At 72.8% G+C, this 41,443-nt stretch carries 26 protein-coding genes (1 of these 26 running past the window's edge); 20 read left to right on the top strand and 6 right to left on the bottom strand.

All coding sequences use genetic code 11. The features are described 5' to 3' along the window. From ACIBEF_RS02975 to ACIBEF_RS02940, 8 genes are all read left to right on the top strand, one after another. A partial coding sequence (locus ACIBEF_RS02975; protein ID WP_396790651.1) for a condensation domain-containing protein occupies positions 1-1,758 on the top strand: 1,758 nt, incomplete at its 5' end. A 39-nt stretch (positions 1,759-1,797) separates the two neighbouring features. Continuing rightward, the gene (locus ACIBEF_RS02970) at positions 1,798-2,769 is read left to right on the top strand and encodes a TauD/TfdA family dioxygenase (RefSeq protein ID WP_396790650.1); all 972 of its coding nucleotides are present in this window, start codon (positions 1,798-1,800) and stop codon (positions 2,767-2,769) included. Further along, entirely contained in the window at positions 2,766-3,320 is a 555-nt protein-coding gene (locus ACIBEF_RS02965; protein WP_357196803.1) for a DUF6817 domain-containing protein, read from the top strand. Before ACIBEF_RS02970 ends, ACIBEF_RS02965 begins: the two co-directional genes overlap by 4 nt. A 7-nt stretch (positions 3,321-3,327) precedes the next feature. Further along, positions 3,328-7,020, top strand: coding sequence for an ATP-binding cassette domain-containing protein (locus tag ACIBEF_RS02960; RefSeq protein ID WP_396790646.1), 3,693 nt, complete (start codon positions 3,328-3,330; stop codon positions 7,018-7,020). After that, complete coding sequence (locus ACIBEF_RS02955; RefSeq protein ID WP_396790644.1) at positions 7,017-12,755, top strand: amino acid adenylation domain-containing protein; 5,739 nt, start codon at positions 7,017-7,019, stop codon at positions 12,753-12,755. The genes ACIBEF_RS02960 and ACIBEF_RS02955 overlap by 4 nt, the downstream gene beginning before the upstream one ends. Beyond that, positions 12,755-19,924, top strand: a complete 7,170-nt coding sequence (locus ACIBEF_RS02950; protein WP_396790642.1) for an amino acid adenylation domain-containing protein — start codon at positions 12,755-12,757, stop codon at positions 19,922-19,924. Before ACIBEF_RS02955 ends, ACIBEF_RS02950 begins: the two co-directional genes overlap by 1 nt. 12 nt (positions 19,925-19,936) lie before the next feature. Then, positions 19,937-20,713 carry an alpha/beta fold hydrolase gene (locus ACIBEF_RS02945; RefSeq protein ID WP_355005610.1) on the top strand — a complete coding sequence of 259 codons (777 nt, stop codon included), beginning with the start codon at positions 19,937-19,939 and terminating at the stop codon, positions 20,711-20,713. Positions 20,714-21,007: 294 nt separating this feature from the next. After that, positions 21,008-22,300: a multidrug effflux MFS transporter gene (locus ACIBEF_RS02940; RefSeq protein WP_396790640.1), complete on the top strand. Its 1,293-nt coding sequence runs from the start codon at positions 21,008-21,010 to the stop codon at positions 22,298-22,300. Positions 22,301-22,347: 47 nt separating this feature from the next. On the opposite strand, the gene ACIBEF_RS02935 is transcribed toward ACIBEF_RS02940, so the two are convergent. Then, the gene (locus ACIBEF_RS02935; RefSeq protein ID WP_396790638.1) at positions 22,348-23,019 is read right to left on the bottom strand and encodes a hypothetical protein; all 672 of its coding nucleotides are present in this window, start codon (positions 23,017-23,019) and stop codon (positions 22,348-22,350) included. A 23-nt stretch (positions 23,020-23,042) separates the two neighbouring features. Here ACIBEF_RS02935 and ACIBEF_RS02930 point away from each other — a divergent pair, with 23 nt between their 5' ends. Together ACIBEF_RS02930 and ACIBEF_RS02925 are read left to right on the top strand one after the other, a co-directional pair. Next, positions 23,043-23,561 carry a hotdog domain-containing protein gene (locus ACIBEF_RS02930; protein WP_203125586.1) on the top strand — a complete coding sequence of 173 codons (519 nt, stop codon included), beginning with the start codon at positions 23,043-23,045 and terminating at the stop codon, positions 23,559-23,561. A 143-nt stretch (positions 23,562-23,704) separates the two neighbouring features. Continuing rightward, complete coding sequence (locus tag ACIBEF_RS02925; protein ID WP_396790636.1) at positions 23,705-25,714, top strand: acetoacetate--CoA ligase; 2,010 nt, start codon at positions 23,705-23,707, stop codon at positions 25,712-25,714. 437 nt (positions 25,715-26,151) lie between these two features. On the opposite strand, the gene ACIBEF_RS02920 is transcribed toward ACIBEF_RS02925, so the two are convergent. Next, positions 26,152-26,841, bottom strand: coding sequence for a TIGR03089 family protein (locus tag ACIBEF_RS02920; RefSeq protein WP_396790634.1), 690 nt, complete (start codon positions 26,839-26,841; stop codon positions 26,152-26,154). A 154-nt stretch (positions 26,842-26,995) separates the two neighbouring features. On the opposite strand from ACIBEF_RS02920, the gene ACIBEF_RS02915 reads away from it, so the two are divergent. Then, positions 26,996-28,141, top strand: coding sequence for a glycosyltransferase family 1 protein (locus ACIBEF_RS02915; RefSeq protein WP_357222870.1), 1,146 nt, complete (start codon positions 26,996-26,998; stop codon positions 28,139-28,141). Positions 28,142-28,205: 64 nt separating this feature from the next. Then, the gene (locus tag ACIBEF_RS02910; protein WP_396790632.1) at positions 28,206-29,297 is read left to right on the top strand and encodes a mannose-1-phosphate guanylyltransferase; all 1,092 of its coding nucleotides are present in this window, start codon (positions 28,206-28,208) and stop codon (positions 29,295-29,297) included. On the opposite strand, the gene ACIBEF_RS02905 is transcribed toward ACIBEF_RS02910, so the two are convergent. Next, positions 29,266-29,868 (bottom strand): NUDIX hydrolase, encoded by a 603-nt coding sequence (locus ACIBEF_RS02905; RefSeq protein ID WP_396790845.1) that lies wholly within the window; start codon positions 29,866-29,868, stop codon positions 29,266-29,268. The two genes, ACIBEF_RS02910 and ACIBEF_RS02905, sit on opposite strands and share 32 nt — an antisense overlap. A 54-nt stretch (positions 29,869-29,922) precedes the next feature. Here ACIBEF_RS02905 and ACIBEF_RS02900 point away from each other — a divergent pair, with 54 nt between their 5' ends. Further along, positions 29,923-30,969 carry a hypothetical protein gene (locus tag ACIBEF_RS02900; protein ID WP_396790630.1) on the top strand — a complete coding sequence of 349 codons (1,047 nt, stop codon included), beginning with the start codon at positions 29,923-29,925 and terminating at the stop codon, positions 30,967-30,969. Between the two features lie 278 nt (positions 30,970-31,247). Further along, the gene (locus ACIBEF_RS02895; protein WP_396790629.1) at positions 31,248-32,234 is read left to right on the top strand and encodes an ArsR/SmtB family transcription factor; all 987 of its coding nucleotides are present in this window, start codon (positions 31,248-31,250) and stop codon (positions 32,232-32,234) included. Positions 32,235-32,250: 16 nt separating this feature from the next. Here the strand turns inward: ACIBEF_RS02895 and ACIBEF_RS02890 are convergent, their stop codons facing one another. Then, complete coding sequence (locus tag ACIBEF_RS02890) at positions 32,251-33,336, bottom strand: coenzyme F420-0:L-glutamate ligase (RefSeq protein ID WP_396790627.1); 1,086 nt, start codon at positions 33,334-33,336, stop codon at positions 32,251-32,253. Then, positions 33,333-34,280 (bottom strand): 2-phospho-L-lactate transferase, encoded by a 948-nt coding sequence (gene cofD / locus ACIBEF_RS02885; protein WP_396790625.1) that lies wholly within the window; start codon positions 34,278-34,280, stop codon positions 33,333-33,335. The genes ACIBEF_RS02890 and cofD overlap by 4 nt, the downstream gene beginning before the upstream one ends. A gap of 97 nt (positions 34,281-34,377) precedes the next feature. On the opposite strand from cofD, the gene ACIBEF_RS02880 reads away from it, so the two are divergent. From ACIBEF_RS02880 to ACIBEF_RS02855, 6 genes are all read left to right on the top strand, one after another. Next, positions 34,378-35,520: a hypothetical protein gene (locus tag ACIBEF_RS02880; protein WP_396790623.1), complete on the top strand. Its 1,143-nt coding sequence runs from the start codon at positions 34,378-34,380 to the stop codon at positions 35,518-35,520. 207 nt (positions 35,521-35,727) lie between these two features. Then, entirely contained in the window at positions 35,728-38,271 is a 2,544-nt protein-coding gene (locus ACIBEF_RS02875) for a bifunctional FO biosynthesis protein CofGH (protein ID WP_396790621.1), read from the top strand. A gap of 162 nt (positions 38,272-38,433) precedes the next feature. Beyond that, positions 38,434-38,712 (top strand): hypothetical protein, encoded by a 279-nt coding sequence (locus ACIBEF_RS02870; protein WP_357208181.1) that lies wholly within the window; start codon positions 38,434-38,436, stop codon positions 38,710-38,712. 51 nt (positions 38,713-38,763) lie between these two features. Beyond that, on the top strand, positions 38,764-40,158 hold the full coding sequence (locus ACIBEF_RS02865; protein WP_396790618.1) for a DUF4331 domain-containing protein: 1,395 nt from the start codon (positions 38,764-38,766) through the stop codon (positions 40,156-40,158). An 18-nt stretch (positions 40,159-40,176) separates the two neighbouring features. Beyond that, positions 40,177-40,506 (top strand): phospholipase, encoded by a 330-nt coding sequence (locus ACIBEF_RS02860; protein WP_396790616.1) that lies wholly within the window; start codon positions 40,177-40,179, stop codon positions 40,504-40,506. A gap of 459 nt (positions 40,507-40,965) precedes the next feature. After that, positions 40,966-41,223: a WhiB family transcriptional regulator gene (locus tag ACIBEF_RS02855; RefSeq protein ID WP_007455784.1), complete on the top strand. Its 258-nt coding sequence runs from the start codon at positions 40,966-40,968 to the stop codon at positions 41,221-41,223. A gap of 177 nt (positions 41,224-41,400) precedes the next feature. Here the strand turns inward: ACIBEF_RS02855 and ACIBEF_RS02850 are convergent, their stop codons facing one another. Beyond that, positions 41,401-41,443, bottom strand: partial view of a metallopeptidase family protein gene (locus ACIBEF_RS02850; protein WP_355005594.1) — the final stretch only. Its footprint extends 407 nt past the window's final position; 43 of the gene's 450 nt are visible here — the last part of the coding sequence; its start codon lies off the right edge, out of view — the gene reads right to left on this strand; its stop codon occupies positions 41,401-41,403.

Here is a 41,443-nt window from a genome sequence, read left to right as displayed (position 1 = left end):
CTGCGGGTGCCGTCGGTGGGTCCGGAGGACAACTTCTTCGCCCTGGGTGGGGACTCGCTGCACGTGATCCGGGTGGTGGACCGGGCCCGTAAGGCGGGTGTGGTGATCACGCCCGCGCAGTTCATCGCACACCCCACCATCGCCGCGCTCGCCTTGGTCGCGACCGCCGCGCAGACGCCGGCCGACAAGGCACGGGAGGTCCTCGCCGGGATCTGGCGGGAGGTGCTGCGGGTGCCGTCGGTGGGTCCGGAGGACAACTTCTTCGCCCTGGGTGGGGACTCGCTGCACGTGATCCGGGTGGTGGACCGGGCCCGTAAGGCAGGTGTGGTGATCACCCCCGCGCAGTTCATCGCGCACCCCACCGTCGCCGGCCTCGCGTCGGTGGCCGGTGGGCAGACGACCGCCGGTGCGGGTGGTGACGGAGGCCGGCGTACCGACCCCGGTGTGGTCCCGCTCGTCGCGTCGCACGTGGCCTTCGCCGAGCGGAACTTCGCCGACCCGCACAAGTACACGCACATCTTCATGTTCGATGCGCTGCGGGCACTGGACCCGGCGCTGGTGGAGCGGGCCGTGGCGGCGGTGATCACCCATCACGACTCGCTGCGGATCAGCTTCCCCCGACCCGGGGGCCGGTTGTCGGTCCGGGTCAACGAGCCCTACCAGCCCACGCCGTTCACCAACGTGGACCTGTCCGCCCTCGACCCGGCGGACCAGGAGGTCGCCTTCCGGCGCCTCGACCGCACCCTGCACCGCAAGCTCGACATCGAGAACGGGCCGCTGCTCCAGGTCGCCCTGGTCCGCTTCGGCGGCGACCGTCCCGATCTGCTCGTGGTGATCGTCCACCACCAGTTGATGGACAACAGCTCCTGGGACGTCCTGATGGCGGATCTCCAGACGGCGTACCAGGCGGTGGAGGCCGGCGAGGAGCCGCGTCTGCCGGTGCCGACGGCGTCGTTCGCCGAGTGGTCCCGCAACCTGGACGCGCTCGCCCGTGGCACCGAGTTGACCGAGGACATCGCGTACTGGACGGCGCTGGCCAAGGAACCCGTCCCGACCTGGCCGCTGGACCACCCCGACGGAGACGACTGCATGTCGTCGGAGGAGACGGTGGTGGTTGGGCTCGACGCGGAGGAGACCGCCGCGCTGCGCCGGCTGGTGCCGCAGGAGTACGGCCTGAGCGTCAACGACGCGCTGCTGGCCGCCACCCTCCAGGGCTTCACCGACTGGTCCGGTCAGTCGTCGATCCTGGTCGACCTCGTCGCCCGGGGTCGGGAGATGGGCGGTCAGGACCTCGACCTGTCCCGTGCCATCGGCCGGTTCTCGATGACCTCACCCCGGCTCGTCCGCCGACCCGAGAAGCCCGGCCCGAGGGCGCTGCTGGAGTCGGTCCGCGAGCAGATCGAGGCGGTGCCCCGGCGCGGCCTCGCCTTCGGCCTGCTGCGCTACCTCGGCGGGCATCCGGCGGTGGCGGACGCGCTCGCCCCGCTCGGCAAGCCGGACATCCTGCTCAACAACTGGGGCGAGTTCGCCCACGAGCCCGAGGAGTCGCCGCTGCTCGGGCCGGCCATGGACGACTCCTGGCCGATGCCGAAGCTGCAACGCATGCACCGGCTCCAGGTGTTCGCACGGTTCGCCAACGGCGAGCTGAGCCTGCATTTGAAGTACAGCAAGAACCTCAACGAGCGGACGAGCATCGAACGGCTCGCCGCCCTGACCCTGGCCGCCCTCCGGTCGTTCGTCCGGCCGGACGCCGACTGACCCGGACCACGACCCGACGTACGCGGAAGGACCTCCGACATGGACCACGTGAAAGAGAGCTGCCTGTTCCCGGAGCGCAACCGGGTGGCCTGCATCGAGGCCACCTCGCCCGGCATGTCGCCGGCGCAATGGGCCACCGAGCACCTCGACCTGATCAACGACCGACTGGACAGCCACGGCGCTGTCCTGCTGCGCGGGTTCGACGCCCCGGACGCGCCGGCCTTCTCCGCCTTCGTCAAGGTCTTCGGCGAGGAGATGGCCGAGTACACCTACCGGTCCACGCCGCGCAGCAAGGTCGGCGACGTCTACACCTCCACCGAGTACCCGGCCAGCGAGGTCATCCCGCTGCACAACGAGATGGCGTACACCAGCGTGTGGCCCCGGCGGTTGTTCTTCTACTCGAACATCCCCGCCCAGACCGGCGGGGAGACTCCGCTCGCCGACAGCCACGCCGTCTGGCAGCGCATTCCCGCCGAGGTGCGCGAGCGCTTCGAGCGGCACGGTGTGCGGTACGTGCGCAACTACCGGGTCGGCCTCGGGGTGTCCTGGCAGGAGACGTTCCCCGGGATGGACCGGGAGGCCGTGGAGGAGTTCTGCCGCGAGCGGGGCATCACCTACGAGTGGTTCGACGACGGCGCGCTGCGGACCACCGAGACCTGCCAGGCCGTCACCGTGCACCCGGTGTCCGGGCGGACGGTCTGGATGAACCAGGCCCACCTGTTCCACGTCTCCAACCTGCCCGAGGCCACCCGGGAGGCGCTGCTGGAACTGCTGGCCGAGGAGGACCTGCCGCGTAACGCGTACCTCGGTGACGGCAGCCCGATCACCGACGCCGACCTCGCGGCGATCCGCGCCGCGTTCGACGCGGAGTCCCTGGCCTTCCCCTGGCAGCAGGGTGACCTGCTGGTCGTCGACAACATGGCGATGGCGCACGGCCGGTCCAGCTTCACCGGACCGCGCAAGACGTTGGTGGCGATGACCGGGTCGTACGGCAGTCGGGAGGCAGCGTGAGCGGCCTCGCCGAGAAGATCGCCTTCCTGGAGTCGCACGGGGTGGCCGAGTTGGCGCACTCGGAGGCCAACCTGCTGGCGCACCTGCGCGGCGTGCACGACCTGCTGGCCCAGTGGGGGTCGCGGCAGGAGCTGTGCGACGCCGGGTTGTTCCACTCGGTGTACGGCACGGAGATCTTCCCGACCGGCGCGATCCCGCACGAGCTGCGGCCCGCCGTGCGGGAGCTGATCGGCGCGGAGGCGGAGACGCTGGCGTACCTGTTCGGCACCGTCACCCGCAGCGCCCTCTTCGACGCCGCCTTCGACGGCCCGCCGTTCCTGCTCGAGGACCGCTCGGGCGGTTGCGTCGGTGTCAGCGCCGGGCAGTACACCGACCTCGCCGCCCTGACGGTGGCGAACTGGCTGGAGCAACGTCCCCGGTTCGCTGAATCAAGCAAGTTCAGCCGCGCCCGCGAGTTCGACGCCATGCGCCGCTATCTGCCGGACAGTGTCCGTACCGCCCTGGAGCGCGCCTACGGGTTCGCTCCGCTCGCCCTCGCTGGAAACGAGTAGACGCACCGTGTCGACAAACACCACACCGGTCCGCCCGAGTGCCGAACAGGACGCGGGAGTGCTGTCCCGACTCTTCGTCCAATGGCCCTCGATCCTGGTGAAGGCGTCCCTGCGCCGACCACTGAAGCTGTCGGACAGCCTGACGCCGCCCCGGTACGACCACCTGGAGCGGGTGACCCCGGTCTTCGAGCGTGCCTGGGCCGCCCGGCGGGACCAACCGGACGGGCTGCGGCGGGCCCTCTACCAGACCTACCGTCGGCGGTTCTGGTGGGCGGGCCTGATCTTCCTGGCCTACCAGACCTGCGCGACAGTCGGGCCGCTGCTGGTGCGGGAGCTGATCGCCTGGTTCGAGGGCGACGGCCGGGGCCCGGTGGTGGAGGGTCTGCTGATCGCCGCCGGCCTGGCCGGTTTCTACGTCCTGGACGCGTTGAGCCACAAGCACCAGTGGTCCGAGGTGTGGAAGACAGCGCACTCGATCACCGCGCTGCTGCGGACCGAGATCCTGCGCAAGTACCTGCGGATGGACCGCGGCGCCCGACTGGCCCACCCCTCCGGGGAGGTCATCACCCTCGCCTCGTCCGACGCCCGGCGGGTCGGGCGGGTCGCGTTCACGCACATGGCGTGGGCCGTGCCGCTGGGCATCGCCGGCTCCTGCGTGGTCCTGTGGGTGCTGCTGGGCTGGGCGGCGCTGGTGGGCATCGTCATTCTCATCGCCGGCCTGTGGCTGTCGCACGTTGCCAACGAGAGGGTCTTCGCGCTGGTGCCGGCGATCCGGGACGCGAACGGCGTCCGGATCGGGCTGGTCGGCGAGTACCTGGGGGCCATGCGGACGCTGCGCACCCACGGCTGGGAGGACGTCGCCGAGCGGGCTGTCGGCCGGGAACGCGCGACGCTCAACGCGTTGCTGGTCCGCCGGCAGAAGCGGCTCGCCACGCTCTACCTGGTGAACGCCGCCGCGCCGGTGCTGATGGTGATGGCCACCCTGGTCACGTACGCGGCGCTGGGCAACGAACTGAAGGCGGCGGACGTGTTCGCGGCGATCGCCGTGCTCACCGTCCTCCGGTCCCAACTGCCCGAGCTGGTGCGCTACCTGGACATGCGCAACGAGTGGCGGGTGGCGTTCGGGAAGGTGACGACCTTCCTGCGGGCCCCGGACACCGCCGAGGCGTCGACCGACGACGACGCGCCGGCCGGGGCGGTCGACCTCGACGGGGCGTCGTTCACCTGGCCCGGGGCCGACGCGGACGCCCGGCCGGTCCTGACCGGCGTCGACCTGCGGGTCGCGCCCGGTGAGTTGATCTGCGTGCTGGGCCGGGTCGGCAGCGGCAAGTCCGCGCTGCTCGCGGCGCTGGCCGGGGCGCTGCCGACGGTCGCGGGCACCGCCCAGGTCGGCGGCAGCGCCGTGTACCTGCCGCAGCGCCCCTGGATCATGCAGGGCAGCGTCGTCGACAACATCCGCTGCTTCTCGCCCGACGATCCGGAGCGGTACGCGGCGGTCGTCCGCGCCACCGCCCTGGAGGCGGACCTGGCGGCGATGCCGGCCCGCGACGGCACGGCCATCGGCGAGCGGGGCGTGAACCTCTCCGGCGGGCAACGGCAGCGCATCGCGTTGGCCCGCGCCGCCTACGAGGACGCCGACGTCTACCTCTTCGACGACCCGACCAGCGCCGTCGACGACGCGGTCGCCGGCACCATCCTGGAGGCGCTGTTCGACGGGGTGCTCGCCGGGCGTACCCGGATCGTTGCCACCCACCGCCTCGACGTGGCCCGACGGGCCGACCGGGTAGTGGTCCTCGACGGCGGCCGGGTGGTCGCGGCGGGCCGGTTCGACGACGTCGCCGCGCAGATGCCGGACCTGCTGCCGGCCATGGCCGCCGAGGCCGCGACGCCGTCCGACCCGGACGGCGCCGCGCTGGACGAGGTGGCCGAGGAAATGGCCGCCGAGGAGGAGGAGACGGTCCGCGCCGGTCAGGTCGGTTCCGCCACCTACCGCCGTTACCTGCAGGTGCTGACCCCGGGCCTCCTCGCGGTCGTCCTGCTCGGCCTGGCCGTCGGCGGGCAGGCCGTCCTGGGCGGCTCGTCGTTCTGGCTCGGCCACTGGACCGAGCACGCCGGGCAGGACACGCTGTACTACGCGGGCGTGTTCGCCGCCATCGGTCTGCTGGCGCTCGTGCTGGATCGCGGGCTGTTCAGCTTCGCCTTCGCCCGGGGTGTGTCCGCCGGCCAGAACCTGCACGGGTCGATGCTGAACCGGGTCTTCCGGGCCCCGCTGTCGTTCTTCGACCGCAACTCCTCCGGACGCGTCCTGGCGCGGTTCTCCGGTGACATGGAGACCATCGACCTGGAGTTGCCGGAGACCACGATGGACACCCTCCGGGTCGCCGTCGGCCTGGTCGTGCCGTTGGCGGCGCTGGCCTTCACCAGTCCGCTGATGCTGGTGGCGGCCCCGCTGCTGCTGGTGGTCTACCTCCGCTGGCAGCGGCTCACCCGGGCCAGCACGGTCGAGGCGTCCCGGCTGTCGAAGCAGGCGAACGAGCCGATGCTCGCGCTGCTCAACGAGGCCGTCGACGGGGTGACCTCGATCGAGGGCCGGAACAGCCGGGTGCGCGGCTACCAGGCCGCGTTCGGTGAGCGGGTCCGCGTCGCGCACCACGCCGACTACACGGTCAACGCGCTGTCGCGGCACTTCAACCTGAAGCTCGACATGCTCGGCGCGGTCGTCCTGCTGACGTACGGCGTGCTGATCGTCGCCGTGGGTGGGATCGGCGCCGGGCTGGCCGGTGTCGGGATCAGTTTCGTGTACGCGCTGATGGAGGCGCTGGCGATGAGCCTGATGACGGTGCAGATGATGGACCTGTCGCTGGCGAGCTTCGAACGTGTCGACGACTACACCCGGCTGCCGGTCGAGCCGACCGACGGGCGACCGGCCCCGGCCGGCTGGCCCACCGCCGGCGAGGTCCGCTTCGAGAACGTCACACTGCGCTACTCCGAGGGTGGTCCGGCCGCGCTGAACGGCGTGTCGTTCGACGCCCCGGCGGGCGGCAAGATCGGCATCGTCGGCCGGACCGGCAGCGGCAAGTCCAGCCTGTTCACCGCGCTGCTGCGGTTCGTGCCAGCCGAGCAGGGGCGCATCCTCATCGACGGGGTGGACACCGCCACGCTGCGGCTGGCCGACCTGCGGGCCGCCGTCGAGGTGGTACCGCAGGATCCGGTGCTGCTGCCCGGCACCCTGCGGGACAACATCGACCCGACCGGTGCGTACCCCGACGCCGAGGTCGCCGCCGTCCTCACCAAGGTAGGTCTCGCCGACCGGCTTCTCGGCGTGGGCGGTGGCGGTCTCGACGCTGTCCTGTCCGCCGGCGGCGGACAGCTCAGCGCCGGTGAACGACAGCTGCTCTGCCTGGCCCGGGCGTTGCTGCGGGACGCGAAGCTGGTCCTCATCGACGAGGCCACGTCGAGCCTCGACGCCGAGACCGACGCCCGCATCCAGCGGCTGCTGGCGGTGGACCTCGCCGACGCGACGGTGCTCACCATCGCCCACCGCCGGGAGACCCTGGCCGGCGCCGACCGGGTGGTGACGCTCGATGGTGGGCTGGTGGCCCGGGTGATCGACAGCGATCCGGCCGGGGTGCTGGCCGGGGCGACGAACCCGGTCGGGCAGCGCGCCGGCCAGTCGAGTCTCGGGGAGCCGGTGCAGTGACCGGGTCGCGTGCGATGGCCGCGGAGGCGGACGCGCTCGCCCACTGGCGGGCCGGGCTGGCCGGCGTACCCACCCTGGACCTGGTCACCGACCGGGTCCGCCCGGCCCGTCGCCGCCAGCACACCGACCGGGTGACGCTCACCGTCGGCCCGGACACCACCCGACGGCTGCACGCGGTGAGCGCGGCGGTGGGCGTCGCACCCTCCGTGCCGTTGCTCGCCGTGGGACAGGTGGTGCTGGGCCGGCACGCCGGCACCCGGGACCTGGCCACCGCGACGCCGCTGGACGGCGACCTGGTGCCGTTGCGCGGCAGGTGGGACGACGACCCGTCGGCCGCCGACCTGTTCGCGCGGGTCGACGCCGGGTTGCGGGCGGCCTCGCCGTACACCGGCGTCCCGCTGCACCGGGTGGCCGAGGCGCTCGGCCTGCCCCACGACCCGAGTCGTGCCGCGCTCTGCCCGGTCGTGCTGGGGGTGGGAGCGGCCCCCGCCACCAGCGAGGCGGTGCCGCCCGACCTGAGCGTGCTCTGGGACGAGCCGGGGCCCGACGGGGCGTCCGGCGTCCTCGCCTACGACCCGGACCTGTTCGACAGCGCGACGATGCGCCGGTTCGCCGACCACTACCTGACGTTGCTCGACAACGCCCTGACCGACACCGAGGCGCCGATCTCCACCCTGGTGCACACGTCGGCGCAGGAGCGCGAGCTGATCGCCCGGTGGGGCACCGGCGGTGGTACGGCAGGTCCGCCGAGCGTGCCGGCGGCGTTCCTCAGCCAGGCCGGGGCGACGCCGGACGCCGTCGCTCTGGAGTACGACGGCACCACCCTCACGTACGCCGAGGTGCGCGCCAGGGCGGACGCCCTGGCGACCGTCCTGACCGGACACGGGGTCACCCCGGGCAGTGTCGTCGGCCTGGCGATGGGCTCGTCCGCGCAGCTCGTCGTGGCGATGCTCGCGGTGCTCGCCACCGGGGCGGCGTACCTGCCCCTGGACCCGTCCTACCCCGAGGCGCGGCGGGAGTTCATGCTGCGCGACAGCGGGGCGCGGCTGCTGCTCGCCGACGGTTCGGTGGCCGTCGTCGACGACCTGCCAGTGCTGCGGCTCGACCGGCTGGTGCTGCCCGCGGGACGGTCCGCGCCGACGTGGCCGCCGACGTACCCGAACCAGCGGGCCTGCGTCCTCTACACCTCCGGGTCGACAGGGCGGCCGAAGGGGGTCGAGACCACCCACGGCGGGATCGTCCGGCTGGTCCACCGCGCCGACTACTTCCCCGTCGGGCCCGCCGACGCGGTCGCCCAGGCGGCCAACGTGTCGTTCGACGCGGCGAGCTTCGAGGTGTGGGGTGCGCTGCTCAACGGCGCGCGCCTGGTGGGCATCCCCAAGGACGACGTGCTCACGCCGTCCCGGCTGGGTCATCGACTCGCCGAGCACGGCGTCACGGTGCTGATGCTCACCACCGCCCTGTTCCACAGGTGCGTGGACGCCGACCCGGCGATGTTCGCCCCGCTGCGCGCCCTCTACTTCGGCGGCGAGCCGGCCGACGCCCGCCGGGTCGCCACGCTGGCCGCCGCCCTGCCGGGCTTGCGCCTCGTCAACGGGTACGGCCCGACCGAGTGCACCACGTTCTCCAGCACCTGGGACGTGACCGACCTGCCCGGCGACGCGGCGCGGACCCCGATCGGCCGACCGATCGGTGGGGAGCTGCTCTACGTCCTCGACGACCACGGCCGGCTGACCGGCATCGGCGCTCCGGGGGAGCTGTTCATCGGCGGCGCCGGTCTCGCGCACGGGTACGTCGGCCGGCCCGACCTGACCGCCGAGCGGTTCGTGCCGAGCCCCTTCGAGCCCGGCGCCCGGGTCTACCGCACGGGTGACGTGGTGCGGTGGCGCGAGGACGGTCAACTGGAGTGCCTGGGCCGGGCCGACCAGCAGGTCAAGATCCGCGGTGTCCGGATCGAGCCGGACGAGATCGCCAGCACCCTCACCACCTGCCCGGGCGTCCGGGCCGCCGCCGTCACGGTGCACGGCGACGGCGACGAACGTCGGCTCGTCGCCTACGTCGTCCCGGACGACGCCCCGGTCCCGGCGGGTGAGCTGCGCGCCCACCTCGCCGCCCGGCTGCCCGAGGCGATGGTGCCGACCTGGTACGTGCCGCTGGCGGCGTTGCCGGTCACCCCGAACGGCAAGGTGGACCGCCGAGCGCTGCCCGCGCCCGACGCGCACCACGGCGTCCGGGCCGCCGACGGCGTGCCGCCCAGCGGCCCGATCGAGGAACTGGTCGCACGGACGTGGCAGGACCTGCTCGGTGTGCCGGTGGTGTCGGCCGCCGACGACTTCTTCGCCCTCGGCGGCCACTCGCTGCTCGCGGCGCAGATGGTGGCGCGGATCGCCGCCACGGCCGGTGTGCGGCTGGGCGTCCGCGCCGCCTTCGAGGCGCCCACCGTCGCCGCGCTCGCGGCACGCGTCGCCGACGCCGGCCCGGACGACGCCCGCCCGCCGGTGCCGGCTGCCGGCCCCGGGCCGCACCCCCTGTCGTACGCCCAGCAGCGGCTGTGGTTCCTCGACCGGCTCGACGCCGGTCAGGCGGTCTACTCGGTGCCGCTCGTGCTCACCGTGGACGGCCCGCTCGACGTCGACGCCCTCGACGCCGGCCTGCGGGGGCTGGTGACGCGGCACGCGGCGCTGCGGACCCGGCTGGTGACGATCGACGGCGAGCCCCGGCAGGTGGTGGACGACGAGCCAGCGGTCGTGCTCACAGTGGACGACCTGCGCGACCGGGCCGACCGTGACGAGCAGGCCGACGCCCTCCTGCGCCACGCCGCCGCCCGACCCTTCGACCTCGCCACCGGGCCGCTGGCCCGCTGGCACCTGGTCCGGCTGACCGACGAGCACGCGATGCTCCTGATGACGTTGCACCACGCGGTCTGTGACGGCTGGTCGATCGGCGTGCTGATCCGTGACCTCGGCGCGTTCTACGCCGCCCGGACCATCGGCACGCCCGCCCCGGCCCCGCTCACCGTCGAGTACGTCGACTACACCCTGTGGCAGCGCGCGCTGCTGGCCGGCGACGCGCGGACGACCCAGCTCGCGTACTGGGTTGACCAGCTCGCGGGTGCGCCCACGGCACTGGACCTCCCGACCGACCGTCCCCGCCCGGCCACCGCCCGACACCGGGGGGAGACGTTCGACGTACGGCTGCCCGCCGCCCTGGTCGAACGCCTCGACGCGGTGGGACGGCGGCACGGCGTCACCCGGTTCATGGTGCTGCTCGCCGCGTTCCAGCTGGTGCTGGGCCGGTACGCGGACGTCCGCGACGTCAGTGTCGGCAGCCCGGTGTCCGGGCGCACCCGCTCCGAGTTCGACGACCTGGTGGGTTTCTTCGTCAACACCGTCGTGCTGCGGACCCGTTGGCAGGACACCGAGACCTTCGTCGACGTGCTGGCCCGGGCGCGGGACGCGGTGCTCGGCGCGTACGAGCACCAGGACGTCCCGTTCGAGCAGGTCGTCGAGGCGGTCCGGCCACCACGGGACCCCAGTCGTACCCCGCTGTTCCAGGTCATGCTGTCGGCACAGAACCTGCCCGAGCGGACCGATGCGGTACCCGGTCTGTCGGTCGGGGTGACCGAGCCACCCGGCCGGGTGGCGAAGTTCGACCTCACGGTGGCCTGGGACGAGGTGCCCAGCGCCACGGGCGAGCTGCGCGGCACCGTGGAGTACGACGTCGACCTGTTCGACAGGGACACCGCCGAGCGGCTGGCGCACAGTTACCGGACCCTGCTGGAGTCGGCGCTGAGCGCCCCGGACGCCCCGGTGTCCACCCTGGACCTGCTGCCCGGCCCCGAGCCGGTCCCGCCGGTCGGCGGGTCGACCGGCGCGCCGACCGCGTCGACTCTGCACGGCCTGGTCGCCGCCGCCGCGGCCCGCTGGCCGCAGCGCCCGGCGCTGGTGCAGGGCGACCGGCAGGTCAGCCACGCGGAGCTGGACAGCCGTGCCGCCGCGGTGCACGCCCACCTGACCGCCCGGGGCGTACGCCCCGGTGACACCGTCGCCGTCCTGCTGGAGCGCAGCCCCGACTGGCCGGCGGCGCTGCTCGGCGTCCTGCGCGCCGGGGCCGCGTACGTGCCACTGGACCCGGCGATCCCGCCGAGGCGGTTGGCGCACGTCCTCGCCGACTCGTCGGCGGTGCTGCTGCTCGGCTCCCGCGAGACCTGCCCGCCCGCCGTCGACCTGCCCTTCGTCGCGATCGAGGACGCGTTGCTCGCCGCCCCGGCCGCCGCCGGCCCGCCGGTGCACCCGTCGGCGACGGCGTACGTGCTCTACACCTCGGGCACCACCGGGCAACCCAAGGGCGTCCGCGTCAGTCACGCCAACCTGGTGCACACCCTGGAGGCGGTGGCCGGGCACTACGCGCTCACCCACGCCGACCGGGTGCTCCAGTTCGCCGCGCTCGGCTTCGACGTGGCCGCCGAGGAGTTGTTCGGGACGCTGATCCGGGGCGGGGCCGTGGTGTTGCCGCCGGCCGGGCCGGTGCCCGGTCTCGACGAGTTGACCGCGCTGGCCCGCCGGGAACGACTCACCGTGCTCAACCTGCCGGCCTCGTACTGGCACGAGTGGGTGGCGGCGCTGGACCGCCACCCGCCCGCCTCCTGTCCGGACCTGCGCCTCGTCGTGGTCGGCAGCGAGCGGGTCGACGCGGGACGGCTCGCCCAGTGGCGCGCCGCAGCGCCCGAGGTGCGCTGGCTCAACGCGTACGGCCCGACCGAGGCCACCATCACCGCCACCGTGCACGAGCCGGGCGGCGACCGGGAGCCGGTCACCGGCAGCGTTCCGGTGGGACTGCCGCTGCCGGGCGTGCGGGCGTACGTCCTCGATCGTGGACTGCGGCCGGTGCCGCGCGGGGTCCCGGGGGACCTGTGGCTCGGCGGACCCGGGGTGGCGCAGGGCTACGTCGGGGACCCGGCCCGCACCGCCGTCAGCTTCCTGCCCGACCCGTGGGGCCCGCCCGGCGACCGCATGTACGGCACCCGGGACCGGGTCCGCCTCGGTGTCGCCGGGGTGCTCGAGTTCCTCGGCCGGGAGGACGACCAGGTCAAGGTGCGCGGCTTCCGGATCGAGCTGGGCGAGATCGAGGCGGCGCTCGGTGCCCACCCCACGGTGGGGGAGGCGGCGGCGGTGCTGCGCGAGGACGTGCCGGGCCGACCAACGCTGGTCGGTTACGTGACGCCCGGCGACGTGGACGTGGCGCTGCTGCGCGCGCACCTGGCCGACCGGCTGCCCGGGTACATGGTGCCGGCCACGATCGTCACGCTGGACCGGCTGCCCCGCAGCGAGCGCGGCAAGGTCGACCGGGCCTCCCTCGCGCCGCCCGCCGCCCCGACCCCTGCCGGGGTGGGTGTGCCCGGCAGCGAGTTGGAGCGCGCGGTGGCGGCGATCTGGCGCGACGTGCTGGTGGTCGACGAGGTGGGCGTCGACGACAACTTCTTCGACATCGGTGGGCACTCGCTGCTCGTGATGCGGGTGCAGACGCACCTGTCCGAGCGGCTGGGTCGCACCGTGCCGGTGGTGGAGTTGTTCCGCCACCCCACAGTGCGGGCACTCGCCCGGCACCTGGCGTCCGGGGACCGGACGCCGGCGATGTCCGCCGCGCACCACCGCGCCGAGACACGCGCCGCCAACCAACGGGCGCGCACACCGCGACGTCGGCCGGGCCGGCATCACGACAGGGGGGACGCATGATGACCGAGGAACGTACGCTGCCCGACACCGCCATCGCCGTCGTCGGAATGGCGCTCCGGGTTCCCGGGGCCGCCACCCTCGACGCCTTCTGGAGCAACCTGCGCGACGGGGTCGAATCGCTCACCACCCTCGACGACGCCGACCTGATCGCCGACGGCGTCGCACCGGAGGAGTTCAACCACCCCGACTACGTCCGTGCCCTCGGTGTCCTCGACGACCCGGCCGGCTTCGACGCCCGCTTCTTCGGGTTCTCGGCCCGTGAGGCGCAGCTGCTCGACCCGCAGCACCGGATCTTCCTGGAGTGCGCCTGGGAGGCGTTGGAGCACGCCGGTCACCCGTTCGACTCCACGACACCGGTGACAGGTGTCTACGCCGGGGTGGGGGAGAGCTCGTACCTGCTGCACAATCTGCTGCCCAACGCGGACCTGGTGGCCCGGGTCGGGACGTTCCAGACCTCCATCGGCAACGACAAGGACTTCCTGCCGACCCGGGTGTCGTACAAGGTCAACCTGCGGGGCCCCAGCATCAGCGTGCAGACCGGCTGCTCCACCTCCCTGGTCGCCGTGCACATGGCTGCGCAGGCGCTGCTGGCCGGCGAGTGCGACGTCGCGCTGGCCGGCGGCGCGACGGTCATCGCCCGCCGCCGTGGCTACCGGCACACCCAGGGCGGCATCCTCTCCGCCGACGGCCACTGCCGGGCGTTCGACGCCGAGGCGACCGGCGCGGTGGCCGGCAGCGGCGCCGGCGTCGTCGTGCTCAAGCGGCTCGCCGACGCGATGACGGACGGCGACCTGGTGCACGCCGTGATCCGAGGCTCGGCCGTGAACAACGACGGCGACCGCAAGGTCGGCTTCACCGCCCCGAGCGTGGACGGGCAGGCCGACGTCATCGCCGAGGCGCTCGCCGTCGCCGGGGTCGACCCCGGCACGATCGGTTACGTCGAGGCGCACGGCACCGGCACCCCGCTCGGTGACCCGATCGAGGTGGCCGCGCTGACGAGCGCCTTCGGTGACCTGCCGCCGGGCCGCATCGGGCTCGGCTCGGTCAAGACGAACGTCGGGCACCTCGACACCGCCGCCGGTGTCGTCGGTCTGATCAAGACGGTGCTGGCGCTCCGGGCCGGCGAGATCCCACCGTCGCTGCACTTCCGCACCGCCAACCCCGAGCTGGGTCTGGACGCGAGTCCCTTCCACGTCGTCGCGGCCCGCACCCCGTGGCCGGGCGCGGTGCGCCGTGCCGGGGTCAGCTCGTTCGGCATCGGCGGCACCAACGCGCACGTCGTCGTGGAGGAGGCCCCGCCCCGCGCGGCAGGCCAGGAGAGCCGCCGGCGGCACGTGCTGCCCCTGTCCGCCGCCACACCCACCGCCCTCGACGCGGCTGCCGAGCGACTCGCCGCGCACCTGAGCGCCCACCCGGACACGCCGCTGGCCGAGGTGGCGTACACCCTGCAACGCGGCCGGCGGACCCTGCCGTACCGCCGGGCGGTCGTCGGCGGCAGCTCCGCCGAGGTGGTCGAGGCGTTGCGGCGACCGGCGACCCCGCCGGCCGAGACCGCCACCGACCGCGCGGTGCTGTTCACCTTCCCCGGGCAGGGCGCGCAGCGTACCGGCATGGCGCACGCCCTCTACGTCGCTGAGCCGGTGTTCCGCTCCGAGGTGGACCGGGCCGCGGACCTGCTGACGCCGTTGCTCGACACGGACATCCGGGACCTGCTGTTCCCCGCCGCCGACCAGCGGGAGACCGCCGCCGAACAGCTCCAGCAGACCGGGTACGCGCAGCCGGCGCTGTTCGTCGTCGAGTACGCGCTGGCCAAGCTCTGGGAGCACTGGGGCGTACGACCGGCGGGGCTGCTCGGGCACAGCGTGGGTGAGCTGGTGGCCGCCTGCCTGGCCGGGGTGTTCGTACTGCCCGACTCGGTGCGCCTGGTCGCGGCACGCGGTCGGCTCATGCAGGCGGCGGAGCCGGGCGTGATGCTCGCGGTGCCGCTGGCCGAGGCCGAGCTGCTGCCGCTGCTCGACGATGTGCTGGACCTCGCCGCCGTCAACGGCCCCCGACAGTGCACCGTCTCCGGGCTGCCCGAGGCCGTGGCGGCTCTCGAGGCCCGGCTGCGCGAGCGGGGGGTGGCCTCGACCCGGCTGGCCACCTCGCACGCGTTCCACTCCCGGGCCATGGCCGCCGCCGCGTCGGCGTTCGAGGCGGAGGTGGCCCAGGTGCCGCGCTCGGCGCCGGAGATCCCCTTCGTGTCGAACGTGACAGGTACCTGGATCACCGCCGAGTCGGCCACCAGCCCCGCGTACTGGTCGCGGCAACTGCGGTCGACCGTCCGCTTCGGCGACGGCCTGGCGGCGCTGCGCGACGCCGACGCCGACGCCGTGGTGCTGGAGGTCGGCCCCGGGCGGGTGTTGACCCGCCTCGCCGGTGGGTCGGCCGCCCGCGCGGTGGCGTCGCTGCCGTCGGCGGGTCGGGACACCGACGCCGAGTCGGAGCTTCTCGCCGCCGCCGGTGCGCTGTGGCGGATGGGCGTCGCGATCGGGTGGGAGGCGCTGCACGGTGACGTGCCGCCCCGGCGGACGGTCCTGCCGGCCTACCCGTTCGAGCGGGAACGCTGCTGGGTCGATCCTCCCCGCGACGCGGTGACGAGCCGGGCGGGTGCCGACGGGCTCGTCGTGCGCGGCTACCGCCGGGCCGGCGGTGCCGGGCCGGCGACGACCGGGAGTGGTGCCTGGCTGGCCGTCGACGCCGGTCTGCCGGACGGCGTCGTCGACGAGCTACGCGCGGCGGGGGCCCGGGTGGTCGCCGCTGACCTCGATCCGGCCACCGGCGCGCTCCGCACGTCGCTGTCACCGCAGGAGCGGGTCGACGGGGTGCTGCTGGCGGTTGCACCGGGCGACCCGGCACCCACGCTCGCGGCCCTGGGCGACGCGCTCAGCAGGCGCGGCGATGCGTACGCCCGGGTGGTCGTCGTCACCGACGGCGCGCTCGACGTGACCGGCACCGAGACGCTGGTGCCGTCGCGCGGCGTGCTCGCCGGTTGGGCGACCGGCGGCGCGTCCGGCACCCGGACACTGCTCGACGTGCTCCCGGCCACGACGCCGGTGGCCGCCCGCCGCCTCGCCGCCTCGGTGGTCCGAGAGGTCAGGTGCGCGCACCCCGAGCCGGTGGTGGCCCTGCGTGGCGGGCACCGCTTCCTGCCGCACGTCACCGCGGCTCCGGCTGCCGCCCCCGAGCGGCACCCCGGCGCCCGATACCGGCTCGCCGGCGACACGGTGGTCGGTGCCGCGTTCCGGCGGGCCCTCACCACCGCCGGTGCGAGCGTCGACGACCCGGGGGGTGCCGGTCAGCCCGGTCCGGTGACCGTGCTGGTGCCGGTGGACGCCCGCACGTCCGCCGACGAGGCCCTGGCCACGCTGGCCGCGGTGGGCGTCGGCGCGCGGGAGCCGGTCACCACCGTCGAGGTGCACCTGCTCGGCGGTACGCCGGACAACCCGCTCGCCGGCCACCTCGTCGCGCAGGCGGCGGCGCTCGGCCGGGAGTCCGACGCGGAGTGGGTGACCTACGGGTGGCCGGTGGCGGACCTGTCGGCCGTGGAACGGACAGCCGCCCGGGTGGTGGGCGCGGCGACCTCCACCGGGTACGTGGTGGTCACCGTGCTCGACGAGACCGAGGGCGGCGCGGCGGAGGACCCTGCCGAGGTCCACGCGGTCGAGGACCCCACCGAGCGCGAGGTGGCGGCGATCTTCGCCGACCTGCTCGGCGAACGGGACGTCGCGCCCACCGTTGGCTTCTTCGAGCTGGGTGGGCACTCCCTGCTCGCCGCTCAGCTCGTCGCCCAGGTCGGCCGGGCGTGCGGGGCGGACGTCCCGCTGCGCGCCTTTGTCGCCGACCCGACGGTCCGTGGTCTCGCCGCGGCGGTACGCGCGGCCCGCGCCGAGGCCGGTGTCAGCGGCCCCGAGTCGTTGCCGGCCGTCGTGCCGGACCCGGCGTCGGCGCACCTGCCGTTCCCGCTGACCGATGTGCAGCAGGCGTACTGGATCGGCCGCACCGGCGTGTTCGAGCTGGGCAACGTCGGCATGCACGGCTACGAGGAGTTCGACGTCCCCGAGCTGGACGTGTCGCGGTTGCAGCGGGCGCTGCGCCGGCTGATCCGGCGGCACGGGTCGCTGCGTACCGTCGTGCTGCCGCACGGCGAGCAGCAGGTCCTCGACGAGGTGCCGGACTACGTCGTCGTCACCGAGGACATGCGGGGTCGCCCGGCCGCCGAGGTGGACGCGAGCTTCGAGCGGACCCGCGCCGCCATGTCGCACCAGGTGTTCGTGCCGGACCGGTGGCCGCTGTTCGAACTGCGCGCCACACTGCTCGACGAGGGTCGGGGGCGGGTGCACTACAGCATCGACGGCCTGATCACCGACGCCTGGGCGTCGAGCATCGTGATGCGTGAGTTGACCCTGCTCTACCACGAGCCGGACGCGACCCTGCCCGAGCTGGAGTTGAGCTTCCGCGACTACGTGCTCGCCGCGCGGGCCGCGGAGTCGACCGAGCGGTACCAGCGCGCCGCCGCGTACTGGCAGGAGCGGGTGCCGACACTGGCCCTCGCCCCGGAGTTGCCGCTGGCGGCCGACCCGCACACCATCGCCGCGCCCCGCTTCGCCCGGCTCACCGGGCAGGTGCCGGCGGACGAGTGGGACGTCGTCAAGGCCGCCGCGTCCCGGCGCGGCCTCACTCCGACCGCGCTTCTGCTGGCCGCGTACGGCGAGGTGGTCGCCACCTGGTCGAAGAACCAGCGGTTCAGCCTCAACCTGCCGATGGCGCACCGGTTGCCGCTGCACCCGCAGGTCGACGCGATCCTGGGCGACTTCACCTCGGTGACGCTGTTGGAGATCGACGCGGGCGGTGCGGCGTCGTTCGAGACCCGCGCCCGGACGATCCGGGACCAACTCCTCGCCGACCTCGACCACGGACTGTTCAGCGGTGTGCGGGTCGCGCGGGAGCTGAAGCGGGTACGCGGTGACGCCGCCGCCGTCATGCCCGTCGTGTTCACCAGCCTGTTCCAGGGCATCGGCGGGCACCCGCAGATCGGCGAGGTGGTCTACTCCATCTCGCAGACACCGCAGATCTGGATCGACACCCAGGTGTACGAGATGGACGGTGCCCTGGTGCTGGACATCGACGCCGTCGAGGGTCTCTTCCCCGAGGGCATGGTCGCTGCCATGCACGCGGCGACGCTGTCGGTGCTGCACTGGCTCGCCGTCGACGAGGCGCACTGGGCCGACCCGGTGCCGTCGCTGGTGCCCCACGCGGAGCTGGCCGCCCAGGCGGCGTACAACCGCACCGAGGCGCCGTTGCCGGTGGGCCTGCTGCACGAGCCGTTCTTCGCCACCGCCGCCCGGGTGCCCGAGCGCCCGGCCGTGATCACGCCGACCCGCACGCTCACCTACGGGGAGCTGGCGGACCGCGCCCGCACGATCGCCGCCCACCTCGTCGGTTTGCGGGTACGCCCCGACGACCTCGTCGCGGTGGTGATGGACAAGGGCTGGGAGCAGTGCGCCGCCGTCCTCGGTGTGCTCGCCGCCGGGGCCGCGTACCTGCCGATCGACCCGGACCTGCCGGACGAGCGGGTGCGTTTCCTGCTGACGCACGGCCGGGTGCGTGTGGTGCTGACCCAGGGGCGCGTGGCCGGCCCCGGGGCGCACCGGTTCGGCGACGTCGAGGTGTTGCGGGTGGACGAGCTGCGGGTCCTCCCGGCGGGTGTGTTGCCGGCGATCGACACCACGCCCCACAACCTCGCGTACGTCATCTTCACCTCTGGGTCCACCGGCCTGCCCAAGGGCGTGATGATCGAACACGAGGGTGCGTTGAACACCGTGGTCGACATCAACGAGCGCTTCCGGGTGGGCGAGGACGACCGGGTCCTGGCGCTGTCGTCGCTGAGCTTCGACCTGTCCGTGTACGACGTCTTCGGTCCGCTCGCCGTCGGCGGCGCGGTGGTGCTCCCGGAGGCGGCGGCACACCGGGATCCGGCCGCCTGGCTCGACCTGCTCACCAAGGCCAACGTGACGATCTGGAACTCGGTGCCGGCCCTCATGGAGCTGTTCGTCGAGCACCTCACGGTCCGGGAGGCCACCGGCGGCCTGCGACTGGTCATGCTCAGCGGTGACTGGATCCCGGTCGCCCTGCCGGACCGGATCCGGCAGACGCTCGACGGGCCCGAGGTGGTCAGCCTCGGTGGCGCGACGGAGGCGTCGATCTGGTCCATCCTCTACCCGATCGGGGCGGTCCCGGCGCAGTGGACGAGCATCCCGTACGGGCGGCCCATGGTGAACCAGACCTTCCACGTCCTCGACGACGCGTTGCGCCCCCGACCCACCGGGGTCCCCGGGCACCTGCACATCGGTGGTGTCGGCCTGGCCCGCGGCTACCTGCACGACGAGGCGCGGACGGCGGCGAGCTTCGTCGTGGACCCGACCACCGGAACCCGTCTGTACCGCACCGGTGACCTCGGCCGGTTCCTGCCGAGCGGGGAGATCGAGTTCCTGGGCCGGGAGGACTTCCAGGTCAAGGTGCAGGGTTACCGCATCGAGCTGGGCGAGATCGAGACCGCCCTCGCCCAGCACCCCGAGGTGCGCGGCGCGGTGGTGGTGGCGCAGGGCGAGCCGCGTGGCGCGAAGCGTCTCGTCGCCTTCGTCGTCCCCCGGGTCGCCGGTGCCGTGCCGACGGACGTGCGCGACTTCCTCGCGGGCAAACTGCCGGGGTACATGGTGCCGGCGGCGTTCCACGAGATCGACGAGCTGCCGCTCACCGCCAACGGGAAGGTCGACAGGCGACCACTGGTGGAGTTGGCCGACGCGGTCGAGGCGGACGACGTGCCGTACGTGGCACCCCGCTCCGCCCTGGAGGAGACCATCGCCGAGGTCTGGGCCGGCATCCTGCGGGTCGACCGGATCGGCGTGCACGACAACTTCTTCGCCCTCGGCGGTGACTCGCTGCTGGCGATGCGGGCCGTGGTGCACCTGCGCAAGGCGTTCGACGTGCAGGTGCCGATCCGGGTGCTGTTCGACAGTCCCACCCTGGAGGCCGCCGCGTTCGCCATCGAGGACCACCTGCTCAGTGAGCTGGAGGAGATGTCAGACGAGGAGGCCAGTGCCCTGCTGGCCGACGAGCCGACGTACTAGGAGAGCCGTCCCGTGAACCGCCTCACCACCCACGCGCCCGCCCGCGCCCAGGGCTGGCTGGCCGCCGGGCCGCGCCGCCGCGTCACCCCCGCCGTCCGACTGATCTGCCTGCCGTACGCCGGTGGTGGGTCCTCGGCGTACCACGGGTGGCAGGAGCTGCTCGGCGACGATGTCGAGGTCTGCCCGGTCGAGCTGCCCGGGCGGCAGTCCCGCTGGCGTGAGCCGGCGTACACCGGGGTGCGGCAGCTGGTGGAGGCCCTCGCCCCGGCGTTGGCCCCCGAGCTGGGGGTGCCCTACGCCCTGTTCGGGCACAGTATGGGGGCGTTGGTCTCCTTCGAGCTGGCCCGCGAACTGCGTCGCCGCGCGGTGCCGCCGCCCCGGGTCCTCTTCGCCGCCGGTGCCCTCGCACCGGGGCTGCGGCGTACCTCGCCGAACATCCACGACCAACCGGACGCGGTGGTCGTCGAACGGCTGCGTGAGCTGGGCGGCTTGGACGAGGAGATCCTTGCCGAACCCGAACTGCTCGACCTGCTCCTGCCCGCCATCCGCGCCGACTTCGCGGTCTGCGAGACCTACGAGTACCGGCCGGAGCCGCCGCTGAGCTGCCCGATCGTCGCCTTCGCGGGTGACCGGGACCGGGAGGTGCCGCCGGATCGGGTCGCGCCGTGGCGGGAGCACACGTCGGCCGGGTCCACCCTGCACGTGCTGCCGGGCGGGCACTTCTTTCCGATGACGGCCCGGGACGCCCTGCTGGGCACCGTCCGGGCCACCCTCGCGGCGGGGAGTTAGGGCCGGTCACCCGGCCCGCCCCGACCCGGCATGGTCCGGCAGGCGAGTCGCACGGCGGACGGGGTGGGGTGACTCCCCACACATCGGGAACGTCACACGCCGCCGGGGTGTTGCCGACCGAGAGAATCACCCTCGGATCATCGCGCCACCCGGCCACCCCGCCACGACCCCTGCCTCGTCACATTTTCGCTGCCCACCGCCGGCACCCCACACCGGGACGCCGCGTCCGCGCGGCGCCGGTGACGCCCGCGCCGCCGCTCGTGACGACGCACCAGCTTCCGCAGAGAGATCGAGATGATGAAGCAGTTGGTGGACAAGACCGGACACGAATCCGCCGTCGCGCACGAGGTGCTGCCCGGCGACCTGATGACCAATCGTCAGCGGGCGCAGCTCGTCCTGGTGCTGGGCGCCCTGATCGCGATCGGGCCGCTGACCATCGACATGTACCTGCCCGCGCTACCCGCCATCACGGCGGGCCTGCAGACCACCGAGACCGCTGTGCAGTTGACGCTGACCGGCACGCTTGTCGGTCTCGCGTTGGGCCAGTTGCTGATCGGGCCGCTCTCCGATGTGGTCGGGCGGCGGGTGCCGCTGCTGGCCGGTCTGGCCGCGCACATCGTGGCATCCGTGTTGTGCGTCTTCGCACCCAACATCGAGGTCCTCGGCGGGCTGCGCGTACTCCAGGGGCTCGGCGTCGCCGCCGCCACCGTGGTCGCGACGGCAGTGGTCCGCGACCTGTTCAGCGGTGCCTCCTTCGCCCGGATCTTCTCCCGGCTGATGCTCGTCATGGGCCTGGCGCCCATCCTCGCGCCGACGCTCGGCAGCGGCCTGCTGAGCTGGACCGACTGGAGGGGCGTCTTCGCGGCGCTGGCGGTGCTGGGCGCGCTGCTGATCGTCGTGGCCGCGTTCCGGCTCCCGGAGACCCTTCCGATGGCGCGTCGGCGGCACGGCGGGGTGAGCGCCACCCTCCGCGACTATCGGGGGCTGCTCAACGACCGGGCGTTCGTCGGCCTGGTGCTGGTCGCCGGGCTGGCGATGGCCGCCCTGTTCGCGTACGTCTCGGGTTCGTCGTTCGTGCTCCAGCAGGAGTACGGCCTCGACGAGCAGCAGTTCGGCATCGCCTTCGGGGCCGGCGCGGTGGGCCTGATCGGGGCCACCCAGTTCAACGTGCGGCTGCTGCGCCGCTACACCCCGCAGCAGATCCTGGTGAGCGCCCTGATCGCCGGAACGGCAGCCGGACTGCTGCTGGTCATGTTCGCGGCGACCGGCATCGGTGGCCTGGGCACCCTGCTCGCGTCACTGTGGCTGGTCCTGGCCGCCGCCGGTCTCGCCCTGCCGAACGCGCCGGCACTGGCCATGAGCCGGCACAGCGAGGCCGCCGGCACCGCCGCAGCGCTGCTCGGCGCGGTGCAGTTCGGCATCGGTGCGTTGTCGGCGCCACTGGCCGGTCTGTTCGGCACCGGGAGCGTACCGATGGCGATAGTCATCGCGGGCGGCATGGCCGCCGCGCTGATCGTCATGCTCCTCGTCGTGCCCCGCGCCGGCCTCGGCACAGTCGACCCGGACCTGGCGATCGCGCTGCACTAGCCCGCAAGAGACGGAGGGCGGGCCGGTAACCCGGCCCGCCCCGGCGATCAGCGGATCTCGGTGGTGTCCTCGGGGCGCGGTTGGCCACGCGGTGGGGCGGACCAGGGTGATTCGCCACCCACCCGGCGGGGCAGCGGCTCGGTCGGTGTCGAGTCGGCCGGGTAACCCAGAGTGAGGGGCGCGGTGTCACGCTCCGTGGGCGCGGGAGGCGTCCAGTCGGTCAACGCGAAGTCGTCGTCGCGGGGGCCTCGGTCCGACCCCGGGGCGGGTGCCGTGGCCGGTTCGGTCGCCGGGCTCGGCCACTGCCGCCAACGCTGTTGACTGAAGGTCGCCATCAGCAGCAGCAGGCCGAGCAGGAAGAGCGTGCCGTTCTCCACGGGCAGTCGCAGTGGCAGCGGATCGCCGAACACCTTCCACTCGTGGGGGATGGCGTCGCGCACCGAGAAGGGCGCCACGAACATCCCGATGTACGGGGTGACCAGCAGCGCACCGGCCACCAACGGGCCCAGTGGCGAGAAGCGCAGCGTGCCGAGCAGGCCCAGCAGGACACCGCCGACACCGAGGTACACGGCCGGCTCGATCAGGTTGGCGGTGTTGAACGTGCCGATCTCCACCCAGCGGTCGACCGTCCGGCTCGACCCGTCCTGCCCCAGTGTGACCAGCACCCAGGTGATGGGCGCCACCACCAGCCCGGCGAGGAAGCTCCAGAGATGTCGCATCCGCGCACCGTACCGTTTTCGACATGACTGAGCACCTCTCCGCCCCTCCAACCGGCAAGCCGACGTCGTACTCGCGCGTCACTCTCAGCAAGATCATGACCGCGGTGGACGTCAACCTGTACGGCACCGTGCACGGCGGGGTTCTGATGAAGTTCGTCGACGACGTGGCCGGGGCGGCTGCCGCCCGACACAGCGGAGGGACGGCGGTGACCGCGGCGATCGACGAGATCGTCTTCTCCGAGGCGGTCCGGGTCGGCGACCTGGTGCACGCGCACGCCCAGGTGAACTGGACCGGCCAGACCTCCATGGAGGTGGGCGTGCGGGTGGTCGCCGAACGGTGGGACTCGGCCGAGGACGCGCCGGTCCGGGTCGCCACCGCGTACCTGGTGTTCGTCGGCGTGGACGTGGGTGGGGCGCCGCGGGCGGTCCGTCCGGTGCTGCCCGAGACGGCGGAGGACGAGCGCCGGTACAAGGAGGCGGAGATCCGCCGAGCGCACCGGCTGGCCCGCCGCCGCGCCATCCAGGCCCACCGCGCCGGCTGACCCACATGAGGTGGCGGGTTGCAGTGTGGGACGGGCACGCGTCGGTCGGCCTACCCGGTGCGCAGAATGGCGCTTCGAGGTAGGGCAAGATGGCGCCACGGCCCAGTCACAGTGTCGTGTCGGGCCAGGGGGAGGGTGGAGCAGTGGGTGACATGCTGTGGACGCCGCCGGCGGACGTACGCGAGCGGTCCCGGATCGGTGCCTACCTGCGCTGGCTGCGGGAGCACCGCGGGTTGGACTTCGCCGACTACGACGCGCTGTGGCGCTGGTCCACCACCGACCTGGACGGGTTCTGGCGCTCGATCTGGGACCACTTCGAGGTGATCGCGCACACACCGCCGAGCGCCACCCTCGCCGAGCGGGGGATGCCCGGCGCCCGTTGGTTCCCCGACGCCACGCTCAACTACGCGGAGAACGTGCTGCGGATGCCGGGGCGGGCCGACGACGACCCCGTGGTGATCGCGCACGGGCAGACCCGCCCGCCGGTCACGCTTACCGCTGGCGAGTTGCGCGAGCAGGTCCGCCGGGTGTCGGCCGGGCTGCGCCGGCTCGGCGTCACCGCCGGTGACCGGGTGGCGGCGTACGCCCCGAACATCCCCGAGACGTACGTCCTGCTGCTGGCCACCGCCAGCCTGGGCGCGATCTTCTCGTCCTGCGCGCCCGAGTTCGGCACCCGTAGCGTCACCGACCGTTGGCAGCAGATCGAACCGACGGTGCTGGTCGCCGTGGACGGCTACCGGTACGGCGACAAGCCGGTGGACCGGCGTGGCGAGGTCGCCGCGATCCGGGCCGCCCTGCCGTCGCTGCGCCACACCGTCAGCATCGGCTATCTCGACCCGACGGGCCCCGCACCCGAGGGCGCGCTGGGCTGGGCCGAGCTGGCCGCACCCACCGACGAGCCGTTGACGTTCACGCCGGTGCCGTTCGACCACCCGCTCTACGTGCTGTACTCGTCGGGCACCACCGGGCTGCCGAAGCCGATCGTGCACGGCCACGGCGGCATCCTGCTGGAGCACCTGAAGATGCTCGCGCTGCACCACGATCTGGGCCCGGCCGACCGGTTCTTCTGGTTCACCACCACCGGCTGGATGATGTGGAACTTCCTGGTCTCCGGCCCGGCGGTGGGGGCGGCCATCGTGCTCTTCGACGGCAACCCGGGGGTGCGGGCGGAGCCCGGCCGACCGGCCGAGCCTGACCTGGGCGGGTTGTGGCGGTTGGCGGCGGAGACCGGGACGACGTACTTCGGCACCTCCGCGCCGTACCTGCTGGCCTGCCGTAAGGCCGGGTTGGTCCCCCGGGAGGTCGCCGACCTGTCGGCGCTGCGCGGCGTGGGTTCCACCGGTGCGCCGCTGCCCGCCGAGGGCTTCCGCTGGGTGTACGAGACCGTCGGCGACCACGTCCAACTCCAGTCGCTCTCCGGTGGCACCGACGTGTGCACCGGTTTCGTCGGCGGGGTGCCGCTGCTGCCGGTGTACGCCGGTGAGATCGCCTGCCGGGCGTTGGGCGCCAAGGTGGAGGCCCGTTCCGCCGACGGCACCCCGGTCATCGGCCAACTCGGCGAGCTGGTGATCACCGAACCGATGCCGAGCATGCCGGTCGGCTTCTGGAACGACCCGGACGGCACCCGTTACGCGGAGGCGTACTTCGACGTCTACCCGGGCGTCTGGCGACACGGTGACTGGATCACCATCAACGAGCGGGGTGGCTGCGTGATCACCGGCCGCTCCGACGCCACCCTCAACCGTGGTGGGGTGCGTCTCGGCACCGCCGAGTTCTACTCGGTCGTGGAAGGGCTCGACGAGGTCCTCGACTCGGTCGTCGTGCACCTTGAGGACGACGAGGGCGGCGCCGGTGAGCTGCTGCTCTTCGTGGTGCTGGCCGAGGGTCTGGAGCTGGACGACCCGATGCGCGCGAAGATCTGCCGTGAACTGCGCACGGCGCTCTCACCCCGGCACGTGCCCGACGAGATCCACCAGGTGCGTTCGGTGCCCCGCACCCTCTCGGCGAAGAAGCTGGAGGTACCGGTCAAGAAGATCCTCACCGGCACCCCGGTCGACCAGGCCGCCGCGAAGGGTGCCCTCGCCAACCCCGAGTCCCTGACCGCCTTCGCCGCCCTGGCCCAACGCCGTCCCCCGGCCGGAACGCCCGTCTGAGACCTGCCGCGCTGGGCTCGAACGGGTCCCTGCCCGCGGCCTGGTCTGCGTCCCTGGGTCTGCTGCCGTTGGGTCCGGGCCCCCGGTCCGCCGCGTCCCCTGGTTCACGTTCCCCGCGTCCGCGCCCGTCGCGGCGATCGGCCCGACCCCACCCCGCCCGCCCCGCCCCGCCCCGCGCGGGATTGTTTGCCCCTTTGCTCTGCACCCGCCGATGCGCCAGTAGGAGTCCCGCACTGGTTCCGTGGAGGCCGGTTTGGGCGGACGCGGCTGGCGCATCGGGGGCAGCAGAGCAAACGCATCGGGGCAGCAGAGCAAAGGGGAGGTCGGTGGGTGGCGGCTGGCGCATCGGCGGGTGCAGAGCAAAGGGAGACTCAGCACCTACTTGGCCCACTCGCGGGGTGCCCACGCCGGGCGTTCCGCAGGGCACGGCGACCGGACTACCGGAGGGAGTGGGTGACCTTCTCGGTGGTCAGCCTGTTGGCCAGGCGGGCGGGGTCCTGGTTGGCACAGAGGACCACTGTGGCGGCCCGGGTCAGCGGGGCCAGCAGCCAGTCGACCGGGTCGGGGTGCCGGGCGGCGTCGATGAGGACCCGGGCGCCGGGGAGGATGCCCAACTCGGTGGCGCGGGCCTCGGCGCGGCTCAGCAGGTGCGCGTCGGTGGGGCCAGGGCCGGACTGCGGCGTGAAGTGGTCACCGTGCCCGCGTACCTCGACGACGTAGTCGGCGAATCCGGGCGGCACCTGCCGAAGCGGGGCGGCGAGCGGGGCCAACCCGAGGGCGTACCGCTCGTCGGCGGACCAGGACTGCGCCTCGTCGAACCGGTCGGCGGAAGCGAAGAGCACCCCCACCTCGCCCGGCGTGTCGACGACGCTCAGCTTGGCCGACCAGCAGGCCAGCAGCACCGCCGCGGTCTGCCAGTGTGGCGGCAGCACCACGCCGGCCGGGGTGCCCGGCGCGAGGCCGACCTCGTCGACGAGGAGGTTGGCGGTCTTCGCCACCCAGTTCGCCAACGTGACGCCGGAGAGTTCGGTGCGGTCGCCGGTGGCGTCGTCGTACCAGGTGAGCAGCGGTCGGGTCGGGTCGGACGCGATCGCGTCAGCGAACACCCGGGCAATGTTGTCGGCCATCGGCGCGAACGATACGCCCCTGCGGGCCGTACTCGATGACGATGACAAGTCGGCGTACCGTCGGGTCGCAGTCAGCGTCGGCCCCGCGCCCCGGCGTAGGCTTTACCCCCGGAGTGTTGTTCCCCACAGTCTCGCCAGTACAAGGAGTCGCCCCGTGACCGCCGGTCGCCCGCCCCGCGTGCTCATCGACGCCACGAGTGTCCCCACCGACCGTGGTGGTGTCGGTCGATACGTCGACGGTCTGCTCGGTGCCCTCGGCAAGGTGTGCGGGTCGGGGGTGGAGCTGGCGGTGGTCAGTCTCCGCACCGATCTTGAGCGGTACACCCGCATGCTGCCCGGCGCGGAGATCATCCCGGCTCCGGCCGCCGTGGCGCACCGCCCGGCCCGGCTCGCCTGGGAGCAGACCGGCCTGCCGCTGCTCGCCCAGCAGGTCGGCGCAGAGGTGCTGCACTCGCCCTTCTACACCTGCCCGCTGCGGGCCGGATGTCCGGTCACGGTCACCGTGCACGATGCGACGTTCTTCACCGAGCCGGAGCATTACGACAAGTCGCGCCGCACGTTCTTCCGCAGCGCCATCAAGACCTCGTTGCGCCGCGCTAACCGGGTGATCGTGCCCAGCAAGGCCACCCGCGACGAGCTGATCCGGTTGCTCGACGCCGACCCGACGCGGATCGACGTGGCCTACCACGGCGTCGACCAGGCTGCCTTCCACGCTCCCACCGAGGAGGAGAAGGCTCGGGTGCGAGCGCGTCTGGGGCTGGGCAACAGCAGCTACGTCGCCTTCCTCGGTGCCAAGGAGCCGCGGAAGAACGTGCCCAACCTGATCCGTGGGTGGGCGCGGGCGGTGGCTGACCGGGTCGACCCGCCGGCCCTGGTGATCGCCGGTGGGCAGGGGCACGACGAGGACATCGACCGGGCGGTGGCCGAGGTGCCGTCGCACCTGCGTCTGCTGCGCCCCGGCTACCTTCGCTACGGCGACCTGCCAGGTTTCCTCGGCGGTGCCCTGGTCGCCGCGTACCCGTCCTACGGCGAGGGGTTCGGGCTGCCGATCCTGGAGGCGATGGCGTGCGCCGCCCCGGTGCTGACCACGCCCCGGCTCTCGCTGCCCGAGGTGGGCGGCGACGCGGTCGCGTACACCTCGGAGGACCCGGAGCAGATCGGCATCGACCTGGCCGCCCTGCTCGACGACGAGCAGCGACGGTTGTCGCTGGCGAAGGCGGGGTTCGACCGGGCCAAGGAGTTCACCTGGGAGTCCAGCGCCGAGGTGCACATCTCCGCGTGGAGTCGCGCCCGCTCCTGACCCTCCGCCACCACTGCGGGTGACCCGTGCCACTTTGGGCAGGTACGTCGGGCATGATGTGCGGATGCTTTATGCGGTCATTCCGGCAGGTGGCAGTGGCACGAGGTTGTGGCCGCTGTCCCGCGCCGGCCATCCCAAGTTCCTCCACCCGCTGACCGGCACCAGCGCCTCGTTGCTCCAGGCGACGGTCGAACGGCTCGCACCGCTGACCACACCGGATCGGATCCTCGTGGTCACCGGTGCCGCGCACGTCACGGCGGTGGCACGGCAGCTGGCCGTGCTGCCGGAGGAGAACATCCTGGTCGAGCCCTCCCCCCGGGATTCCTGCGCGGCGATCGCGTTGGCCGCCGCAGTCATCGCGACACGTGACCCGAACGCGGTGATGGGCAGCTTCGCGGCCGACCACCTGATCCGCGACCCGGACAGCTGGGTCTGCACCGTCCAGGAGGCGGTCCACGGGGCCCAGCAGGGCATGCTGATGACCGTCGGGATCACTCCGACCCGTGCGGAGACCGGCTACGGCTACCTGGAGACCGGCGATCCGACCGAGGGTGTGCCGTGGCGGCCGGTGACCGAGTTCAAGGAGAAGCCGGCCGCCGAGGTGGCCGAGGCGTACGTCCGTTCGGGCCGGCACCTGTGGAACGCGAGCATGTTCGTGTGGCGGGTGGACGTCTTCCTCGCCGAGCTGGCCCGCCAGCAGCCGGCGCTGCACGCCGGCGTCGCCGCGATCGCCGCCGCCTGGGGCACCCCGGAGCAGGACGACGTCCTGGGCGCGATCTGGCCGACCCTGCCGAAGATTTCCGTCGACTACGCGGTGATGGAGGGTGCGGCCACGGCGGGTCGGGTCGCGACGGTGCCGGGCGACTTCGGTTGGAACGACGTCGGTGACTTCCACACCCTCGGCGACGTGCTGTCGGCCGACGACGCGGGCAACGTGGTGCTCGGCTCGGAGGCCAAGCCGGGCGTGCTGCTGCGGGACAGCAGCAACCTCGTGGTCGTCCCGCAGTCGGGTCGGTTGGTGGCCGTGCTCGGTCTGCGCGACCTGATCGTGGTGGACACCCCGGACGCGGTGCTGGTCTGCCCGCGCGACCGGGCGCAGGACGTCAAGAGCCTCGTCGACGAGCTCAAGGGGCGAGGCGAGGAGGGCTACGTCTGAGGGCGGCGAGGGCCGGCGCGACCAGTTGTGCGGTCCCGCCGGCCAGTGGCTCGGGCAGCTGGTCCGGTGGGAACCAGCCCAGCTCCTCGGCCTCGTCGCTGACCTGCTCCACGGCCGCGGGCGGGGCGATCACCGCGAACCGGACGTCGTAGTGCGCCGAGCCGCCCTGACACTGCACCTGGTGCACGTCCACGTCGATCGGCACCGGGTCGATGCGCAGGCCGGCGATCCCGGATTCCTCGGTGGCCTCGCGGAGCGCCGCGCCGACCAGGGTCTGGTCGGTCGGCTCGCAGTGCCCGCCGAGCTGCACCCAACGCCCGAACTTGCCGTGCAGGCAGAGCAGCACCCGGGAGCCGGTGGCGTCCAGCACCAACGCGCTGGCGGTGACGTGGCCGGGGATGTGCTGCCGACTCATCGCGATCGGGCCGGCGGCGAGCAGCGCCAGGGTCCGGTCCCGCGCGCTGGCCGCGTCCGGGCTGGTGGGCTGCCAGCCCTCCAGCAACGCGGTGGCGTCGGCGTGCAGCGCCTGGTACGTCTCGGGGTCGGTCGGCTGGGCGGTCGGGCCGGTCATCACGATGTCGGGCACCCCGCCACTGTACGAGCGTGTGCTCCGTACGCTGGCTCGGTGACCCTGCGACTCGTCGAATTCGTGGTGGCCGGTAACGAGGCCAGCGATCTGTTGCCGGTGCGGTCGGCGGCGCTGCTGCGCGCGTACGGTGCCCGGCGGGGCTTCTGGACGGTGCTGGACGAGGGGCCGGTGGAGCGCTGCCTCGCGCTGCTGCTGGAGCGCGACGACGGGGAGTGGACGGCCCTGCACGTGCCGGCGGATGCCGGTGTCGAGAACGGGCGGACCGAGGACGGTGAGGCGCTCGCCCACCACGACGGCTGGGTGTACGTGTTCGGCTCCCACTTCGGCTCGAAGGCTGGCCCGCTGCGCCCTCGGCGCGCCTTCGTGGCCCGCTTCCGCGAGGACGACGCGGCGACCGGGCCGCTGCCGGTGCACGTGGTACTTAACTCGTTTCGCCTGCACCGGGCGGTGAACGACGCTCTCGCCGCGGCGCCGCTGACCCTCCTGCCGGCGGGGGAGCGGGTGCGGGAGCGGTTCATCGTGGAGACGCTGGCTCGGGGGACCGTCCGGGAGAAGAGCTGGGTGAGCCGGTTGGCCCCGGACGACCTGCCGTTGAACGTGGAGGCCGCGGCGTTCACCCCGGCCGGGACGGTGCTGCTCGGGCTGCGTTTTCCGGTCACCGACGCCGGTGAGCCGATCCTGGTCGAGGTGGCCGGTGTGCCGGGCATGTTCACGGCCGAGCGGACCTGGCCGCGGGCGTTGGGCGCGTACGTGTTGACCGGAGTCACCGCGCCGGGGCAGCTGACCGGCTTCCGCGCGATCACCCCGACGGCGGACGGCGGGTACGCGGCCGTGATCGGCTCGATCGACGCGCTGGGCAAGGGGTCCGTCCTGCTCGACGACCATCCGGGTGGGGGAGAGGTCACCTCCCGGCACGTCCGCTTCCGACTCACCGGTGGCGAGGCCGGCGACGGGCGGCGGATCGTCGGAGAGCAGGTGGCGGACCTGGCCCCGTTTCACCACGTCGAGGGCGTGGCGGAGCTGGACGGACGGTCGTTCTACGTCACGGACGAGGACCATCGGGTCGCGCTCTGGGTCGGCTGAGCCGGCGCCGGGGGCGGATGACCGGACGGCACCTCTGCGGAGCAAGGGCCGCAGACCCTCGTGGTGCCGTCCGATCACCGGGGCCTCCCCGGTCCCGGTGCCCCCGGCAGCACGGCGTCAAGGACGCGCGGCGCCGTGTTCGGGCATGGGAAGCATGCCCAACCGGCCCTGGGGGCGTCGAGGTTTTTCAGTCCAGGCTTAAAGATGGAGATTACTGCCGGCCAGGTAGAGTCGAACGGTCATCCGGCATCCCCCTGTCGGCGACACAGGAGCGCTCCATGCTGAAGATCCACTTTTCTGGGGAGGACATCCTCCGGACCCGGGTGGCGCCGGCGGCGGACCCGGTCTGGGAACTGGTCCTCAGCCTGCACGTGCTGCGCGGCCGCACCCGCGATCCGCTGACCGCCAACTGGCGGCGCAGCGTGGCCCGGGATCTACGCCAGGACTCCGCCTCCGAGCAACTCCGCCTGCTCTTTGCGTTGAACCCGCCGCGTGGCTACTTCCCCGACTTCCTCACCCCGTACGCCAGCGTCGAGGGCTTCGAGGCCGGGCTGGACGCGCTCCGCCGCACCCCCGCCGAGTTGCTGCACCGGGACCTGAGCGTGCTGGCCGCCGAGAATCAGCTGCCCTCCTCCGCGGCCGCGCTCGCTCGCGGTGAGGTGTCGGCGCTGCACCACCTGGCCGAGTCGATGGAGCAGTACCGCTCGCTGGCGATCAGCCCGTACTGGGGTCGGATCCAGGCCGCGGTTGCGGCGGACCGCACGCGGCGGGCACGGGCCCTGCTCGACGGCGGCGTCGAGGGCCTGCTCGCCAGCCTCCGGCCGACGATGCGCTGGGACAGCGGGGTGCTGGAGGTCCACAGCTACCCGCACAGCAGGGACCTGCACCTGGACGGCCGGGGGCTGCTTCTGGTGCCGTCGTTCTTCTGCGCCGCCACCCCTGTCGCACTGCTCGACCCGGCGCTGCCACCGGTGCTGGTCTACCCGGTGGACCGGCTGGGCGCGCTGGTCCCCGCCGACGCCGCGTCCGGTGCTGCCCGCGAATCACTCGCCGCGCTGCTGGGACGCACCCGGGCGGCGGTGCTGCAGGCCAGCGACGAGGGCTGCACCACCGGGGAGGTCGCCCGTCAGCTCAACATCTCACCGGCGGCGGCGAGCCAGCACGCCACGGTCCTGCGCAACGCTGGTCTGCTGGTCAGCCACCGCGAACGCAACAGCGTGCTGCACACGTTGACCCCGCTGGGCCGGGCCATGCTGGACGCGTGACCCGGCCGTTCGCGTTCTATAGGGCGAGCGCGGCGCTCGCCGGGCTACCGGGCGGCGGCGGCAACAGTGTCGACCCGACACCCTGGGCGGCCAGGGCGACGCGCAGCCGGTGCAGGTCGGCGCCGAAACGGACCAGACCGAACGGCTCGACGGGCGTCGGGGCCGAACCGAGCACCAGGTCGGCGCCGTCCGGCCACCCGGGCATCTCGGCGACCAGGCCGGCGCGTACCTCGGCCTCGTCGACCAGTGTGAACACCGTGCCGGGGGCGACCACCTCGGCGACCGCGTCGATCGCCCGTCGCACCGCGGTCAGGTCCGCCGGTGTCGGACCCGGACCGTCGGTCAGGGTGGCGGCGTCGGAGAGCCCGGCGGCGCGGGCTTCGGCGGTACCGAGCGAGAACAGGTCCTGCGCCGCGTCGCGGATCAGCGCCCGCGCGCCACCGGCGTCGTCCGAGTTGCTGGCCGGCAGATAGCCCCGCACCACAGCGACGGGGACCTGATCGCACTTGCCCTTGATCAGTTCACCGGCACCCGCCAGCTCGTCCACCACGGCCATCTGGGTCAACTGCAACTCGTTGCCGTACGGGTCGACCTCGCCCCGGTGGTCCCGGATCGCCGCCATACCGGCCACCCCGAGCGCCACGTCGGTGAGCCCGTTGCGCCAGGGCCGGCCCATCGTGTCGCTGACGATCACGGCCAGGTCCAGGTCGTAGCGCTCCCGAAGCGCGTCCCGAAGAGCCCGCGCCGAGGCGTCCGGGTCGACCGGCAGCAGCACCAGTTGGGTCTTGTCCACGTTCGACGCGTCGATCCCGGCCGAGGCCATGACGAAACCGTGGTGGGTCTGCACGATCCGGGTCGCCCCCCGACTGGCCACCACCCGGGCGGTCTCACCGGCCAGGACCTCGTCCCGGGCGGCCAGCCGTTCCGGCCCGTCCGCCGGCACGTCGACGACCCGCCCCTCCGCCTTGGAAACGATCTTGCTGGTCACCACCAGTACGTCGCCGTTGCGCAGCCACGGCGCGGCAGTCGCGATCACCGCAGCCAGATCGTCACCCTCGGTCACGTGACCGATGCCGAGCACCGGCAGAATCTCCAGCCTCACGTCAACTCCACCGCGCCGCGGACCATGGCCGCCGTCGCCGCCTCGTCGGTCATCCGCAGCGGCACCGCGCGGACCGTCACCTCGGGCAGCACAGTGCCCGCGTCCTCCTCGGCCACCAGCCAACCGTCGAGCAGACCGCCGCTCGCCCGGCCACCGTAGAGCCGACCCACCCCCGCCGCGCTGCACTCCACATCGAGCACGGCCAGGCAACGGTCGGCCATCCCCCGCACCGGCGCGCCCCCGATGATCGGGGAGACACCCACCACCGGCGCCGGGCCGTCCGCCACGGCCGCACGCAGCCCCGGTACGGCCAGCACCGGCGCGACGCTCACCACCGGGTTGCTCGGCGCGATCAGCACCAGATCGGCCGAGGCGATCGCGTCCAGCACCCCCGGTGCCGGCTTCGCCGTCTCCGCGCCCACGAACACGAAACGGTGCGTGAGGATGTCGGCGCGGTACCGCACCCACCACTCCTGAAAGTGGATCGCCCGCTGACCCTGGTCGTCCTCCACCACGGCATGGGTCTCCAGGCGGTCGTCCGTCGCCGGCAACAGGCGTACGCCCGGCTCCCAGCGGCTGGCCAGCGCCTCGGTGACCGCGCTCAACGGATAACCGCCGTTGAGCATGATGCTGCGGACCAGGTGGGTGGCGATGTCCTTGTCGCCGAGGCCGAACCAGGTCGGCTCCGCCCCGTACGCGGCCAACTCCTGTTTGACCGTCCAGCTCTCGCCGACCCGACCCCAGCCCCGTTCCGGGTCGGCGCCCCCGCCGAGGGTGTACATGACGCTGTCCAGGTCGGGGCAGATCTTCAGCCCGTGTAACCACAGGTCGTCGCCGACGTTGACAACGGCGGTCACCTCGGCGCCGACGTCACGGGCGTACGCCCGGACGCCGAGCAGGAACCGGGCGCCGCCGATGCCGCCGGCCAGAACCACGATGCGCATGTCGACCATCCTCGCGCACGTGACGCCTCCGATCCGTCGGTGGCCCGGGAGACTAGAGTCACGGTCACCTGTCCGTTGATGCCCCGAGGGGGAGCTCGTGACCAGCCCCGCCGAGCCCGCGTCCGCCGACGCGACGCAGGCCCGCCAGCTGACCAAGCCGCTACGGGAGCTCGCCGCGCTCGCGCTGCTCGGCGCCAATGCCGTGTTCCTCTTCGTGGGCCTGCTCCGGCTCATCGCCCCGAACGACTACAGCTCCTTCACCGACCGCGCGGGTAGCGCCTTCTACGCGTTCGTCGGGGTGGAGGCGGTGGGCCTCCCGCTGCTGGCGGTGCTGCTGGCCACGCACATCTCGCCGGTGTTGGCGAAGGCGAAGCTGATCACGCAGGCAGCTCTCGTCGAGTACGCGGTCAGCGCACTGTTCGGCACGCTGACCATGCTGATCTGGACGGTGGGCCGGCTGGCCGAGGCCGAGGTGCTCGACGCGCTGCTCGGTGTGCTCACCCGGTTCGCCTGGATGGTGATCTTCGCGATCGCCGCCTGGGTGGTCTACACCATCTGGCGTGCCCACTACTACGTGCCGCGAGCCAAGCCGCAGCCAGGCGTCTACGGCCAGCCCCAGCCGGGCTGGCCGCAGCAGCAGGGCGGTTGGCCGGCCCCGGGTCAGCCCGGCGGCCAGCCGCAGGGTGGCTGGCCCGCTCCCGGCCAGCCCGGCGGCGGCTACCCGCAGGCTGGTCAGCCTGGTGGTGGCTACCCGCAAGCTGGTTACCCGCAGGCCGGCCAGTACGGCCAGCAGTCGCCACCGTTCCAGGCCCCGCAGTCGGCCCCACCCTTCCCGCAGTCGGCCCCACCCTTCTCGCAGTCGGCCCCACCCTTCCCGCAGTCCGCGCCCCCGCACCCGCAGTCGGCCCCACCGCACCCGCACTCGGCCCCGCCGCACCCGCAGTCCGCGCCACCGCACCCACAGTCGGCCCCGCCGTTCCAGGCGCCGCAGTCCGCGCCCCAGGCGAACCCCGCTGCCCAGCCAGCGCCGCCGTCCCCGGCCGCGCCGCCGTTCGGGCAGCCGCCGTCGGCCGACCCGACTCAGGCGATCCCGCGCCAGTCCGCCGACCCCACCGAGGTCATCTCCCACCCCACCGAGGTCATCTCCCACCCCACCGAGGTCATCTCCCACCCCACCGACCCGGACAACAACCGCACCCAACACATCAAGCCCAACGACCATCCCGACCAGCCCCGCTGACCCGAAGACCGCGCCGATCTTGCACTTTCGGTAGTCGAAACGAGCGAGATGTCCCCTAAGTCGGGACACAAACTGCAAGATCGCGAGGCTCGGGCACCACAACTCCGTGGGTCGACGGGGCACGGGGCACGGGGCACGGAGCGCGGCACGGCGCGGGGCGTGGTGGGGACTGGTTGGGTGGCGGCGGGCTGCGCATAGGGTGAGTGGATGGTTGATCGCACCCAATCCGGCCCGAGCGATGCGAGCGTGCGGCGGGCCCTGGGCCGGGCCGCGAACGGACGGGCGCTGGATCTCGACGAGGCGACCGCGCTGCTGTCCGCTCGTGGCGACGCGCTCGACGAGCTGCTCCGGCTCGCCGGGGGAGTCCGCGACGCCGGGCTGCGGGACGCTGGGCGGCCAGGTGTGGTCACGTACTCCAAGAAGGTTTTCATCCCGCTGACGCGGCTCTGCCGGGACCGGTGCCACTACTGCACCTTCGCGACGGTGCCGCACCGGTTGCCGGCGCCGTTCCTGGACCGCGACGAGGTCCTGGCGATCGCCCGGGCCGGTGCCGCGCAGGGTTGCAAGGAGGCGCTGTTCACCCTGGGTGACCGGCCGGAGGATCGTTGGCCGGCGGCGCGGACCTGGTTGGACGAACGCGGTTACGACTCGACCCTCGACTACCTGCGGGCCTGTGCGGTGGCGGTGTTGGAGGAGACCGGTCTGCTGCCGCACCTCAACCCCGGGGTGCTGTCCTGGTCGGAGTTGCAACGGCTCAAGCCGGTCGCGCCGAGCATGGGCATGATGCTGGAGACGACCGCGACGCGGCTGTGGTCCGAGCCGGGTGGCCCGCACTTCGGTTCACCGGACAAGGAGCCGGCGGTCCGGTTGCGGGTGCTCGAGGACGCGGGCCGGGTCGGGGTGCCGTTCACCACGGGCATTCTGATCGGCATCGGGGAGACCTCGGCCGAGCGGGTGGACGCGCTCTTCGCGATCCGCCGCGCCCATCGGGAGTACGGCCACCTCCAGGAGGTGATCGTGCAGAACTTCCGGGCCAAGCCGGACACGGCGATGCGCGGCATGCCGGACGCGGAGCTGCACGATCTGGCCGCCACGGTGGCGGTGGCCCGGCTGCTGCTCGGCCCGAAGGCCCGGATCCAGGCCCCGCCGAACCTCATCGCTGGCGAGTACGACCTGCTGCTGCGCGCCGGCATCGACGACTGGGGTGGCGTCTCCCCGCTCACTCCCGACCACGTCAACCCGGAGCGTCCCTGGCCGCAGATCGACGAGTTGGCCCGGCACACCGAGTTGGCCGGGTTCACGCTGCGGGAGCGGTTGACGATCTACCCGGAGTACGTGCGCGCGGGTGACCCGTGGCTCGATCGTCGGCTGCTGCCGCACGTCGGCGCCCTGGCTGATCCGTCGACGGGCATGGCGGTCGAGTCGGCGATGCCGCAGGGACGACCGTGGCAGGAGCCGGAGGAGGTGTTCGGCGGGCGGGTCGACCTGCACGCCACCATCGACACCACCGGTCGCACCGAAGACCGGCGCGGCGACTTCGACAGCGTCTACGGCGACTGGGCCGAGGTTGCTGGCAAGGTCACCCCGGAGGCGACCGCCCGTCGGGCGGGCGTACCCCCGGTGTCGGCCGGTGTCGGCACGGACCGTGACCTGGCGGCTGGGTTGCGGCTCGCCGCCGACGACCCGGCGGCGCTGCTCGACCCCGCGCACACCGATGCCGCGCTGGCGCTGTTCGGCGCGGACGGCCCGGCGCTCGACGAGTTGTGCCGCCTCGCCGACGACGTGCGCCGTGCGGCGGTCGGCGACGATGTCACCTACGTGGTCAACCGCAACATCAACTTCAGCAACGTCTGCTACGTGGGCTGCCGCTTCTGTGCGTTCGCGCAGCGTGAGCGGGACGCCGACGCGTACCGGCTCTCCGTCGAGCAGGTCGCGGACCGGGCGGAGCAGGCGTGGGCCGCCGGTGCCAGCGAGGTGTGTCTCCAGGGCGGCATCGACCCGAAGATGCCGGTCACCGGGTACGCCGACATCGTGCGCGCGATCAAGGCCCGGGTGCCCGAGATGCACGTGCACGCGTTCTCGCCCATGGAGATCGTCACCGCCGCCGCGAAGGCCGGCGTGCCGGTCCGTGAGTGGTTGCTCCAGCTACGCGAGGCCGGGCTGGACACCATCCCGGGCACCGCCGCCGAGATCCTCGACGACGACGTGCGCTGGGTGCTGACCAAGGGCAAACTCCCGGCCGCCGCCTGGGTCGAGGTGGTGAGCACCGCCCACGAGCTGGGCATCCGGTCCAGCTCCACCATGATGTACGGCCACGTCGACCACCCCGGGCAGTGGCTGGCGCACTTCCGGGTGCTGGCCGGGGTGCAGGACCGCACCGGCGGGTTCACCGAGTTCGTGGCGCTGCCGTTCGTGCACACGAATGCTCCGATCTATCTGGCGGGTATCGCCCGCCCGGGGCCGACGTGGCGGGAGAACCGGGTGGTGCACGCCATGTCCCGGCTGCTGCTGCACGGCCGGATCGAGAACATCCAGTGCTCCTGGGTGAAGCTCGGCGACGAGGGCACCGTCGCGATGCTCCAGGGCGGCTGCAACGACCTGGGCGGCACGCTGATGGAGGAGACCATCTCCCGGATGGCCGGCTCCGACAACGGTTCGGCGCGTACCGAGGAGCAGTTGCGGGCCATCGCGAAGGCCGCCGGTCGTCCGGCGCGCAAGCGGTCGACTGCGTACGGTCACGCTCGGCCCTGACGTCGAACCTTTCCCCGCCACCGGCCGTACCACGCGATGCCGGTGGCGGTCGCGGCGAGGACCGCCGCCGGTGTCCCCTCAGGGGCCCGGCGGCGTCGCGAGACGGCACCGGACCCGTCCGTCTCCGCGGGCGCGTTCGCGCCACCGCCGGAAAGGTTGCCCATGACCAGTGATCAGCGGAAGCGGCAGTGGCCGCGACTGACCCGCCGGCAGACGTTGACCGCCGCGGCGAGCGCCACCCTCGGCGCCGCCGCGCTCACCGTGCCGGGCCTGTCGGCCGCGCAGAACGCCCCCGGAGCGGCCGGACGGGCCGACGAACCGATCGTCGTGCACCTGCGTGACGCCGACTCCGGAACGATGGACGTCTTCGTCGGTGAGACGCGCATCGAGGTACGCGACCGTAGCCTGGCGGACCGGCTGCGGCGCGCCGCCCGGCGCTGACCCGACCTTCCGCCCCGCCATCCTGTCCCCGCCCAGTGAGGTTGGTCCGTCATGTCTTCCCACCGCGAGGCCCCGGAGATAGCAAAGGATCCGGTCGCCGACAGCTCCGACCTGTACGCGTTCGTCAGCCCCGACAAACGCGACACGGTCACGTTGATCGCCAACTACGTGCCGTTGCAGCTCCCCTCCGGGGGCCCGAACTTCTTCGAGTTCGGCGATGACGTGCGTTACGAGATCCATATCGACAACGACGGTGACGGTCGTCCGGATGTCACCTACCGGTTCGAATTCACCACCGAGATCACCAACCCGAACAGTTTTCTCTACAACACCGGTCCGATCGACTCGCTGGACAGCAAGAACTGGAACCGGCGGCAGTTCTACAGCCTGACCCGGGTGGCCGACGGCCGCGAGCACCGGCTGGCGCACAAGCTGCAGTGCCCGCCGTGCAACGTCGGTCCGCTGTCCACGCCGAAGTACGCCGACCTGGTGCGGCAGGCCACCTACTCGCTCTCCACCGGGGAGCGGGTCTTCGCCGGGCAGCGCGCCGACGGGTTCTTCGTCGACCTCGGGGCGATCTTCGACCTCGGCACGCTGCGGCCGTTCCAGCAACTGCACGTCGCGGGGAAGAAGATCTTCAAGGCCGAGGGGGAGCCGGTCAACGCCACCGACCGGATGAACGTGCACAGCATCGCCGTGCAGGTGCCGTTGGAGCGGGTTCGTCGGCGCGCCAACCGCTACGGTGCCGCGGATCGGGCGTCGGTGATCGGGGTGTGGACGTCGGCGTCGCGCCGGCAGGTGCGGGTGCTCGGCGACCGGGGCGCGGCGGACACCAGCACCGGCCCGTTCACCCAGGTCTCGCGGTTGGGCAATCCACTGTTCAACGAGGTCGTCGTGCCGATGTCCAAGAAGGACCTGTGGAATTCGCTGCCGCCGTCGGAGGACAAGCGGTTCGCCCAGTTCGTGGAGCAGCCCGAGCTGGCCGCGTTGCTGCCGGCGCTCTACCCGGACGTCTTCCCCAACCTGGACAAGCTCACCAAGGCGAAGAAGGCCCGGGCCGACCTGGTGGCGATCCTGCTCACCGGCGTGCCGGCCGGGCTGATCGACGGCTTCACCAACACCACGGGTGACGTGCAGGCGGACATGCTGCGACTGAACACCGCGATCCCGCCGACCAGGCGCCCGGACCGGTTCGGGGTGCTCGGCGGCGACCTGGCCGGGTTCCCGAACGGGCGGCGGGTGGGCGACGACGTGGTCAGCATCGCCCTGCGGGCCATCGCCGGGGTCACCGTCCCGTTGGTGGACAAGACGTTCCGACCGGACGCGGCGGCCGCCGCGGTCACCCCGGGGCTGAGCGCCGCCGACGTGACCGCGCCGTTCCTCGGAAACTTCCCCTACCTGGGTACGCCGTACGACGGGTTCAACAACCCGTCGGCGGCGTCCTGACCGGGGCGGGACGCGCGGATGCACGAGCACGCGTACGGGCCGACGGAGACGGGGACCGTCGTCCTCGATCTGGGCGGCGACACCGGCGCCCTGATCGTCTACACAGGTCGGGATCTGCACGGCCGGGAGATCGAGATCAGCCGCGACGACGACCGGCGGGTCCACTCGGCGGTGCGTGAGCGCCTGGTGCGCGACGGCTCGTTCCACAGCGCGGTCTATCCCGATCTGCCGAGCGGGATCTATACCGTCTGGTGGGATGATCACACGTCTGCCGGCACCATTACCGTCCATGGTGGAGCGGTGGCCGAGTTTGTCTGGCCTAGCAGCGGTTTTGGGGCCGCCAGCTGACCTCGACGCACCTGTTTCACCACCGCGCCCCGTCCACATTGTGGACGGGGCGCGAGTGCTGTCCGCAGCTGGACGGGCGGTCTGCGCCGCACCGCGTTAACCTGTCCCCCATTCAAGATCAGCTTAGGGGTGACGGTCTCCGGCGCCGGCCGGTCGGCGACTCGTCGGAGAAGCGCCACGGCAGAAAAGTCGGGCAACTCGCCGGAGAGGGCGTTACTCGGCCGGGGTCTGAATCGATAGGGCAGGTTGCGAGGCTGGACCGCCCGAGTGGTCGACCGGGGGTGTCGGGAGGGCGACTCCATTATCAAGTTTGGCTTGACGGCGCACGCATTACACGCGTGTAATTTGAATGGGGTTGTTCGCGCGGAACGCAACAAAACGGGACGGGATGGACAAGCACGCCTTTTGCGTGGGGGGTTGCAGCGGCGATGACGCCGGTGCGCGACAAGGAGGCATTTGATGGACGGCCAGCTTGAGGTGGCCGACCTGCTCGGAAACGCGCCGGAGTGGCAGGAGCGGGCGTTGTGCTCGCAGACCGACCCCGAGGCGTTCTTTCCCGAGAAGGGCGGCTCGACCCGCGAGGCGAAGCGGATCTGCTCGCGTTGCGAGGTCAAGACCGAGTGCCTCGAATACGCACTGGGTCACGACGAGCGGTTTGGCATCTGGGGTGGGCTCTCCGAGCGGGAGCGGCGCAAGTTGAAGCGGCGGGCCGCCTGAGCGGTGCGCGGGGCTGCCTGCGCGTTGTGAGAGGCCCGCGTGGTTCGAGGGTCGAGGCGAGGGTTGCCTCAGCGGTGTGAGGGTCGGGTCGGGGCTGCCGGGGGGCGGCCTGAGGTCGGGGCGGCGGGGGCCGCCCGACCGTCCGCTTTCCCGCGCGGTCGGCCGTTCGGGCTCGGCTCAGGCGAGCTCGTCCGGGTCCACCCCGAGAAGGTTCGCCACC

This window comes from Micromonospora sp. NPDC050795, from assembly GCF_044456785.1.
GTDB lineage: Bacteria > Actinomycetota > Actinomycetes > Mycobacteriales > Micromonosporaceae > Micromonospora.
This window is presented reverse-complemented; position numbering and strand designations above follow the sequence as displayed.

Bases quoted from the DNA above. Each gene is read 5' to 3' on its own strand.
- ACIBEF_RS02905 (WP_396790845.1), bottom strand. From the start codon at position 29,868: ATGACCGGCCCGACCGCCCAGCCGACCGACCCCGAGACGTACCAGGCG.
- ACIBEF_RS02910 (WP_396790632.1), top strand. From the start codon at position 28,206: ATGCTTTATGCGGTCATTCCGGCAGGTGGCAGTGGCACGAGGTTGTGG.
- ACIBEF_RS02895 (WP_396790629.1), top strand. From the start codon at position 31,248: ATGCTGAAGATCCACTTTTCTGGGGAGGACATCCTCCGGACCCGGGTG.
- ACIBEF_RS02855 (WP_007455784.1), top strand. From the start codon at position 40,966: ATGGACGGCCAGCTTGAGGTGGCCGACCTGCTCGGAAACGCGCCGGAG.
- ACIBEF_RS02875 (WP_396790621.1), top strand. From the start codon at position 35,728: ATGGTTGATCGCACCCAATCCGGCCCGAGCGATGCGAGCGTGCGGCGG.
- ACIBEF_RS02860 (WP_396790616.1), top strand. From the start codon at position 40,177: ATGCACGAGCACGCGTACGGGCCGACGGAGACGGGGACCGTCGTCCTC.
- ACIBEF_RS02870 (WP_357208181.1), top strand. From the start codon at position 38,434: ATGACCAGTGATCAGCGGAAGCGGCAGTGGCCGCGACTGACCCGCCGG.
- ACIBEF_RS02940 (WP_396790640.1), top strand. From the start codon at position 21,008: ATGATGAAGCAGTTGGTGGACAAGACCGGACACGAATCCGCCGTCGCG.
- cofD (WP_396790625.1), bottom strand. From the start codon at position 34,280: ATGCGCATCGTGGTTCTGGCCGGCGGCATCGGCGGCGCCCGGTTCCTG.
- ACIBEF_RS02950 (WP_396790642.1), top strand. From the start codon at position 12,755: ATGACCGAGGAACGTACGCTGCCCGACACCGCCATCGCCGTCGTCGGA.
- ACIBEF_RS02930 (WP_203125586.1), top strand. From the start codon at position 23,043: ATGACTGAGCACCTCTCCGCCCCTCCAACCGGCAAGCCGACGTCGTAC.
- ACIBEF_RS02920 (WP_396790634.1), bottom strand. From the start codon at position 26,841: ATGGCCGACAACATTGCCCGGGTGTTCGCTGACGCGATCGCGTCCGAC.
- ACIBEF_RS02865 (WP_396790618.1), top strand. From the start codon at position 38,764: ATGTCTTCCCACCGCGAGGCCCCGGAGATAGCAAAGGATCCGGTCGCC.
- ACIBEF_RS02935 (WP_396790638.1), bottom strand. From the start codon at position 23,019: ATGCGACATCTCTGGAGCTTCCTCGCCGGGCTGGTGGTGGCGCCCATC.
- ACIBEF_RS02970 (WP_396790650.1), top strand. From the start codon at position 1,798: ATGGACCACGTGAAAGAGAGCTGCCTGTTCCCGGAGCGCAACCGGGTG.